The sequence below is a fragment of the Streptomyces violaceusniger Tu 4113 genome (assembly GCF_000147815.2).
GTDB lineage: Bacteria > Actinomycetota > Actinomycetes > Streptomycetales > Streptomycetaceae > Streptomyces > Streptomyces violaceusniger_A.
This window is the reverse complement of record NC_015957.1, coordinates 2743971-2801641: the sequence shown is the minus strand read 5'-3', so window position 1 is coordinate 2801641 and position 57671 is coordinate 2743971. Positions and strand designations below refer to the sequence as shown.

At 68.4% G+C, this 57671-nt stretch carries 35 protein-coding genes and 1 pseudogene (2 of these 36 cut by a window edge); 18 read left to right on the top strand and 18 right to left on the bottom strand.

What is annotated here, in order from left to right; all coding sequences use genetic code 11:
* The 4 genes and pseudogenes from STRVI_RS12195 to STRVI_RS12185 form a co-directional block, all read left to right on the top strand.
* On the top strand, positions 1 to 478 hold the final stretch of the coding sequence (locus STRVI_RS12195; RefSeq protein WP_014055952.1) for an NADH:flavin oxidoreductase. It extends 650 nt beyond the left edge of the window; only the last 478 of its 1128 coding nucleotides appear in the window; the start codon falls outside the window, past its left edge; its stop codon occupies positions 476 to 478.
* Between the two features lie 202 nt (positions 479 to 680).
* Complete coding sequence (locus STRVI_RS12190; RefSeq protein ID WP_014055951.1) at positions 681 to 1031, top strand: winged helix-turn-helix transcriptional regulator; 351 nt, start codon at positions 681 to 683, stop codon at positions 1029 to 1031.
* A 170-nt stretch (positions 1032 to 1201) separates the two neighbouring features.
* Positions 1202 to 1336, top strand: a pseudogene (locus STRVI_RS50560) (IS701 family transposase); the annotation flags it as partial.
* A gap of 193 nt (positions 1337 to 1529) precedes the next feature.
* Positions 1530 to 3572: a glycoside hydrolase family 97 protein gene (locus STRVI_RS12185; RefSeq protein WP_014055949.1), complete on the top strand. Its 2043-nt coding sequence runs from the start codon at positions 1530 to 1532 to the stop codon at positions 3570 to 3572.
* 3 nt (positions 3573 to 3575) lie between these two features.
* Here STRVI_RS12185 and STRVI_RS12180 read toward each other — a convergent pair whose 3' ends face one another.
* From STRVI_RS12180 to STRVI_RS12155, 7 genes are all read right to left on the bottom strand, one after another.
* Positions 3576 to 4391: a nitronate monooxygenase gene (locus STRVI_RS12180; protein ID WP_251982600.1), complete on the bottom strand. Its 816-nt coding sequence runs from the start codon at positions 4389 to 4391 to the stop codon at positions 3576 to 3578.
* Between the two features lie 6 nt (positions 4392 to 4397).
* Positions 4398 to 4559: a nitronate monooxygenase gene (locus STRVI_RS54170; RefSeq protein WP_251982599.1), complete on the bottom strand. Its 162-nt coding sequence runs from the start codon at positions 4557 to 4559 to the stop codon at positions 4398 to 4400.
* A gap of 288 nt (positions 4560 to 4847) precedes the next feature.
* Positions 4848 to 5636: a hypothetical protein gene (locus STRVI_RS12175; protein WP_014055948.1), complete on the bottom strand. Its 789-nt coding sequence runs from the start codon at positions 5634 to 5636 to the stop codon at positions 4848 to 4850.
* Positions 5637 to 5650: 14 nt separating this feature from the next.
* On the bottom strand, positions 5651 to 6475 hold the full coding sequence (locus STRVI_RS12170; RefSeq protein WP_014055947.1) for an SGNH/GDSL hydrolase family protein: 825 nt from the start codon (positions 6473 to 6475) through the stop codon (positions 5651 to 5653).
* 68 nt (positions 6476 to 6543) lie between these two features.
* On the bottom strand, positions 6544 to 7236 hold the full coding sequence (locus tag STRVI_RS12165) for a hypothetical protein (protein WP_014055946.1): 693 nt from the start codon (positions 7234 to 7236) through the stop codon (positions 6544 to 6546).
* Positions 7233 to 7616, bottom strand: a complete 384-nt coding sequence (locus tag STRVI_RS46275) for a hypothetical protein (RefSeq protein WP_150112891.1) — start codon at positions 7614 to 7616, stop codon at positions 7233 to 7235. The genes STRVI_RS12165 and STRVI_RS46275 overlap by 4 nt, the downstream gene beginning before the upstream one ends.
* A 41-nt stretch (positions 7617 to 7657) precedes the next feature.
* The gene (locus tag STRVI_RS12155) at positions 7658 to 10027 is read right to left on the bottom strand and encodes a glycoside hydrolase domain-containing protein (RefSeq protein WP_014055944.1); all 2370 of its coding nucleotides are present in this window, start codon (positions 10025 to 10027) and stop codon (positions 7658 to 7660) included.
* 1390 nt (positions 10028 to 11417) lie between these two features.
* On the opposite strand from STRVI_RS12155, the gene STRVI_RS52590 reads away from it, so the two are divergent.
* From STRVI_RS52590 to STRVI_RS12140, 3 genes are read left to right on the top strand one after another with little or no spacing between them, the layout of a single operon-like run.
* Entirely contained in the window at positions 11418 to 11693 is a 276-nt protein-coding gene (locus STRVI_RS52590) for a hypothetical protein (protein ID WP_043235798.1), read from the top strand.
* Between the two features lie 17 nt (positions 11694 to 11710).
* Positions 11711 to 12781 (top strand): MerR family transcriptional regulator, encoded by a 1071-nt coding sequence (locus tag STRVI_RS12145; RefSeq protein ID WP_043235796.1) that lies wholly within the window; start codon positions 11711 to 11713, stop codon positions 12779 to 12781.
* Between the two features lie 23 nt (positions 12782 to 12804).
* Positions 12805 to 13314 carry a hypothetical protein gene (locus STRVI_RS12140; RefSeq protein ID WP_014055942.1) on the top strand — a complete coding sequence of 170 codons (510 nt, stop codon included), beginning with the start codon at positions 12805 to 12807 and terminating at the stop codon, positions 13312 to 13314.
* 504 nt (positions 13315 to 13818) lie between these two features.
* Here STRVI_RS12140 and STRVI_RS12135 read toward each other — a convergent pair.
* Entirely contained in the window at positions 13819 to 15126 is a 1308-nt protein-coding gene (locus STRVI_RS12135; RefSeq protein WP_014055941.1) for a hypothetical protein, read from the bottom strand.
* Positions 15127 to 15763: 637 nt separating this feature from the next.
* On the opposite strand from STRVI_RS12135, the gene STRVI_RS12130 reads away from it, so the two are divergent.
* A complete protein-coding gene (locus STRVI_RS12130; protein ID WP_014055940.1) occupies positions 15764 to 17254 on the top strand; it encodes a hypothetical protein in 1491 nt (496 codons plus the stop codon).
* Positions 17251 to 19902 (top strand): hypothetical protein, encoded by a 2652-nt coding sequence (locus STRVI_RS12125; RefSeq protein WP_014055939.1) that lies wholly within the window; start codon positions 17251 to 17253, stop codon positions 19900 to 19902. The genes STRVI_RS12130 and STRVI_RS12125 overlap by 4 nt, the downstream gene beginning before the upstream one ends.
* Positions 19903 to 19918: 16 nt before the next feature.
* Here the strand turns inward: STRVI_RS12125 and STRVI_RS12120 are convergent, their stop codons facing one another.
* The 6 genes from STRVI_RS12120 to STRVI_RS12095 all read right to left on the bottom strand — a co-directional run bounded on the left by STRVI_RS12120 (position 19919) and on the right by STRVI_RS12095 (position 27642).
* Positions 19919 to 20809: a DUF429 domain-containing protein gene (locus STRVI_RS12120; protein ID WP_014055938.1), complete on the bottom strand. Its 891-nt coding sequence runs from the start codon at positions 20807 to 20809 to the stop codon at positions 19919 to 19921.
* Positions 20810 to 20894: 85 nt separating this feature from the next.
* The gene (locus tag STRVI_RS12115; protein ID WP_014055937.1) at positions 20895 to 22976 is read right to left on the bottom strand and encodes an Hsp70 family protein; all 2082 of its coding nucleotides are present in this window, start codon (positions 22974 to 22976) and stop codon (positions 20895 to 20897) included.
* Positions 22973 to 23380, bottom strand: coding sequence for a hypothetical protein (locus tag STRVI_RS12110; protein WP_251982598.1), 408 nt, complete (start codon positions 23378 to 23380; stop codon positions 22973 to 22975). Before STRVI_RS12110 ends, STRVI_RS12115 begins: the two co-directional genes overlap by 4 nt.
* Before the next feature lie 290 nt (positions 23381 to 23670).
* On the bottom strand, positions 23671 to 25221 hold the full coding sequence (locus STRVI_RS12105) for a hypothetical protein (protein WP_251982597.1): 1551 nt from the start codon (positions 25219 to 25221) through the stop codon (positions 23671 to 23673).
* Between the two features lie 374 nt (positions 25222 to 25595).
* On the bottom strand, positions 25596 to 26963 hold the full coding sequence (locus STRVI_RS46270; protein ID WP_150112890.1) for a hypothetical protein: 1368 nt from the start codon (positions 26961 to 26963) through the stop codon (positions 25596 to 25598).
* A 157-nt stretch (positions 26964 to 27120) separates the two neighbouring features.
* Positions 27121 to 27642 carry an ATP-binding protein gene (locus STRVI_RS12095; RefSeq protein ID WP_014055933.1) on the bottom strand — a complete coding sequence of 174 codons (522 nt, stop codon included), beginning with the start codon at positions 27640 to 27642 and terminating at the stop codon, positions 27121 to 27123.
* Between STRVI_RS12095 and STRVI_RS55925 the strand changes: the two genes are divergently transcribed.
* The 9 genes from STRVI_RS55925 (at position 27589) to STRVI_RS12050 (ending at position 50291) form a co-directional block, all read left to right on the top strand.
* A complete protein-coding gene (locus STRVI_RS55925; RefSeq protein WP_353477036.1) occupies positions 27589 to 28110 on the top strand; it encodes a DUF397 domain-containing protein in 522 nt (173 codons plus the stop codon). The two genes, STRVI_RS12095 and STRVI_RS55925, sit on opposite strands and share 54 nt — an antisense overlap.
* 148 nt (positions 28111 to 28258) lie before the next feature.
* Positions 28259 to 29980, top strand: a complete 1722-nt coding sequence (locus tag STRVI_RS12085; RefSeq protein WP_014055932.1) for an N-6 DNA methylase — start codon at positions 28259 to 28261, stop codon at positions 29978 to 29980.
* Between the two features lie 59 nt (positions 29981 to 30039).
* Positions 30040 to 31143: a protein kinase domain-containing protein gene (locus tag STRVI_RS12080; protein ID WP_106685651.1), complete on the top strand. Its 1104-nt coding sequence runs from the start codon at positions 30040 to 30042 to the stop codon at positions 31141 to 31143.
* A gap of 83 nt (positions 31144 to 31226) precedes the next feature.
* Positions 31227 to 34208, top strand: coding sequence for a DEAD/DEAH box helicase (locus STRVI_RS12075; RefSeq protein ID WP_014055930.1), 2982 nt, complete (start codon positions 31227 to 31229; stop codon positions 34206 to 34208).
* Positions 34209 to 34212: 4 nt separating this feature from the next.
* Positions 34213 to 39165: an Eco57I restriction-modification methylase domain-containing protein gene (locus STRVI_RS12070; RefSeq protein WP_014055929.1), complete on the top strand. Its 4953-nt coding sequence runs from the start codon at positions 34213 to 34215 to the stop codon at positions 39163 to 39165.
* A 9-nt stretch (positions 39166 to 39174) separates the two neighbouring features.
* Positions 39175 to 45933, top strand: a complete 6759-nt coding sequence (locus tag STRVI_RS12065) for a DEAD/DEAH box helicase (RefSeq protein ID WP_014055928.1) — start codon at positions 39175 to 39177, stop codon at positions 45931 to 45933.
* Positions 45933 to 48074: a UvrD-helicase domain-containing protein gene (locus STRVI_RS12060; protein WP_014055927.1), complete on the top strand. Its 2142-nt coding sequence runs from the start codon at positions 45933 to 45935 to the stop codon at positions 48072 to 48074. The genes STRVI_RS12065 and STRVI_RS12060 overlap by 1 nt, the downstream gene beginning before the upstream one ends.
* 97 nt (positions 48075 to 48171) lie before the next feature.
* A complete protein-coding gene (locus STRVI_RS12055; protein ID WP_014055926.1) occupies positions 48172 to 49548 on the top strand; it encodes an AAA family ATPase in 1377 nt (458 codons plus the stop codon).
* Between the two features lie 44 nt (positions 49549 to 49592).
* Positions 49593 to 50291: an HNH endonuclease gene (locus tag STRVI_RS12050; RefSeq protein WP_251982596.1), complete on the top strand. Its 699-nt coding sequence runs from the start codon at positions 49593 to 49595 to the stop codon at positions 50289 to 50291.
* 114 nt (positions 50292 to 50405) lie between these two features.
* On the opposite strand, the gene STRVI_RS12045 is transcribed toward STRVI_RS12050, so the two are convergent.
* The 4 genes in view from STRVI_RS12045 to eccD are tightly spaced (at most 10 nt apart) and all read right to left on the bottom strand, a layout consistent with a single transcriptional unit that may run on beyond the window.
* Positions 50406 to 51818: a DUF6177 family protein gene (locus STRVI_RS12045; RefSeq protein WP_014055924.1), complete on the bottom strand. Its 1413-nt coding sequence runs from the start codon at positions 51816 to 51818 to the stop codon at positions 50406 to 50408.
* Positions 51815 to 55822, bottom strand: a complete 4008-nt coding sequence (locus tag STRVI_RS12040) for a type VII secretion protein EccC (RefSeq protein WP_014055923.1) — start codon at positions 55820 to 55822, stop codon at positions 51815 to 51817. Before STRVI_RS12040 ends, STRVI_RS12045 begins: the two co-directional genes overlap by 4 nt.
* 7 nt (positions 55823 to 55829) lie before the next feature.
* Complete coding sequence (locus STRVI_RS12035; protein ID WP_014055922.1) at positions 55830 to 56984, bottom strand: hypothetical protein; 1155 nt, start codon at positions 56982 to 56984, stop codon at positions 55830 to 55832.
* Between the two features lie 10 nt (positions 56985 to 56994).
* A protein-coding gene (gene eccD, locus STRVI_RS12030; RefSeq protein WP_043235793.1) for a type VII secretion integral membrane protein EccD crosses the window boundary here: on the bottom strand, positions 56995 to 57671 show its 3' portion. The gene runs 688 nt beyond the window's last position; 677 of the gene's 1365 nt are visible here — the last part of the coding sequence; the start codon falls outside the window, past its right edge; it ends in the stop codon at positions 56995 to 56997.

Sequence of the window (57671 nt, the reverse complement as noted above, 5' to 3'; positions counted from 1 at the left end):
CTGCCGGAAGGCCGTCTCCACCGACTTCCCGATCGTCTTCCGCACCTCGCAGTGGAAGGTGAAGCACTACGATGCGCGGCTGGCCACCACCCCGCAGGAGCTGGAGGCGGTCCTCACCCCGATCGCGGAGGCCGGGGTGGACGCCTTCCACTCCTCCACCCGCCGGTACTGGGTGCCGGAGTTCGAGGGCTCGGACCTGAATCTCGCGGGCTGGACGAAGAAGCTCACCGGCAAGGCCACCATCAGCGTCGGCTCCGTCGGCCTGGACAAGGAGTTCGAACCGGGGTTCCAGAGCGGGAGCCGGACCGGGGTGGCGGGCATCGAGAATCTGCTGGACCGGCTGGAGCGGGACGAGTTCGACCTGATCGCGATCGGCCGGGCCCTGATCGCCGACCCGGAGTGGGCTCGCAAGGTCCTCACCGGGGACACGGAGGCGCTGATCCCGTTCACCGTCGACCAGGTCGCCACCCTGCGCTGACGTCGGGTCCCGGCATCCGCCCTCACCTATTCAGCTCAGGCACGAGTCCGTGCACCGAAGCGGATTTATGTACGGATGAGTCCTCGACTGCGGTCCGGTGGCTCACTCTGATTATCGGCCAACAACAAGTCCCCTCCCTCCAGCAAGTACCTACTTTGGGGTAAGTGCCTCCAGGTGGTGGCGGACGGAAGGATATGTCCAGATGACTGAGCGTGGGTTCTACTGCGGATTGGACGCCGCACTGTCCGTCGTCGGGGGCAGGTGGAAGTTCCTGGTGCTGTGGCAGCTCGCCGTGCACGGTCCCCAACGGTTCGGCCAGCTTCGCCGCCTTGTCGACGGCGTTACCGAGAAAGTGCTGATCGGTGCGCTCAAAGACCTTGAGGCAGACTGCATTGTCGTCCGCAAGGACTTCCAGGAGCTTCCCCCTCACGTCGAATACTCCCTGACACCGTTCGGCTCGAGTCTGGCTGAAGCGCTGCGCCCGCTGTGTGAATGGGGATACGCCCACATGGATCGGATAGGGGCGTTGGCGAGCCAACCCGTCGGATCCTGATGGATGACGATGCTCAGTACTCCAGATGTAGATCGTGATCTTGCTGGTCGGGCTGGTCCGGGAACGGATATGGCCACCGGTGATCATCGGTATGTGAAACAGAAGATCAGGCGGCGGCCGCAGGTCACAGCATAGATCCTGCCCGTTGGCAGGACAGGTTCGAGGTCTTGATGGGCCGTATCGCGGGGCGATTTGCCCGGGTGGAGCCGCGGCGCCGAGCGCGGGAGTTCGTGCTCGGGCTCTTGTCGGACTTGCCGCGCAAGAACTGCTGGACGCTCGCCGAGTACGCCGGGGACCCGAGCCCGTGCCGGCGCTGGCGCTGGCGGGGATCAGAGCCGGATACCTGAGGCACGCACATCCGGTTCGCGGCGGTGGCTCGGGGAAGGGTGACGACGGCACTGTCGTCGTCGCACCTTGCGCCATGGAACAAGCCCCCGCATCCGACAGGACGTATCCCGTCTGTTGGGCACGACCCGGCCAGCCTTGATGGAGGGTGAAGTGGTCAGCAAGCCAGACCGTCGTACGGTTCTTGGCGCCACCGCCGGCGCCGCACTCACCGGGGCGTTCAGCGCCCCCGCCACCGCCGCCTCGTTGGCCGAGACGTCCGGCCACGTCACGGTCCACTCGCCGAATGGCCGGTTGCGGGTAACCGTTCTCACGGCGAACGGGGGTCTCCGGTATCAGGTCGTGCGTGATGGCCGGGTCCTGGTCGCGTCCTCCGGGCTCGGGCTCGACCTGGCCGGCCGGCCATCGCTCATCGGCGGCCTGGTGGTGGAATCCGTCAGGCGCAGGACCATCAAGGAATCGTGGCGTCCGGTGTGGGGCCCCGACGCGATCGTCCGCAACCATGCCAGGGAGTGCGTGGTGCGGACCGTGCAGTCCTCGAGTGGGATACGGCTGGACCTGGTCCTCCGGGTCTTCGACGACGGCGTCGGATTCCGCTACCACCTGCCCGCGCAGACCGGGCTCGACACCTACACGGTCACCGCCGAGCGCACCGAGTTCGCGCTGCCGCCGACGGCCACGAGCTGGTCGCTGAAGGCGGGTACCGACTGGAGGGCCGACGAACAGCATTACCGGCGGGCCCCATTGTCCGACGTGGATACCGCGCAGACCCCGCTGACGCTGGCCACGACGGACGGTCAGTACGTCGTCGTGCACGAGGCGGCGCTGATCGACTATCCGAGCATGACCCTCGCCGCCGACCCCACCCGGCCGGGTACGTTGACCAGTGAACTGATCAGCCTTCCCGACGGCACGAAGGCCCGGCTGTCGGGCGAGTTCTCCACCCCGTGGCGCACGCTGACCATCGGCGACCGTCCCGGTGATCTCGCCGAATCGCACCTGATCGAGAACCTGAACGAGCCGTGTGCGCTCGCCGATACGTCATGGATCTCGCCCGGCACCTACGTCGGCGTGTGGTGGGAACTGCAGCGGCGCCACACGACCTGGACCGCGGGGCCGCACCACGGGGCGACGACCGAGCGTGTCAAGCAGTACATCGACTTCGCCAGGGAGGCGGGCGCGAGCAGCGTTCTCGCGGAGGGCTGGAACACCAACGCCGGCGGCCAGTGGACCGGCCAGGACTTCCTGACGCCGCAGCCGGACTTCGATCTGCCCGAGGTGCTGCGCTACGCACGGGCCAACGGCATCGGGTTCACCGCTCATAACGAGACCCGCGGCTTCGTCGACTACTACGAGCAGCACCTGGACACGATCTTCGCGCGGTACGCCGAGCTCGGCATCCACTCGGTCAAGACCGGCTATGCCACCAGGTTCGAGCTGGGCGGGGTGAACCGCAGCCACTTCGACCAGGAAGCCGTGCGCCACTATCAGCGGGTCGTCGACACCGCGGCCCGCTACAAGATCATGGTCATCGCGCACGAGGCCATCAAGCCGACCGGACTGGCACGCACGTACCCGAACATGATGACCGGTGAGGGGGTGGCCGGGATGGAGCAGCAGAACTACATGGGGAAGCTCGGGAATCCGCCGGAGCAGGCCACCATCCTGCCGTTCACCCGGTTCATGGGCGGGCCGGCCGACTACACCCCGGGTGTGCTCAACGTGACCTGGGACCCGGCTGGGCTCGGCACCCGCGTGCAGACGACATCGGCCACGCAACTCGCCCTGTACTCACTGTTCTTCAGCCCGCTGCAGATGCTGGCCGACACCCCGGAGAACTACCGCTCCCACCCGGGTTTCGCCTATCTGAAGGACCTCCCGGCCACCTGGGACGAGACCCGGTTCCTGGACTGCGTGATCGGCGACTACACGGTCGCCGCCCGCCGCAAGGGCCACACCTGGTATCTCGGCGCGATCACCGACGAGCAGGACCGGACGCTGCGGGTGCCGCTGCGGTTCCTGGGACCGGGCCGGTACAGAGCCGAGATCTACCGCGATGCCGCCGACACCAGTTGGCACGACAACCCGCTCCCGATCGATGTCCAGACCACAACGGTGCGATCGTCCACGGTGCTCACACTGCCACTCGTCGCCGGCGGCGGCACCGCGATCCGATTGCGCCCCGCGCAGCATTAGCCGTCAGTTCGAGAGCGGTCGTTCGGAAGCCTTCCGGCCCGGAGCAGTGCCTCTTCGGCCTGGGCCGCCAGCTCGGTGACGAGGTCGGCGGCGGAAGGCACATCGGTAATGAGGTCGACGCCCTCGCCCGCCCAGACCGGCAGGGGCGGAATCACCCCTCGTGCCACGTCGTCCTGATAGTCCTGGCGCGCCCGGGAGTCGCCGGCCAGCTCGGCCTCCCGGTCGCGCCAGCGGTCGGTAGGGGTGGCCGAGCGTACGGGCGCTGTACTTCTCGAGAGGCCAACTCGCGCCGCGAACGATGTCCAGCACGCTGTTGCGTTCAGTGTCCTGTCCGCGTCCTTCGACCAGGGCCGTGCTGATGGAGCTGTCGACCAGGGCTTCGGCCGTGGCCTGGAAGCGGGTGCCGATGAGAGCGCCGGCGGCGCCCAGGGCCAGAGCCGCGGCGACGCCGCGGCCGTCGGCGATACCGCCGGCCGCCAGGACCGGCACCCGCGCCGCGAGGTCCACCACGAGCGGCACGAACGGCAGCGTGGACCGCCCGCGACGGGCACCGTGGCCACCGCTCTCGGTTCCCTGCGCCACGATGACGTCGGCGCCCACGTCCAGGGCCCGCTCGGCCTCGTCCAGATCGGTGACCTGAACGATCAGAACCGCGCCCGACCGGCGGATCCGGTCGACGAACGGGGCCGGGTCGCCGAAGGACAGCATCACCGCCGCGGGATGGAACTCCAGCGCCCGCTCCACCGCGCCGACATCGATCGCCCAGCTCAGAAACCCGACACCCCACGGCTGGTCGGTACCCTCCGCGACGACCGGCAACTCCCGCTACAGCCAAGCCCGGCCCCCGTACGCACCGCCCAGCAGCCCGAGCCCGCCCGCCCGCGAGACGGCCGCGGCCAGTGCGCCCCCGGCCGCACCGCCCATCGGTGCCAGCACGATCGGGTGCCGCAGGCCCAAGAACTCCGTCAACTCCGTCGACAACGCCATGCCCCATCATCGCTCCCGCGGCAGCGCGGGGTGCGTCACACCTACGATTCCGGCAAACACAAAGTGCTGGCCGAGATGAGACTCGACCAGCACTCTCATGAAGCCTGTGGGCTGTCAGTATGTGTCCGAGGATGTGGACCAATACCCCACGGCTCACACCCCTCACGACGGTGCTGGCGCTGGCATAGCCGCAGGCTGAACCGCCCCGGGTTCGTCAGAGATCTCAGACCGTGGTTGTGACCTGGGGCTTCATGGATTCTCCAAGGCTGGCGCGAGTCGCCGTACGGGTCAACGGCCGCGGTCACGATCGGGAACGAGGCCATCGCCTTGGCGGCTGCGCAGAGGAGGGCAAGCTGCCTCCGACACGTCTTGGGACGACACCGCTCCCGGTCGGCCGGGGGTCAGGGTCACGTCGAATCGCAGGCATGCCGCGAGGTGGCGGGTGTCGCCCAGCGGGGCGTTGGTGAACCTTTGCGTGATACCGACACTCCGCCGATGCCGTTCAACCAGGGCGTGAGGGCCAACGGCGTGTGCTATCTCGCCAGACGTCAGCTCTCCTCCACCAGCATCGCTCACCAACTGTTCCCGGGCCTTGAAAGCCTTCCGGTAGAGGGTGTCCAGTTCCCGCTCTCTGAGGTCTGGCCTCTGGCGAGGACAAGCCTTCAGCGAGCGCGTCGTTACCGACACTCCCAGGGCGCGCATGCGGGTGACGGTGTAGGAGTAGCAGCGTGTGACCTGCCCACGTCCTCCCGCGATCGGGTTGCCGTCGTCGTAGGGAGAGGTAAAGGCGGCCACCACCTCGGCTACGGCGTCGTGGACCGCGTAGGAATCCAGGTTCGCGGTCCGCGAGACCTGCCACAGTGTGAAGTGAACTTGGGCGGACGAGGGGAACGGTGTGCTTCCGCTCTGTCGGAGGGCACGGCCGAACGCATGAGCCAGGTCGGTGGACGCCTTTATGGCCGTCTGCTTGTTGTGGTGCGCCGTCCTTTCCTGCCCGATGTACACGCTGACGATGCCGACGAATGCGAGGGCGCACACCGCACCGAGGGCCTTGGCCCACGGTGCGGTGCGTCCCATTCTGGGATCACGCCTCAACGGCGTTGCCTCCTGCTGTCCGGGACGTCATTCGCCTCGCGCAGACTTCCGATCGCCTGCTGCATAGCATCAGCGTACGCGGAAGTTCCAGTCTTGTTGGGGTGATAGCTCTCCCTGCTGATGCACCCACTGTCTGTCGAGAGGCACTTGAAATCCCCATCGCCGCTCTGCGCCTTGACGAGCTTGTTGATTCCCTCGGGGTCGTCACAGGCCCGTTTTCCGTCGAAGCTGCGGTCGGGATTGGCATAGACGATGTTCTTGTCGCCGAGGCTTTCCACGGTCTTCATTTCGGCCTGCTGCATGTAGACGGCCATGCGGTGGAGGACCTGCGCCCCTGTGGTACCCACGCCGGTCACACAGATGAGGCCGATGCTGCCGAAGAGCTGCGGATACCCCATGACCATGATCTTGGCATTCGGCGCCTCGGCGCGGATCAGCTGGAGCAAGGGGCCGACGCCGACGATATTACGGTTCGGGTCGCCGGACTGAGCGGCATCGATCTTCTTCTTGATTTCCTCTTCGGGAGGACAGCCGGTCAGCGCGCATTCCTTGAGCACCTGCGGGAAGCCGGCATCATTTCCTCCGATGGACAAGGTGACCATCGTAGTGTTCTCGTCGAGGACGCCGGAGTCGATTTGCGGTGCTTCCCTGAACTGTCCATCCAGGTTCACCACCTTCCAGTTGCTGCCCAGGTAGCCGCTCGTTTGCTGGGCGACATCCGTGGTGAACGCCCCAGAGCAGGCGACGAACCCTAGTTCGCTGTCCGTGGACCAGGCGTCGGAGAGTTCGCCAGCCGAAGTGGATTGCCCGGGAAGCTTCATCTTTCGGGGCCACACGTTCTTCCCGCGGCGCCCGGGGCCCGGCCGGTGGCCCGGCCCCGGGGCGGGGTTCAGGCCGCGCGCTGGCGGCGTTCCAGGGTTTTCGCGGCGCGCCGCCGCTCAGGGGCAAACGGGTTGATCGTTCCGGGGCCGGCTCCCGGAGTGCGGTCCCACTGTTCAAACTTCCGGGCTATGGTGGCGAGCCGCTCGTCGCCGGGGCGCACATCGATCTGGAAGTGGCTCTCCTTCGGGACCTTCTCGTCCCCGCCCCACCGCACCACTCCCTCGCAGTCGGCGAGGATGTCCCGGACGACGACCGTCTCGTGTGGGAAGAGCCCGTCCTTGTAGCCGGCGGGGTACAGCACGGGGCGGATCGCGATCGCCGTCCCCGAGAGGTAGTTGCTCTCGTACCGCGCCGAAACGGCGCGGTCCATGGTGTGGCCTGTGACCTCGCCCGCGTCCAGGGTGGCGATCTCGTAGTTGAAGCGACGGGCCACGAACAGCAGCACCGTGGCCACATCACCCGCCAGGAGGGGGACGGTCACCTGCTCGGCGCCTTCCACCCGGTGCTCGTGGACCTCGCTGGTCACCGGCCAGCCGTTCGCCGATCTCCATTCGCGCCATAACGCTCTCTCGGCTCCGGCCGCTGTGGCCGGGCCGGTCAACCCGCCGGCCCACAGGGCGACGCCGCCCGCTACGCCGAGCCCGGCGGTCAGGAAATCGCGGCGGCCGAACCGCGAAGCGGTGGGTAGGACATCGCTCATGAACTGGCTCCTGTTCTCGACGTGACGGTTCTCGACGTGATAGCCGCATGCACGGCCTTGGCGGAACACAGAACGAAACCTGCGGCGAAGACGAAGACCACCGGGTTCACCCAGGCCGGAACGAGATCGATCTTGATGCCGTCGTTCCACCGGCACTCATAACTCAGGGGGAACGCGGTCTCCGTGACCGAGTCGGGCCGATTTCCGGACCCGTGCCCGGACTTCACGGCGCAGATCTCGCTCGTCTGTGTGAAACCGGACAGCGCTCCGAACATGTACACGAAAAACGTGATGCCGAGGCATACCGCGGCGGCCGCCGACCACGCCCGTGGATCACGCCAGGAGAAGGCCCGTGCCCTCAGCAGGCGCACGGACTTCACGAGGACGAAGACGAGCAGCAGCAGGGCAGCCCCGGCGAAAATCATTGCGAATCTCTCAGGTTCTTCTTCTGGTTGGCGAGGTAGGTGGCCTTCTTCAGGCCCTCTTGTCCGGCCCTGGCCAGCAGCGAGTCGGCGAATCCCCGGCAAAATTCAGTGAGCTTGTCGGCGGGGAGCATCTCGGGCAGCAGCGTGTCGTACCCCGCGATGCCGTAGATCAGCTTCGCCCGCCCCAGCGCGATGGTGGGGTCGTCGCTCATCGTCAGCATGTTCCGGGCCATGTCGGTGGCGGTGCCGGCAAGCCCGCTGAACCGTTTGGTGAGGAAGTCGCCGATCCGGGTGAGGCCGCCGCTGCCGCGGTAGTGGTTCCGGACCGCCGTGACGATGTCCTGGCCGCCGCGCACCCGTTCTGAGATCAGATAGCCGTCCGCGTCTTCGAGAAGGTCGTTGAAGCCGAAGGTTGAGTCCACCCCGATCTTGGCGAACTTGTCCTCGCAGTAGGTGTAGCCGGAAGAGTAGCTGTCGCTGTCCCGCCGCCACTCCCCGTAAAGGGTGATGATGTCGCCGCCCCAGCCGCCCACGTCTCCCGCGTTCACTCGGAGGGGGTTCGAGGGCTGTGGCTTCACATAGTGCGCGTTGCAGGTCGCGAGCATGTGCTCGGCGCCGATGTGATAGCCGGTGAAGGGGTCCTTGAACTCGTCCCAGACGAAGGCGTCGCGGCCATTGGCGTATTTGATGAAGTCCTTGTCCGGGTCTCCGATGAGTGCCCACCAGGCGAAGTTCGCGTACGTCACGTGGCGGACGTACTCCATGACGAGGCGGCTCGGGTCGCCCTTTCCGTAGTCGAGAGCCAGGCCATAGAGCCTCTCGATGTAGGCGATGAAATCATCGGCGGGAGATGTCTGCTTGTTGACCGAGCCCTGCCCGAAGTCGGTTCCCGCCCGGTGGGCGACCTTGTCGAGGTCGAAGTCGGGGGCGAACTTGAACTCCTTGATCTGGTTGAAGGCCCAGTTCGCGGGCAGTGGGAAACCGAGATTGCCCGAGAATCCGGTCGACATGCCGGAGACGTACGACCAGCGGGCGTAGGTCTCCTTGGTGACCTGCGCGCAGACATTCCGCGATCCGTAGACGCCGTGGACGAACCGCTTCCCCTTGTTGGCGAGCCCGGCGGACACCCCGTTGAAGTAGGGGATGATGTTGGACGCGATCTGGTCGTTGGTCGCGTCGTAGTCGACCGCGAAATAGATCACGGTGCTGCGGTTGAAGCCATAGAACGTGGCCCGCTCATGGGCGAGCAGGCCGTGCTGGAAGCCCTTGGTGTAGGTGAAGTCCGAGAGGAGTCTGCCGTTGTCCTGGAAGATCGGGACCACTCGAAGCCCGGCGGAGAACATGTCCTGTAGTTCCCCGGGCTTGATGTATTTGTCGATGCTGTCCGGCGGCTGGTAGAGGTAGCGGCCGACGGCCCGGTATCCCGCGTCGTAGAGCGCCTTCGCTCGGGAGGCGGTGATGGTGTAACGGGTGTCGGAGGCGTCGACGGGTCTCTCGGGGTCGCCGGTCGAGATCAGTAATTGCGCCCATGTCTGGTAGTCGCCACGACCGGTCACATCCAGCACGGAGAACCGCTGGAACTGTTCGACGAATTCCTTGAGTGAGGAGTCGAAGGTGCTCTTGAATGAGGTGACGTACGTGCTTACGCCGTCGTTGACCGGCTCGTTGAACACACAGGCTGCAGAGAACAGCTGCACGAAGATGCCCGAGTCCCCCTGCGCCACCGGGTGGCTCTTGAGACCGGCCTGCGTTCCGGGTCCGAACACGCCCGTGGCCTGGTCCTCGGGGATGCCGACCTCGTACTGGATCGCCTTCATCAGCGCCTGCTGCACATCGCGCGAGAAGTGTCCGTCGCACGGGCCTATGAAGAAGGTCGACTTATTGACGTACCGGCCGTTGAGCCAACGCTGGATGCTCTGCACTTTCTCGGAGCCACCGGCCAGCAGGACGTACGCGTCCATGGTCAGCAGCGCCTTGAAGATCTTCGGCTGCACCATGCCGCTGGTTTCGCCGAGACCGGCGTCGGTCTTGAAGGCGGCGACGGACTCGGCCATAAGGAGGTCGAAGTTCCCTTCGCCGTCGCCGCCCCAGTACCCCTTACAGAACAGGGCGTGCTGGACGATCTTCCTGATGTTGACGTTCGGCTCGTCCGGGCCGATGCTGCCGTGGGCGGTGAGCTTCGCGAGAGTGCCGGCGCCGAAGTTTGCCACCACTGGGCTGATGCCGAGCTGCTTTTGCAAACCCATGGTGAGGGAGTACATCGTCGCCCAGCCGGTGCGCCCGTCCTCCGGACATCGGGTATATCCGCTGACGCCCGCGTACGTCTTGTTGACCCACTTCTGAGCTGCGAGAACCTTGTCGTCCAACTCCGTGTCTCCTCAAATCAAAGAATTTCGGGAGGAAGTTCACGCCGCGGACACGGCGCGGAATCGAGAGAACGCACTGTGGAACTGTTCGCTAGCTTCGACGCCGGTGACTTATACGGAGACCTGAACTTGTGGTGAGTTTGACGTCGCGATACGCCGACCGCCGCGCATGTCCATGCCTCATATTGCAAAGCCGAGGCTAGCTTTCTGAGTCGTTAACTCGTCGTCAGCTCTGAGGGCGAACGCATGCCGAGTCCGAGACTTGCGCCCCGAGGAACTTGGCCGACGAGGAACGTCGGATGCTGCGGGGATGGGCGCGTAAAGCAGGTCTCCGGCCGCTGGTCATACGCATCCCCTCCCATGAAGCAATACGGAATCCGGGGGCCGCGAAAAAAGAAGCCCGCCCAACCCCCCGGTTCATGCGAGCCGCAGCACCCTGCAGACGGGCCTGAGCATACGTATCCGATTGTGATTCCGAAAAGAGAGCCGACGTGCGACTATCCCAGCAACCCACCACTCTGTTACTTAGAGTTATGGCACTCGCCCAGCTGGGCCACTGTCACGTAACACCACCTCAGAGAACTACACGACAGGGATTACCGATAGTTATGGTGTGGCTTCCGTCACAAATTACACACATGCTGATGCAGTGCCTTGGCGCTGGGCCTGACACCCCCGACCGTCCCCCTGGGGGTGACCCGCTACGGCCTGCGGCTGAAGCCACAAGTTTGATTCCTCGGCGGGAACCGTAATCGGGTGCTGGTCGTGCCACACCCCCTGTAACTGCGGAGAATCCCCCTGGTGGCGACGATGTCGCCATGTCTTCCAAAGACGTGGGCCGGCTGAGGGGGCGCCGCGCACCCGGGCCGGGCACATCGAGCACATCCTCATGCCCGGCTTCGCCGCCAGGGCCAGACTGGTATCTCGCCGAGGACCGAGGTGGATGCGACACCGCACTGCACGGCCTTTGACTCCGCTGCGGGCCGGGTCCCGGCCGGCAGCGTGGTCGTCGTCGTGACACTGACTCGTCCCCGACCTACCGACCACGTGCTGCGCCCCAGCAGGCCGAACACGTCACCCTCCACGTCAAACCGCACCCTATTCCAGCTCTGTGTACGCGTGTTGGACGAGGGCTGACCCGACGGCGGGCCCGCGGGTCCGCTGGCCGCACACTCGCCCGGCTGCCTCGAACTCCACGTCTGTCGGTGCGAGGTCGCGCGTTCGGCGGCCTGGCCCCAGGTCTCCCGACCCAGGCCGTTGAGGCGCAGGGTGAACTGGTCGAGCATCTTCCAAATGACGGCGCGCTCGGGACGGTTGAGGGCGCGGCCCATTCCGGCGCGGCGGGCCTTGAAGTAGTCCTGACGGTGGCGAGGGACTGGCCGAGGACGATTTGTTCCCATTCGTCGAAGAGGAACTCGGCGTCCCAGCGCTGCTCGTCGTGTTCGAAGAGGACTTCGCGCAGTACGTCCAGGGCCCGGTCGTCGGTGATCAGGCTGCGCTGCGAGCCGGGCGCGGTGTTCTCGTTGAGGACGCTCTGGGCGAGCTGGTCGATGTGCTTGATGTCGATACGGCCGAGCACTGCCGGGTCCATGAGCGAGGTGAGCCGGGAGCGCAGGTCGCGAGGTCGTCGGCGCTGCCGGTCGGCGTTGACCTTCGAGTTGGTTGAAGCTCAATGATGGCGGGGTGCCGAATTCTGAACTGATGCCGATCGGGATCTTCGCCCGGCGCACTGGTCTGACCTCAAGCGCCTTGCGGTTCTACGCCGACTCCGAACTGCTGCAGCCTGCCGAGGTCGACCCGGTCTCGGGCTACCGCTACTACAGCGCCGACCAGGTGGCATGGGCCACCGCGCTGCGCAGCCTCCGTGAGATCGCCATGCCCCTCACTTCTGTCGCGGCCGTCCTCAACGCCGGGTCTGACGAGGCGGTCCGGCTGATTGACGAGCACGTCGCCACAGTGCTTGAGGACGCGGCAGCCGCGCTGCGTACCGCCGTGGTTCTCAAGTCCTCGCTCGTCGATACGCCGAGTCTGCCGATCACCGCGCTGAAGGGCCCGGTCTTCGCTGACGCGGTCGAGCAGGTCCTGACCGCGACCGCCCACGAACCGGAGATGCCGGTACTCGTCGGCCTGCGACTTGAGGCGACGCCAGAAGCGGTCACGCTGACCGCCACCGACCGATACCGGCTCTCCACACGAACCCTGGTGCCTGGCGAACCAGCTACCTCGGCATGGGCTGCCACGGTCCACGGCGATGAGTTGCGGGCCGCGCTCACCGAGATCCGCCGCAGCACGCTGGTGCGTGTCGAGGCGACGCGGCATGGGATCTGGCTACGCCTGGCAGACAGAGAGGACCAGCACTGCCGGTTGCTGACCGAGGAGTTCCCCGACTACCGGCTGATGCTCGCGTCACTGCCCGAGGTCAACACCCGGGTAACGGTCTCGAAGGATCTACTCCTGAGAGCTCTGGAAGAACATCCCGGCGAGCGGGTCGCGCTGCGCCTGGCCCCCCACGGCATGAACATCCTGCCGGCCGGTGACGCACACCCCGACGTCCCGATCCCGGCCACCGTCACGGGGCAGGACCTGCGGATCTCCTTCCAGCTGACCACCCTCTATCCGGCCGTCAGCACCGCCATCGGCCCCGAGGTGATGCTCGACCTACGGGGAGCCGACCAACCCGTCACGATCCGCTCGGCCGATCGCGGCGATCTCACCACCCTGGCCATGCCCATCAAGTCCCACCACTCCGCCTGAGCAAGACGACGAGGACCACTCCTATGACCGCCACTCCCGCCAGCCCCGACCCGACCATGGAAGCCATCAGCCAAGCCGTCACCGAAGGTCGCGTCGGCAACGTCGCCTCCGCCCGTCACAAACTCCTGAGCCTGTGGTCCGCGATCGGGGTCGATGGCGACCCACTCCACCGCTGCACCCTCGCGCACTACCTGGCAGACCTCTACGAAGACCCCGCCCAGGCCCTGGCGTGGGACATTCGAGCCCTGGACGCTGCCGCCGCCGTGACCGAGCAACGCGTCCAGGAGCATCACGCCAGCCTTCATATCGCGGGCTTCTACCCGTCCCTGCACCTCAACCTTGCGGACAACTACCGCCGACTCGGAACCTTCGAAGCCGCCACTGAGCACATCGACGCGGCCGAAGAGCACATCCCCAACCTCCCCCGGGGCTCTTACGGCGACACGATTCGTACCGCCATCGCACAGGTTGCCGAGGCCATCACCTTGCGGGACACCGCACACCGAGCCTCCGCCCCGGGGCCCACCGCATGACGCACGGGTGGGAGTACGCGCAGCACCGGCCGAGATCTAGCGGCAGCTCGGGGGCTCACCTACGATTCCGGGAAACACAAAGTGCTGGCCGAGATGAGACTCGACCAGCACTCTCGCAAAGCCCGGGGGCTACCCGTAAGTCGTAAGTTGGGACGTTCACGAGATCCTTTGACCAGCCGCAACAGGGCTAATAGATGTTGAGGTTCCCGCGAGTCGCAAGATCATCCCCCGAGAATATGCACACGCAATTGTTTTGATGGGATGCGCTGTGTCCCTGAGGTGGCTCGTCCGCGCAGCTTCCATGCAGGCACTCTCTGCGTCTCACAGCTCGCACAGGCAGCATGAGCTGGAGCGTCCCATGCCCGATTGCGCCTTGGATCAAGCTAGGCCGGTCACAAAAGGCCAGCATCACCCTCAGTTACGTCGACCGCGTGGCCGTAGGGCCACCATCTCGTTCGCGGTTTCGGGCAACCCCGCGCCACGTGAGTGCGAGCGAGCCTACGCCTACGCGGACAGCGCAGGGAGCACGACCACCGAGCCGTCCTTGTTGCGGGCAATCTCGATCGCCACGTCTGTCGTGCGGCTGTCGACCATGACGCCGTCGCCCAGCTTGCGAATCCGGTTTGCCGCGCGCATCAGGCGATCGACTTCACCGGTCGTGAAGACGGGCCGCAGACCTTGCGGACCTGCCAGTTCCAGCGCCGACAAGCGTTCCAGGACACCGGCAATGCTCGACTCCAGTTCGTCGAGGCGCTGCTGGTCGCGCTTGAGCTCGCGGGTGAAGTTCTCGAACAAGTTGTCAGGGTGGTCCTGGGCATGCTCGACAGCCTGCAGGACGATGACCCGCCGCTTCAGCGCAATGGCCAGGGCAGCGAGTTCGAGGTGGGCGCGGAACATGCCGCCATGCTCGTCGACGCCGGGGAATGACTTGGCCAGCGTGCTGATCTCGACGGACTTGCCCTCGGGCAGCTTGTCGAGTGCGCTCTGCCACCGGGCAAGGCGGCGGTCAGCGGCGCCCAGCGCCGTGTTGATGGCGTGCACTGCCGAGTCCAGTCCCAGGGAGACTCCGAGCTTGCCCTGGTCGAGCAGAATGGCGGTGGCTTTGTCGATGGCATCGCGGCAGCCGTCGAGTTCGCTGTGCTCCTCTTCGAGCTTCTGTTCGTGCAGCTGCTCCAGCAGTTCTGTGATGTGTTCGATAGCCTGCTGGCGCTTGTAGTCGGCATGCGCGCTCACGCCCACCGCTACGGCCATGAACACGAGCGGCGCGGCCACGGTGAGCGCCGCGCTGCCGGCGGCCGCGACGCCAGCTGTCGCACCGGCGCCGCCGACCGCGCCTGCTGCCGCCGCTTTACCGACTGGCACGAACGTCGCATTGGCGGCGATGCCCGTCGAGTTCATGAGTGCACTGTGGATGCCACCGGTCGCCGCCTTCGACGCCATCGGGCGAACGATGCCCTGGCCGAGTTGGGCGGCAACCTTCGCCGGAACCACCATGCGATACAGGTTTTCGCAGGCAGCGGTCGCCCTGGCCGCCGTAATGGAACTTCGCGTCGATTGCGTGATGAACTGTGACAGGTGCTGCGCCAGGGGACTCGCGGCATCGAGCGGGATACCTCGGCTGCGGTCGAGGTTGTCGGGCAGCGGATGCACCTCAAGTGTGGCGATCGGCGCGTCGGCTAGGGCGGCCAGCACACCACGCAGTTCAGCCAGGCGCTCAGCCGTCATCGGCTCGTCTCCGGCCAATGCCGGCACCCGGACGTCACCGGTCGCCAGCGTCCACACCGGAACGACTGCCTTGCGATGGTCAGTCATCGTCTCCCCCTTGTTTCCCAACAACAGCCTACGGCTGACGTCCGACAAGAACGGCATGAACCTCGTGTATGCAGCTGCGGGCTCTGTCTCCCGGTGAACTGACGATCTCACAACGGAGGGACGGCGCCCCCACCTGCAATGATCTGGTCGGGACCGGCGGCTCGTGGTGCGGGCCGACGAGACCCATTGGGCACGCGGGAATCCCACGCTGCTAAAGATCGCGGACCGCCGGCGGCCGCGCAGCAGCCTCAGAGTCGCCCTGACCACAGCGCTCCCGCAAGGTATCTGAGATCCGGGAACTTGCAACCGTCCTGGATGTAGACGGCATGGAGAAGCCGGTTAATGCGCTGTCTGTCGTCGCTGCCCCATGGGATTCGTGAATCGATCGCCTGCGTCAGCACCGAACTCAACTCGGGCGTTGCCGAAAGCCAAGTCGCGGACGGCCTTGAGGCGAGATCGGGCGCGTCCCGGCAACTTCCCGCATCCAGTCGACGGTACTGGCCACTCGTCCGAAGTCAGCATCTACCCTGAGGCAGAGTCAGGTAGCTCCTGCCGATGCAACGCTCCGGCAACCGACAAGGGGTGGCAAGTGACAGCGGATGTCCGTGGGCCGGCATGGGCACTCGAGGGGTTGGGCGTGCGGTCCGGGCGCTATCCCCTGGCGGTGGAGGGCCCGGTGATGCGGGCCGTGGACCGGTTGGTTCCCGGAGTGTCCACCGTGACCCGCTACATCCGTTACCACTCGCTGTACGCGGCGATCGCGGCGCACGCGGAACGGAACGCATGGGACATCACCGCGTGCCGCCGGGCGGTCCGCCGCAGCGAGGTCCTGCTGGCGGCGCTCCAGCACCACACGGAGACAGATCCGGCTTGGCTTGCCCACGGGGTCGATCGGGTGCGGCGTTTCTGCACAGAGGTACTGGAACTCGCGCGAGCCGCCGACGAGGAGCAGCCGAGCCAGTCGTACTCACCCCGCCGCTGGGGCTTTTGGGACCAGTACGGCGGACCCGCCACGGTACTCGGTACCGTGGACGTCCGGGACGGAGTGCTCAGACCCGGCCGGCACCCGTGCCCTCCCGCGGTCAAGGAGCTCTTCGCCCCTCTGCTGTCTCTCGCGGCGCGGGACGTCGTGTCCTTCGCCGACCTGGAGACAGCGGGGCAGGCGGCTCTTGGTGTCCCTTGTCCGGCCGAGCGGGAATGGCTGACGGACGTGCTGACCGCAACTCGCGGTGGAGGAACCCACGCGCAGGGGGACTGGGAGGCGTCCGACCGCACTCGGCGTGCGACCCTCCGTATCCTCGGCCGGGCGATCGATCTCCACGGTCATGGGGGCGACGGGTATCAGGAGACGCTGCGCTCCGCGGTGGCCTTCGGTGGCGAGGCGACAACGGATCCCGTTCTGGCGGCGATTCCCGAGACGGCCGGTTGGCGGGGAGTGCTGCTGCGCCATTACTCCGTCGGCGCCTGGCGTCGACTGTGGGCGGCGCTGGTGGCCGGTGTCGGCTCCAAGGACGGCGAGGCCGACCGGTCGGCCGAGGAACTACGCGACTGGCTGGCGCAACAGGCCCCGGATGCGAATGTACGGCGCGTCCTGGACGACCTGCCTCCGCTCAAGAACGCGGCAGGTCAGTTGTTGCCTGTCGAACGGCAACTCCTGACGCAGGGCGCCGATGCCCCGATGACCAATGTGCTGCTCCTGGTGGTGGGTGCCCTGCGCTCCCGAGAGGGTCATCTGCCGGACGACGTAGGGGCCGTCTTCCTGGGCCGTCAGCGGCGCTGGGCCGAGTTCCTCGACCCGACGTGGGTCGACGGCCTCATCGACGACTATGCCGACCGGCCGGTCCGCGACCTGGCCGCCCGGCTGGTGGACGACATGCTCGCCCAGTCCCGCAGAGTCGCCCTCGCGAAGCTGCGCACCGACCCCGCGACCGGCGGACTGAAGATCTTCTCCCGTCTACACCTTCGCAACGAGCGTTATTTCAAGACCGGTGACGAAGGAGACTCCGACATCGGCACCCGCATCCCCCAACTGGGCTCCTTGGCGGCGCAGCTGGGGCTTTTCGCCGTCCGCGACAACTGCCACACCGTCACTGCGGAGGGACGGCGAATCCTGGAGACAAACCCATGAGCGCGGCACAGCACACCCGGTTCGCATCCCCCGTCACGCTGCTGAGAGATTGGAGCGAACGCAGCGATCAGCAGGCGCTGCACGAAGCACTCTTCCTCGGTTTCACAGTCGATCTTCCCTTCCTGGAGAAGGTCGCCATACCCGTCGCCCGTGGCCTGGGTGCCCGCACCGCGGTGATCGGTGATGCGGCCCAAGGGCTGTACGACCCGGTCGATGTGCGCATGGCCGGCCGCAGTTACCTGCACGGCCTGGCCTCCTGCCGTCGTGCGTTCCATCCCAAGGTCGTCCTTCTGGTCGGAGAACACGCCTGCCGGCTCGCAGTGGGGTCGGGGAACCCGACGCTGTCCGGCTGGGGCGCCAACGACGAACTGTGGACGTTGGTGGAAACCGAGGATGACGACTCCCACGCCCTCCTGGCCGACCTCGCCGACTGGTTGGACGCACTGCCCTCCGCCGTGGAACTGGCCCCCTGGTCGGCGAGTCATCTGACGGAACTGGCTGCCCTTCTGACCGAACGGCATGTCAACGCCCCGGCCGGACCGGAATCAGGTGCCCGGCTTCTGCACAACCTCCAGGAGAGTCTGCTGGACCAACTGCCGCTCGGTCCTGTCGACGAACTGCACGCGTACGCCCCGTTCGTCGACGAGGCCGGTCATGCCCTCAGCGGGCTGGTCGGCCGTCTGACACCCCGCCGCACCATCCTCGGGCTCCAGCCTCGCTGGTCCAGCTACGACGCCGGAGCGATCAAGAAGGCACTCGGCGGCTTCGACACGCAGATCCGTTTTCTCGAGGAGACTCGGATGCGGCACGGCAAATTCGTCGAGTGGCAGGCCGGCGGCCGCCGATACGCTCTCACCGGGAGCCCGAATCTGACCCGCGTCGCGCTGTGCACCAGCACCCGGGACGGCGGCAACTGCGAGCTCGCCGTACTCGCCGCCGACACCGAGCCGCTACTTCCCGAACAGGGGCGCATCACCTCACTCGCGAGCCTGACGGGCCGCACCATCCGGCCCTTCGAGTCCACCGGTCACACGCTCGTCCTGCTGGGCGCGAAGACGGACAGCGAAGGCCTGCACGTCTCTCTGGCGCACCCCCAGCCCCTGCCCGTGGTGATCAGCACGTCTCCGGACGGTTCACCGGGTTCCTGGACGCAGACCGGAACCATTCCGGCGGGGGCGTCGGCCTGTTCCTTCCCGCTGCCCGAGGTTCCTGGTGCGGCGGTTCGCGCCACGTGCGCCCGTCCTGGCGGCACCACCGCCGAATCCGCCGTCGTCTTCGTGTACAGCCCCATGCACTGCGCACGGCGCCACAGCACCGACAGCGGTCCCCGGCTGAGATACGACTACACGGCGCAGACCCTGTTCGCCGACGAGCGTGCCGCACGCCGTTTCGAAACCGATCTGCTGCGCCTGCGCGAGCTGACCGCCGGAACGTCCGCTCCCCGGGTGAGCCCGGCGGGAGACAAGACAACGGGCTCGGTGACATCGAGCGGCATCGACCGCTGGGACGCCTACCTCGCCGACTGCCGCCGGATGATCGGGGCGCCGTTGACAGATCTGGCGTTCGGCACCTCGCCGCTGGACCTGCCGCAGGCACCATCGTCGCGGTGGATCGTGTCGGCGGTCACCCTTGGCGTGCGGGAGAAGGACGAAGAGCACGAGGACGAGACGGAGGAGGTGGACCTCCCCACCACGAGCGAGCCGCCCGTCCCTTACGTCGCGCCAGAGCAGCGTGCCCGTTGTCGCGCCTGGGCCCAGCGTTGGGTCGCGGCGCTCACGGGCCCTGACGGTTCGGCCGCAGCACCGGTTCCGGTCCGGCTGCTCGTGGCCAACCTGTACGTCCAGCTCCTGGCCGCCGGAGTCTGGGACGAGCAGGACCAGAGCTGGCGCGACGGACTCAGCCGCCTCCTCGAAGCACTCCGTTCCGAAGACCTGGCGGGCGAGACGGACCACGATGCTCCGCGGGAGACCCGGCGACGGCCGGACGCGGTGGCGGCCGTGGTGATGACACTGCTCGTCCAGGACGCCACCTTCACCGGCGGCGGCGAGCGCGACGTACTCGCGGCCCGTGCCTGGCACGGCGGCAAGTCGATGATCGCGCGTGCCGAGCCCACCGAGGCGGAGGACCTGATGATCCCGCCGGAGCGGGCGCTCGCCCGCGTCGCGCCCTGGAGCGAGGTGGACAGACTCATCGCTCTGGCGCAGGCGGACGACCCCTACGCGGAGGCGATCGAGGGGCTCACGGCGGCCGGCTGGTCGGTCGTGTGCGAGGACGGGCTCTGGGAGATCACGGGCTCCTTCGGCAATCCGCTTCCGGTCGTGGCCAAGGCCGCCGAACGACTCGGGCGGCACCACGCCGACGGCGTGCTCGTGCGAGCCCGCAGCAAGAACCGCTGGGCCTTCATGGCGTGGGCGGACCCCTACCTGGTCCTGCTGAATCCCCCGGCACGCGTCTGGCGCACCTACCAGGTACGACTCCCCGCCACACCGGAATCACGGTTCAGCGGCGGCGACCTTTCCGCGGTACCCGGCCGCGTCGGTTCGGCCCCGCTGCAGAAGAGCCCGCCGGAAGCTCTCAGGAAGATTCTCGCCGAAGCAGGCGTCAGCTACCCGGAGTTGGTCAGTCGCCTGTTCACACCCGACACGTGACGGGGAAAGAAGGCGATCAGTGCCGTGACGCCACCGGCGACGGACCGTCGAGCGGCTGATTTCCCTCGATTGGCCTCGTCTCACCGTCACGCCGCTGCTCAAGGCGGGCAGGCGCGATGATGGTGGGAGCCTGTCCCGGGGGCAGGGAGCTGTCCGCTCCGAGCACTTGGCAGCGCGCCAGTCCGTGCCGGTACCACAGTGCGGCCGTCCACGCACAGAGCAGCGCGTCGATGAGGTCCTCCCGATGCTTGTAGTCAGCCGCTTTCTGAGGTGAGGGCTCGGAGAGCAGTTGACGGGAGACCGGGTGGGAGGAGAGCAGGAAGGGCGGATCGGCGGTGGCCAGGCCCGTCATGTGCCCGATCAGCCTGTCGCACTCCGCCGCCCGTACCGCTCGCCACTGCGCCGTCTGAACCCGTGCCGGTCGGCGCTTGTACGTGGGGCGTTCCTGGTCGTAGCCCAGTTCGGCGGCTCCGACCAGGGTCGTGTACGGATAGCACTCGGAGAAGACCAGACCGCCGGTCGGCGGCCCGCCCCTGCCGTCGTCGTAGGACCAGCCCGACTCCTCCAGCCGTTCCCGCAGCAGCACTCCGGCCCGTCGGGGAGAGCTCTGGTTGGTGCTGTTCGCGCTCACCTTCCAACGGCCGTACCGCCGGCCGACCTCCCGCTCACAGGGCCGCTGGCCGGCCGGGTTGTCGACGACCAGCGGTGCATCGACGAATGCCAGGGTCGATCCGTCGACGGCTGTCCTGGCCAGCCATGACATCGTCTCCTCGAGGCCACGGGTCCAGCCGCATTCGATCACGACGCCGTGCGTGTCGATGGCGGCCACCCCTGTTTCATTGGGCTTGGTGCGGGCTCCGCTCTGTGCCCAGGCGAGGTCGATGCCTATGAACCGATCGATTCCCATGCAGCCGTGGTACCAGAGAACCGGCCCCTGATGTGAAGCGGGCCTCTTCCCTGCCGATCAGCCGGGACTGCGGCAGCCGAGGCGATCATCTCTTGTAACGCGCACCGTTGTTGAGCGGCGGGATCCGTGAGCTGAACACCCAGACCCCTTGGGAGAGCGTCGCGCCGAGCATGCGCCTGGAGGTTCGCAGCCAGGGGTTGGAGGCTTGGAGCGGCGCGAAGTTGTCGTTCGAGACGATCACCCCGTCCACGGCATTGGCGATGTCGACGACGAGTGCGTCTCCACGCCCCTCGGTGCCCGCCGGCGGCTGCACCACCTGGCGTGCGTCGATCGCTGCCTGCACGGCCGCTCGCTCCTCCTCGGCCACGTCGTGGCGGAGCGTCGCGTCGACGACGACGTGAATGTCCCGGTTGGGATAGCGACGCTGCAGGGCGGCGACGCCCTGTTCCAGGATGGCGAAACGCGGTCGGCCGCCGGCGGCCCGGCTGGCGCTGGAGATCCAGGCGAGGTTCGAGCCGTCGACCACCAGCGGACGGTTGTCCGCCGTGGCGGCGAGGCGCGCCAGGACCTCCGGGGAGGCCTTGCCGCGCTTCGAGCCTGCCTGCGCCAGGGGGACGTCGGGCTTGGTCCGGTGAGGATGCGTGGGCAGCGGGGCGCTGCGATGGGGTGCCCCGCGCAGGGACATCAGGTGAGCCAGCTCTTTCTCGACCTCGGGTGATGCCCCGGTCGTGCCGAAGCTCGACACCGGTTCGTTGAGAACGACCTCGCCTGTTTTGACGAGCGTCGCCTTGACTTCGAGCAGCCCTTCCTTGGTGTAGGTGTAGTCGAGTTCGAACGTTCCGTCCTGCGCTGAGCACCGTCTCTTGTATTCAAGGGTGAGTACGGTGAGCCGGACATTGTCCGGGTGGTCGACCGGCTTGTCCGGGTCGCCCTCCCACACCTCGACCTGGAGAGACGCCAGGTTGTCCTTCGTCGGCGTGTACGACTTCTTGCGGATCTGTGGAAGCGGCTGGTTCCGCGGGATGATGGTGCTGAAGCTGCGCCGACCACCACGCTCGGTCGTCACCGTGCCCAGCGCATGGGAGTTGACCACCTGGACGATGCTGTCGAGTTCGCCGTTCAGGGAAGCGGCCGCGATCGCGGCACCCTCCGCCACGGCAGTCATCGGGTTGCACAGGTCCGCGCCGACCGGCACGCATCCGAGGGCCTCGGCGACCGCGGCTCGTACGGCCGGGATCTGGCTGCTCCCCCCGATCATCAGGACGGCGGTGAGCTCACCCGGGTCCATGCGGAGGTCTTCCAAGCAGGCCTCGACGGGGTCCAGGGCTCGGGAGATGAGGTCCTGGATCTCCTCGGAGAACTCCTCCTGGGTGATCTCCACTCCGCTGCCGTCGGGCGTGATGACGTGGACGCTGCTCTGCTGCGACAGGAGGATCTTCGATCGCTCGATGTCGAGCCCGAACTGGCGTTGTTCGGACGGGGTCCACTGACGGCATGCCGGTGCCCGTTCGAGAACCAGGCGTTTGAGACGTTCGTCGATTTCGAGCCCACCGAGGCGGTTCACTCCGCGGGACGCCTTCTCGTCGAAGAACCCGTCCTCGTGGAGCAGGATGGTGGAGTCCATGGTGCCGCCACCCCAGTCGAAGACCAGGAACTCCCCGGTTTCCTCCAGGGCATGGGCGTACGCGATGGCCGCCGCCGTCGGCTCGTTGAGCAGGGCCTGTACGGCGACGCCCGCGACCTTGGCCGCCTCGCGTGTCCGATAGCGCGCTGCGCCCGTCGCATTGGCCGGGACGGTGACCACGGCCGGTGCGATGTCGGTCGCCGCCTCCTCCTCCGCCACTCTGGCCATGGTGCGGAACACTCCTGCGGCAGCCGTGGTCGCCGCGAAGCGCCTGTTGCCGATCGTGACCAGCTGTTCGTCACGGAGCATGCGCTTACACGCTTCCACGGCGCTCTCCGAACGGAGCTTGGCCTCCCAGCCGAAGAGCGTTCCGGGACGCAGCGAGCTGGTGCCTACCACGGAAGGGAAGAGACACTCGAAGCCGGGCCGTCGCCAGTCGGCGTCGAGTCCGTAGCCGCCGAGTTCCAGGACCTCCACGTACGCGCCGTTCCACTGAGCGGCCACCGAGTTAGTCGTTCCGAAGTCGATGCCCGTCGCGGTCACCGGCCCCCCTCCGTGCCGTTCGTTCCGTTGCCGGTGACGTCCACGCGCCGCAACTGGCCGGCGAGGGCGAGTTTGCCGGTGGCCTCGTCCACGTAGGCGGGTCGCAGGACCTCGAAGTTCTCGCCCTGTCCCTCGGTCACCACGAACAGCTCCGGTGAGTCGGGGTCAGTGACCCGACGCAGCTGAAGCTGGCCGAGGTGCTCGGTCATGGCATCCGCCACAGCTCGGGAAGCGCCCTGCGCGTGGAGCAGCGCGTCGATCTCGCACAGCCTGCCGACGAACTGGGCGCGGGTGCGGAACTCTGCGATGACTGCGGCACGGACGGCCTGGAGCAGCCCACTGCTCGTTCCCCCTGCGAGGTTCTCCTCGCCGAGTTCTGCCAGAGCCGCCGGTATGGCAGCCACGATGCCCTTGATCACCTGAGTGGCGTCGAGTGGTTCGGAGGACGACCATGCCGTCCGCGGCGACTGTTCGGCCTTCTTCGCCCTGCGTATCGCCGTTGCGGTGGGTTTCGGGCGTTTCTGCGTGGCCTCAGGACGAATCTGCCCGCAGTGCGGACACACCTTGTGCGACCTGAGACGCTTTTCGGCCTTCTTGGGGCGCTTCTTGATGGTGGTACGTCGGTGCGTGTGCGGCATCGCTGAGTGGCCTGACTTCTCTTGGCGAAGGGGTTCTCGGACGGTGTGTGCGACCACTACCTGGATCGGTGACGGTCAAGACGTGGTGGCGTAGTACGGAAGTCCTGGAGGAGCTCGACGGAGGCCCGCGCACGCACGGCCTCCATATGCGCCCCGCTGGTGGCGGGGGTACGCCGCGGCAACGGCTCCAACGGCGGGACGATGGACCGCGGCACGTCGTCGGGTGCTTCATAGACCGAGTGGGCCAGGGGCAACCTGAAGAAGACCGCGTCTCCGGCTTCGTTCCGGCGTGCCTGGTCGAGACGACCGCGGATCATGTTGAGCCGCGCGTATTTCGCCGTGTCGAAGCGGGACTCGCGGACGAGCTCACGGTAGCGGGTCTCCCAGTCGGCGGAGCCGTGTGGCAGGCCGAGATCCAGGTACGGATTGGTGAGGGGATCGCGGCTGTTCTTGGGCGTCGTACGCCATACGCGTATGAGCCGGAGGTTGCCCGCCGCTTCGTCGGTCAGCGCCGCCGCGCGTTCCGTCAACGCTTCGGCGTCCTGCAGATCCTCACGTGCGAGAGCAGCGTAAGCAGCGATGTTGAGGGCTTCGGGAAGAATGCCCTGCATACTCGGCGGAAGCTTCTTGCCGGGCTTCAGGGGGCGGTCGAAAGCCGCGGACTGCCGTCCCGCCTCCTCCACGCGGCCTTCGATCACGAGATCGTACGCTCTGCGAATGGCCGTCCAGGCGTGGAAGTCGCTGAGCCGCGGATCGACAGTGGACTGGGGGTCCCACAGCGTGGACATCAGCGCCCACAGGCCGCGGTCGGCAAGGAAGCTCCGGGGCCAGTTCCCCTCGTGGGATCCGGCCTTGAGATTGCGCAGCTGGATGCGCTGTTCCTGGGGAAGTGCGGCGTCCAGCTCCTGAAGGCGCGTGGCGTCCCCGACGGATGCCTCAAACAGCAAGTCCCAGACGTCCGGCCGGCCGTCGGCAGCGGACCCGCCGGTGTCCGGTTCCTCGCCGGACACGAATTCCGCGCGACGCAGGAACCACGTCCAGTCCAGGGCACGGGCCTCGTCCCGCGTCACCTGCCCCGGCACCAGTCGGGCACGCAGGTAGAGTGCCTCGTCGTCGCCCCGATACGCCCACGGGTCGTCCTCCGGCAGGATCCCGCCGTGCTCGATGAGGTCGTCGATGACGGGCAGCGGAGCCCAGCGGAGCACCTCGGGAAGCAGTGTCCTGGGCACGGGCACGGCTCCGCCCATGGCGACCGAGGTGAACAGCGAGTACGCGGGTCCACCGGTCAGGCTTCGGGACGAGCGGGCCAGCAGCAGACTGGGGGCGGTGGAGCAGAGGACCGCCAGGCGGTCCGTCCCCTCAGGGGTGAGCCACTCCACTCCCGCGGCGTGCAGAGTCCGAAGGTGCCTCAGGACGTCCGTGGGCGTGCACTGCCCCAGCAGTGCTCCGACTGCGGGCAGCAGGGCGTCCGCCCCGGGAGAACCCTCGACCGCCTTGCGCAGCTCCTCCTTGTGATGACCGCCGCCGTCCGCACCTTCACCGCCGCTCGCCTGCTGCAGCTCCTCCAGCACTTCCTGCACGGCGCTCACGGCTTCGGCGCCGTTCACCCCGAGCCACCGCCACTTGCGAAGGACGAATCCACTGGTGCTGTGCGAAGGGGCAGCCTCACGTCGCTGCCTCTGCTCGGCCAGACGACGTTTCTCAGCCGCAATGGCGGCTTGCCGGGCCGCCACGGGGTCGGTCATCTCATACACCCCCGCAGGTTATCCGGCGCCACTGACATACGTCTCGAACTGCACCTATTCCCGGGGCAGTCAGCTCTTGGCCACGCCGACCCGCAGCCTCGCGGTGAACTTCGGCCCGAGCGTGCCCCCCGCCCTGGGCTCGCACGGCACCCCCTGACTCCTCGACGCCTCCGCCCTTGCAGTGCCGACCGGGTCGCACGGAACACCCGGTTCGGGAGAGCTCGCCGATGCCGTCCTCAGGGACTGAGGGGGCGTATCGAAGGAAGTGCCTCATCTTCCAGCTGAAGGTCGCGTCTCGCGGTCCTGAGCGCGAGTTCCAACTGCCGCACATGCCGCCCACCCTCGTTCGCCGCGCCGCCACGCTCGTTCGCCGCAGCGGCCAGCCACAACTCGGCGCCGTTGATGGCCCGGGTGACCTGTCTCCCGGCTGCCTCTCCCAGAGCACCTTCGAGCGGGCGAAGCTGACTGATCAGGTCCCTGGCCCGCTTGCTGTTCCCGGGCCGGTGATTCGCCCCGCCCGGAAGCCCTTCGTCGTCAGCCGCAGTACCTGCCGTGGACGTGGGCCTCGAAGCGTCGGTGGAACTCTCCGCGGTCGCGCCGGCCTGGCCTGTCCCACCCACAGAAGACCGTTCGCATGCAACGGCCGGGACAGGGGAAAGCGACCACAGCCCTGTGCGTTGAGCCTCGTCGGCGTTCAGGCGGATGTAGCGCTCAGCGGCCACGACCCAGCCCGTGCCGCCGTCCGCCACAAGAACACGCGCTCCGTCAGGTACGCGGTAGACCCGCCCCGCGAGCGGGACCTCAGTGTCCGCGGGAACGGAGAGAAAGGCCGGGGTGACCGCGCTGCCCACAGGCTTGACGTAGGCGGCAAGCAGACGCCGATCCCCGCCGACCACGACGGGCGCGCTTGCCGTGGCCTCGCCGCCCGGTACGGGAGCGAAGAGCAGAGCACCCTGGACGGGGAAGCCAGCGGGTTCGGGATGGGGCCGGGACGGGCGCACGCTCTCCAGGTGTGGAGTGAGCAGGCCCGTCGGCGACAGCGTGCACTCCTCCAACGGCTCCCAGTGCAGCGGATGTCCGTGTGCCTGCACGCCGATGTGGACGCGACGCTCTCCGCCGTGGGTGACGAGGCGGACCCGGAGCAGAAAACCCTGACGGTCCAGCAGCTCCCGGGTCACCGCACCGTCCTGTGCGAAGATCCAGTCCACGCCGACGGCGTCCTCGTCGAACTCGTCGGCGGCGCGACGCCAGGCCGGAAAGTCCAGAGCACCGAGCTGGAACCTCACTCGAAGTCGTATGCCCGGAGCAAGCACGTCCACGGCACCACCCGGGCCAGCGCCGAGATCACGGACGCTGACCTCGCCCGGCACGCCCTGCCGTTCGAGCAGTCGCTCCACACCGCGCTTGACGAAGAGGTGATCTGCGCTGGACTCACCGTTGGCGGTGCGATGACACACGGCATTGGGGTGGTGGGCGAAGTGGCACACCTTGTCGGTGTAGCGCCGGTCACTCAACTCACCGCCGCAGCCGCCCAGCTGGATCCCGCACCAGTAGGTGTAGTCGGGGTGCAGCTTGCGCCAGTGGTCCAGTTCGTGGTGATCCATGGGCAGGATCACAGGATCGCTGGAGTACCTGTCTCCGATGACCGCGGTCTGGACCCTTCGGTGGTCCAGTGGGACAAATCTCATCAGCGGTGACCCGGGCCTCCGACGCTCCGATGCCCGATCACCGGCGTCTGCCCGGGCCAAGTCCCGAAACCGGTCATGTCGCCCCCTCTTGCCTCAGCCGTCGAGTCGGCTGAGACGCACTCGACTGCAGCTCAGGATGGGCCGCGTCGACGTTGTTTGCAATGCGTCGCGGCATCGAGTCTGATGCGCCCCACACGCCACCCTTCTGCATTGCGGGGGCGAGTTCGACCCATACCGTCATGCCCGGTGCACCGAGTCGCGGGCCGGTACCCCAGCGGGTGGCCAGCCCGGCGACGATGAGCAGGTCCCGGCCCGACTCCGCTTTGCCGGGCGGCTCCTGCGAAGACGAGGGAGGCACTCGCTCGGTACGGGTGTCCGCCACCTCCACACGGGGGGCGTCGGAGGTTACGGTCAGCCGGAGGTGGAAGTCCCGGCCGGGCACGTGGCCGTGCAGCACGGCGTTGGCGGCGAGTTCGGCCGCGATCAGGGTGAGGGTCTCGTTCGCTGCGGAGTCGTAGGCGTATCCCCACTGGTCGAGCCGATGCGAGACGAGACGCCGGGCGAGGCGGGCACCGCACGGTGTGGAGGTGAACACATGACGAACTCGTGTAGGACAGCCGGGGGTTGGGGCGTCGGTGCGATGGCGGTGTCCGAGGATTCCATGGCGGCGAGCCTGCCGGGGGGCCGCGTGGCGCTGACCAGCTACGACGCCTGTACGGGGCTGGTCTGTACAGATCGTCGCGACGGACGTACAGGCAGGGGCAAGTCCTCGTACGGGGGAACCTTGCTCAGGCCCTCACCCCGTGTGAGTCGCTGGCCTACATCGAGAAGTCGCTGGGGGAGCTATGAACACCCGAAGGATCACTGCCGTCGCTCAGGATCTGCGGTGGTTCAAGAGCAGTTACAGCGGCGCGGAGGGGGCCAGTGCGTGGAGGCGGCGGCCTCGCAACGGATCGTCCACGTCCGGGACTCAAAGTTGGCCCCCAGCCTCGCACTCACCATGGACCGCACCGCATGGGCGGCCTTCATCGGCTTCGCCGCGTGCCACGGCAACGAGGGTTGACCTTCTCACTCGTCGGCTGACCGTTTGTCCCCTTGAGGTGCGGTTCCTTGCTGCTTGGATTCCGAAATGGGCAGGAATATCACCGCACTGTTAGCGGTGTTAACGCAGGCATCTTGTCTATGTCCTTTGAGGTGTGTACGGTCCCGTCATGGCCGCCGACGAATCCGCCCCCGCGGCAGTCGTCACGGCTGCCGAGATCGCCCGCCTCGCCGGGGTGACCCGTGCCGCCGTCTCCAACTGGCGCCGCCGCCACTCCGACTTCCCGCGCCCCGCCGCCGGCACCGCGACCAGCCCCCTCTTCGCGCTCACGGAAGTCCAGCAGTGGCTGGACCGGCAGGGCAAGGGCCGGGAAACCTCCGCTGAGGTCGACCTGTGGCACGAACTGCGCGCTCAGTACGGCGACGACCTGCTCACCGCACTCGGCGCGGTCGGCGCGCGGTTGCTCGGAACCGCCGTCGAGCAGCCGCTGGCCGAGCCCGCCGCAGCTGCCCTCACCGCCTTGTCCGCGGAGCGTGACGCACACGCCCTCTACGCCGACCTTGTCGAGCGCTGCATCGCTTCCACCACCCGCAGCGGCGGTGAGCCGATGACCACCCTCGCCTTGGAGCGGATCGTCGCGGCCTTCACCGGATCGGCCGACGATGCAGCCGGAGCATCGGACCGCACCATCGGCACGGTCTATGACCCGGCGTGCGGCATCGGGACGCTGCTGCTCACTGCCGTCCCGGGTGCCCACCGGTACGGCCAGGAACTCAATCCGGCGACGGCCGCCATTGCCGAGTTCCGTGCCCGGCTCGACGGCAGGACCGCCACGCTGGCCTGTGGAGACTCGCTGCGCAAGGACGCCTTCCCCGACCTCCGCGCCGATCTGGTCGTCTGCGATCCCCCGGTGGGCGTGCCCGACTGGGGGCGGGACGACCTGCTGCTCGATCCCCGCTGGGAGCTGGGCGTACCCCCGCGCTCGGAGAGCGAACTCGCCTGGGTCCAGCACTGCTACGCCCACACCGCTCCTGGCGGCCGGGCGCTGCTGGTGCTGCCCTCGTCCGTCGCCTACCGCAAGACCGGTCGCCGTATCCGGGCCGAACTGGTTCGCCGAGGACTGCTGGCCTCCGTGGTGGCACTGCCGCCCGGTCTGATGTCCAGCCACTCGCAGCCCGTGCACCTGTGGATCCTGCGGCGACCGGCCCAGGGCGACCCCGCCCCGACACACATCCGCATGATCGACCTCAGCACCGCCGACCCGGACGGCATCGGCATGAAGGACTGCGCACCGACGCCGGAGCAGATCGCGGACGTTCCGCCCGTCGACATCCTGGACGACGACGTCGACCTGAGCCCCAGCCGCTACGTCACCCCCCATCACGGCGACTACCCCGTCGAGTACGCTGCCCTGCGCGTCCACATCCAGAGCCTCGCCAAGGACCTGCTCGACCTGCTCCCCGAGCTCCCGGCCGGCCCCGGCCGCATCGAGGCCGCGCCGATGGGACTCGGCGATCTCGTCCGGGGCGGTCTGGTCGACCTGGACGGCAGCGAGCCGACCTCCCGGACCGATCAGCTCGACACCGACTACCTGCGCGGTTTCCTGCGCAGCGCCGCCAACACCCGCCGCAGCACCACCGCCAGTGGCACCCTCCGCCTGAACGCCTCGGGTGCGCAGCTTCCACAGATGGACATCGGGCACCAGCGTGAGTACGGCGAGGCCTTCCGGCGTCTGGCCGCCTTCGAGGAACTGCTGCGCGAGGCCGCCGCCATCGGCGACCGGGTCGGTGCGCTCGCGTACGACGGGCTGACCAGGGGCGCCCTGCTGCCGCCGTCGGCCACCAGTGCCTCTTCGGGGAAGAGCGAGTCCCAGGAGGCGCAGGATCAGTGAACCGACCCGCTGATAACCTCGCTCTCGTCCAGCCAGGTCAGGACAGTACGGGGGCAAAGGTGCTGCAGCCGCTCAGAGCGGGCGACCCGACGACGGTCGGGAACTTCCGACTGGTCGGCCGACTGGGGCAGGGCGCGATGGGTGTCGTGTACCTGGGCTACCGTTCGACCCGCCCGGTCGCGGTGAAGGTCGTCAGGCCGCAGCTCGCGGAGGACGAGTACTTCCGCAAGCGCTTCGCCCTGGAGCTGGAGGCGATCCGCCGCGTCGGCGGCTTCCACACCGCCGCTCTGGTGGACGCCGACCCACGAGCCGCGACGCCGTGGATCGCGACCCAGTACATCAACGCGCCCTCGCTGCTGGAGCTGGTGGAGCAGCACGGCCCGGTCAGCGAGCTGGGTGCGTGGTGGCTGGCAGCGGGTCTCGCTGACGCCCTGATGCACATCCACTCGGTGCGTTTACTGCACCGGGACCTCAAGCCCGGCAACGTCCTGGTCGCCACGGACGGCGTCCGGGTCATAGATTTCGGAATCTCCCACGTCAGCGGCGGTACCGGCCTGACCACGGCGAGCGCGGCCCTCGGCACCCTCTCCTACATGGCACCGGAACAGGCGGCGGACTCCCGGAAGGCCAGCGAGGCGTCGGACGTCTACAGCCTCGGTGCGACGCTGGCGCACGCGGCGACCGGCCACGTCCCCTTCTATGCGCAGATGCCGGCACAGCGGACGCTGGACATCCAGCCCGACCTGACCGGCCTCCCGCCCGCGCTGCTCGACCTGGTCACCCACACGCTGGCCTTCGACGCCGAGGACCGGCCGACGGCACAGAACGTGCTGGAGGAGGCGATGGGACGCCTGCTCGACTTCGGCGTGCCGACGGAGGCGCAGGCGTACCCGCCGCTGCCGGAGGCGTTCCTCGCGGCGGTGCTGGAGCGGCAGGCCACACCGGTCGAGGCACCGGATGCCGTACCGGATCCTGATGCTGCGGTGGACGCCGAGCCGGACGACGTTCCGGACATCGCCCCCGAGCCGGTGCCCGAGGCCGCGCCGTTCCCCAGGCCCGCGGAGCCGCTCGATCCCGGGCCCCAGCCGGACGCCATGCCGGACCGCTGGGCCGCACGATGGCGCAGCCGTATCGAGGACCGCCGCGGCGACTACGGCGGCTGACCCCGTCAAACCCCTGCACAAACCACAAACGCCCAGTGCTTGAACGGCACAGCAGCAGAGCAGCAATCGAAGGAGACCCGCCGATGACCACCGTCGCCGACAGTGCGTCAGGCAACGTGCCGGGCGATGCGTCCGGTGGCGTCCGGTTCGCCGCCGGGATGCAGGTCCGCGCCCGCGACGAGGACTGGCTGGTCGTGGAGGCCGCCGAAACCGCTAAGGACGGCACCCGCCTGGACGTACGGGGCATCTCACCCCTGGTCCGCGACCAGCGGGCGGTCTTCTTCGCGCACGAAAGCCTCGACCAGGTGACCCCACTGCGTCCCGAGGACACCGAGCTCGTCCCCGACGACTCCCCCGAGTGCCGCCGTTCGCGCCTGTTCATCGACGCGTTGATCCGCAAGACCCCGCTGCCCCTCTCCGAGCAGCGCCTCGCCACCGTGGGCACCCACCTCGTCGACGACCTCGCCTACCAGCGTGAACCCGCCAAGGCCGCCCTGCGCGCCCTGCGCCCCCGACTGCTGATCGCGGACGCGGTCGGCCTCGGCAAGACCCTTGAAGTCGGGCTGCTGCTGTCCGAACTGATCAGACGCGGACGCGGTGAGCGCATCCTGGTGGTGACACCTAAGCACATCCTGGAACAGTTCCAGCACGAGCTGTGGACGCGCTTCGCGATCCCGGTGGTGCGGCTGGACTCGGCCGGCATCGAGCGGATCAAGAACGACATCCCGGCCGGCCGCAACCCCTTCTCCTACTACAAGCGCGCGATCATCTCCATCGACACCCTGCGCTCCGACCGCTGGCGCAGCCATCTCATGCAGGTCACCTGGGACGCCGTCGTCATCGACGAGTCGCACAAGCTCATCAACACCGGGACGAAGAACAACCGCCTCGCGCAGCTCCTCGCGCCGAAGACCGACGCCCTGATCCTGGCCAGCGCCACACCGCACAACGGCCAGCGGGAGTCCTTCGGCGAGCTGCTGAGCCTGCTCGACCCGACGGCCATCCCCAACACCAGCGACTACGACGAGACGCAGCTCCAGCACCTCTACATCCGGCGGCACAAGATGTCCCCCGATGTCTCCGCCGAAATCGGCCACATGTGGGCCACCCGCAAGCCGCCCGTCGCCATCGACTGCACGGCGACCCCGGCCGAGCAGCAGGTCTTCGACGAGCTGTACGACGTCTGGATCAACCCGAAGGACGGCCGCAAGGCCCCTGTCTCCGGCAAGGGCGCCCGGCTCTTCCCTTACACCCTGCTGAAGTCCTTCCTCTCCTCCCACTCCGCGCTCGTCGAAACGGTCGACAACCGGATCGACAGCATCGACCGGAGCCCCAACCCACAGGAACGCCAGGCCGAGCGCGAGGCACTGGTCAACCTCGGCACCATCGCCGAGGCCATAGACATTGAGGGCGCCGCCAAGTTCCGGCAGCTGGTGAAGGTCCTCAAGGACGAGATCAAGGTCGGCCCCGGGTCCGACGCCCGCGTCGTGATCTTCTCCGAACGCCGCGCCACCCTGCAGATACTGCAGGACACCCTGCCGTCGGCCCTAGGCTTCGCCCCGAGCCGGGGAAAGACCAGCGGCGCCGTCCGCCAGCTCCACGGCGGACTCTCCGACGACGAGCAGCAGCGCACCGTCAAGGACTTCGGACTGGCGAGCAGCGAACTGCGGGTCCTGCTCACCGGCGACATCGCCGCCGAGGGCGTCAACCTGCACCGCCAGTGCCACCAGATGATTCACTACGACCTGCCCTGGTCGCTGATCACCATCGAGCAGCGCAACGGCCGTATCGACCGCTACGGCCAACAGCACTGCCCCGAGATCCGCGCGCTGTTGCTGCTCACCGCCGACGAGGACCCCGACCACCCCTCGGCCGACCGAGCGGTGTCCGAGCGCCTGCTCAGGCGTGAGGACGAGGTCCACCGCACCCTCGGCGAGGCCGCCTCCATCCTGGGCCTGCGCGACGAGGACGCCGAGACGAACGCCATCATGGAACGGCTCCTGGCGAACGATGAACCGTTCGACGCTGCCGTTCCGTCGGTCCCGTTGGACCCCTTCGAGGCGTTCCTCGCCGACCACACCCCGGATGGCGACTCACCGGGCTTCCGGGTGCCTCAACTGTGCGCCTCCACCCGCGCGTTCGTCGAAGAGGGCCTGGAGGAGGTGTACGACAACCCGGAGCAGCGCATCGGCAAGCACTGGGACGACGACCACCCCAAGATGATGGTCTTCACCCCGGACCGGGAACTCCAGCGCCGCCTGCTGGTCCTCCCCAAGTCGTACCTGGACGAACGGCAGGTCCTGGACCAGCTCCGGGTCACCTTCGACAAGCAGTTCGGCCAGGACCGGCTGGACCGCGCCCGCGAGCGCAGCGGCAACCGTGCCAAGGGCGCGATCACCAAGCAGGAGCGCACCGAGACCTCCGGCTGGCCCGACGTCAGCTACCTCACTGACCAGCACCCGGTGGTGGAGTGGCTCACCGACAAGGTCCTCGTCAGACTCACCCGCAACACCGCCCCGATCATCACGGCGGACGTCGGCGAACCGGTGTTCCTCACGCAGGGCATGTACTCCAACGCCAAGGGCCACCCGACCGTCCTGGCCTGGACGTGTGTAACGGGCTTGGCGAGCGGCACACCCGTCTTCGACGACGACCTGGTGGGCGTACTCGAACGGGCCGGAGTCAAGCCGGGAATGCTCAACCGACCTTTCACCGGCGACAGGACGGCCCTCCAGGAACTGGTTCCGGCGGCGGTGAGGGCAAGCCGCGAGCACATCGCCGAACTGCGCACCGAACAGGAAACCCCGCTGGTGGAGCAACTCATTGAGTACGAACAGCGGTTGGAGGCATGGCGGAAGGCCAGCCTGTCGACGTTCGAGCAACTGAGCTTCAGCGGCATGCGGCGGAAGCACGAGGAGACGCGCGTGCAGAAGACCGCGGTGGAGGTCGAGCAGCTCATCGAGCAGTTGGCCACACAGGGCGAGGCGATGGTTCGTGTGATCGGCGTCCTGGCGCCACCCGCAGCCGCCGGCGGCAACGTGATTCAGCAGCAGAGGGGCGCGTGACACCGTGGCATTCGAAGCGATCACCAACCGCGGTGAGTACATCTCCGCCCACTACCTCGCCGAGCTGTTCGCCAAGGACCTCACCGAGCTGCGCAAGCGCTGGACCTCCGCTGACCGGGCAGGCGCTCCGTCGTCCCGGTCGGGCGTGAAGGGCCTGCGCCGCGAGTACTTCAAGGCCAAGGTCCGCATCACCGAGAACAAGGCGTTCGACGGTCCCGAGGTACGGGAGCTCAACGACCGCCTGTTGGCGGCGCTGGCGTATGTCGAGCCGGAGGGCGAGGGCAAGGACGCGGAGACTGCGGCTGTGGAGCCTGAGGATTCCACCCACACCCGCCTGCGCCGGGGCGACTTCGAGGTGATGCAGGGCGACAAGGAACGGTCGGTGCCGGTGGCGCTCGCCGTCACGGGCCCAGGCGGCCTGGAACTCGTCGCCCTCGACGTCACCTGGCAGGTGGACGGCGAACTCGTCGTCGCGGACATCGAGGACGGCGGCGCACAACTCCTCGACCCGATCCAGCTCGACGGCAAGCAGCTCATCACCGGCGCGGCCGACGCGGTCACCTTCCTCTTCGGCTGCGAGGACGGCTACGCCCCGCGCTACGTCCTGCTCCTCGCGGGCGGCGCGGTACTGCTCGCCGACCGCACGGCCTGGCACGAGGGCCGGTTCCTCGCGGTGAGCGTCGACGAGGCGCTGGACCGCAACCTCAGCGCGGACGGCGAGGAACTGGAGGCGGTGGCCGCGCTGTTCGGTGCGGAGTCACTGCTGACGGAGGGTGGTGTCGCCGGGTACCTGGACGGTCTCGTCGACAAGGGCCGCAAGCATGCGGTGGGCGTCTCGAAGGAGCTGAGGGAGGGACTCCGGCAGTCCGTCGAGCTCATCGCCCAGGAGATCCTGGACCGGCTCAAGGAGGGCGGCGCCGATCCGGCGGAGCTGGGCGACCCGGCCGACCTCGCGAGTCGGCTCACTCGGGAGTCGCTGCGGTATCTGTACCGGATCCTGTTCCTGCTCTACGCGGAGGCCCGGCCTGAGCTTGGCATCCTGCCGAGCAAGGACGACGCTTACCAGGACGGCTACGGGCTCGCGCGGCTCGGCGAACTGGTCTCCTACGACCTTCCGGAGGAGGCCCAGGACGGGTTCCACTTCGCCGAGTCGCTGGACCTGCTGTTCTGGCTCGTCGACCAGGGACACCGCCCTCTGGGCACGGACGCGACGCCGACCGAGGACGGAGTGACCGTCCTCGACGCGGACGGCCTGCGCTTCGAGGCTCTGCGCAGCGACCTGTTCAAGGCTGGCGCGACCCCGCTGATCGGCTCGGTGTCGGTCGAGGGCGAGCGGATCGACACGCGGCTGCGGAACAAGGTCCTGTGGCGGGTGCTCAACCTGCTGATGCTGACGCAGGGGCGGCGCAGCGGACGAGGCAAGGCCGGCGGCGGCACCGGCAAGGGTTTCATCTCGTACGCACAGCTTGGCATCAACCAGCTTGGCGCGGTGTACGAGGGCCTGATGTCCTACACCGGTTTCTTCGCGTGGGATGACCTGTACGAGGTTGCCAAGCCGGATTCGGACGGGCTGAGCGGCACCTGGGTCGTGCCGTTGAAGGACGCCGACAACTACGACGAGGACGTCTTCGTCAAGCGGACGGACGAGCTGACGGGCGTGAAGAAGCGTGTTCTGCACAAGAAGGGCAGCTTCGTGTACCGCCTGTCAGGTCGGGAACGGCAGCGGTCGGCGTCCTACTACACGCCGGAGGTACTGACCCGCAGCACGGTCAAGCACGCGCTGGCTGAGCTGCTGGACCAGGACGGTGAGACGACGCCTGCACGGGCGATCCTGGACCTGACGGTGTGTGAGCCCGCCCTGGGCTCGGGCGCGTTTCTCAATGAGGCCATCAATCAGCTGGCTGGAGAGTACTTGAAGCGCAGGATGGCGGAGCTGGGTGGCGAACAATTGCCTCCGGACCGGTACGAGGCGGAGCTGCAGAAGGTCAAGGCGTACCTGGCCCTGCACAACTGCTACGGCGTCGACCTCAACCAGACGGCGGTGGAGCTGGCAGAGGTGTCACTGTGGCTCAACTCGATGCACGAGGGCCTGAAGGCTCCCTGGTTCGGCCTGCATCTGCGGCGCGGCAACTCGCTGATCGGGGCCCGGCGGGCGGTGTATGCGGCGGAGGCCCTGAAGCGGAAGGCATGGTTGACGACGGTCCCGACGGACCGACCGCTGCGAGCAGGAGCCGAGGAAGACCAGTTTCAGGCGGGCAAGGAGATCCACCACTTCCTGCTGCCGGCCAAGGGCTGGGGCGCGGTCGCAGATGCCAAGCAGGCCAAGGAGCTGGTGAAGAACGGGCGCGATGCTCTGGCGAAGTGGCGTACGGCTGTCACTGCGACGCCGTCGGTGGCCCAGGGCAAGCGACTGCTGGCGCTGGCAACGCGAGTCGAGCGGCTGTGGAAGCTGACCCAGCGCCGCTTGATCGTGAGCGAGCGGGAGGTCCGGCGCCAGATCGACGTGTGGGAGGTCGACCCCGACCAGTCGCTGGAGAAGGCGTCGGGAGACGTCACGCGTGAGCAGATCGAGAGCGCACTGAACGAGCCGGGCTCGCCGCGTGGTCGACTGAAGCTGGTCATGGACGCCTGGTGCGCCCTGTGGTTCTGGCCACTGGGGCAGCCCGACACTCCAACGCCGCCCAGCATGGAGGAATGGCTGGGGTTCTGCGAGGCGGTGTTGGGCGTCCCAGCCGCCAAGGTGAAGGCGCGGCAGTCCAGCCGTATCGGTGGCGGCGCGGCGGGGTTGGACGATGAGTTTGGGTTGTTCGCCGATACCGGCGAGTTCGACAAGCTGGCGATGGACGACGAATTCGACCGGGTGATGAGCCAGTGCGCGGACTTGCCATCAGTGATGGTTCGGTTCCCCTGGCTGAGTGAGGTCGACGCGATCTCCTGGCGGGAGGGGTTCTTTCACTGGGAGCTGGAGTTCGCGCACATCTTCGAGCAGAGCGGGTTCGACCTTCAGGTAGGAAACCCGCCCTGGGTCAAGTTCGAGTGGGATGACGAACTCGCTGTCGCGGAACATGACGCTTGGTTTGGCTTGATCGAGAACGCGCCAGTGCAAGTAAAGACAGATCGTAAGGAGAAAGCACTTCTCGAACAATCCGCGATGGAAGAGTATCTACTTGACCTGACTTCTTGGGCAGGGGTTAGCGAGCATCTGGGGTCACCGGCAACTCATCCATTGCTTTCTGGAATGAAGACTAACCTGTACATGAGTTTCATGGAACAGGTTTGGCGCAACACCGCACACAGTGGATCCGCGGCCCTAATTCACGAGGAGAATCACTTCTCGTTTCCAACTGGAGGCGCGTTCCGTGCGGCAACATACGCAAGACTCCGGCGCCATTTTCAGTTCGGCAACAACATCCTACTATTTGAGGACGTAGACAATAATAAGAATTTCGGCATTAGCGTCTATGGGACCGAAAGGGGGATCCGGTTCGAGCAGATCGCGCGAGTAGTCCACCCATCTATGGTGGATCACTCTTTCAGCCATGACGGCCGGGGTGAGCTGCCAGGCATTCAATTTCCTGAGGGTGGCTGGGACACGCGACCGCACGTTGGAAGGATCGTAAACGTAACACTCGAAACCCTCGCCGACTGGGCGGCGCTTGTGGACCCGCCGGGGACGCCAGCGTCAGAAGCGCGTGCGCTGCGTCCTGTAACGACGGCTGAAAATCAAGTTCTCCGGACCCTGTCGCGCTTCCCGGAGCGAATCCAAGATAATAAATATTGGTGGTCTTTGGAGCTCGACGAAGGGAAGGCCAAGAGGGAGCGGGTGATTGAGTGGCATACGCATACGCCAAGTTCATGGGAGGAAGTTGTGCTGCAGGGGCCGCATTTCTCTGTGGCTACTCCATTCGCGAAGCAGCCCAATGTCGAGTGCAAGTCCAATAAGGACTATTCGGCCTGGCAGCTGGAATCCCTGCCGACGGTTGTCATTCCTCGAGTTAACTATAGGAGATCATGCACTCCGGATGAATTCGTTGCAGCGCAGCGTGCCTGGGATGGAACCCCTTCGCGTGAGCATTTTCGGCTCGCATGGCGTCGCATGGTCACTTCGAATACCGAACGGTCATTGCATGCCGCACTCTTGCCGCCCGGACCAACGCATGTTCACGCGGTGCACACCATGGCATTGGAGAACAACCGGAGCACTGCCATTGTCGGTGGCCTGTGGGCTTCAGTCGCGCTTGATTACTTGGTCAAAGTATCAGGGACGACGGCGGTCAACTTTGAGCTGGCTCGCCGCTTCCCTGCACCGCTGCAACACCTCCTCAGCACTCCGCTCCTACTGCGCACGCTTCGCTTGAACTGCCTGACCCGCGACTACGCCCCCTTCTGGGAGGAGCTCTTCGAGCCCACCTGGCTCACCGACCGCTGGACCGACCCCGAATCCGCTCGGCCACCAATCCAGGCCGTCGAACCCACCTGGTCCATGGCGACCCCCCTCCGCACGGATTACGACCGCCGCATGGCCCTAGTCGAGATCGACGCGCTCGTCGCCGTGATGCTCGGCCTCACCGCCGAGCAACTCTGCGCCATGTACCGCTCCCAGTTCGCCGTACTCCGCAAGTACGAGTGGGAGATGTTCTTCGCCCCTGACGGGCACAAGATCGGCGCAGCAACCCACAACGTCGGCATCCGCCAAACCCCCGAAGAGACAGCCTTCGTCAAGGCCTGGGCCAAGGCAGCCCGCGCAGGCGACCCCACCCCCGCCATCCCCGAAGGCTGGGTCAAGCCCAACCGCGAAGCGGAAATGACCCGCGCCCACGCGGACTTCACCGCCCGCCTCCACGCCGGCGAATACGGCGACTACGCCGCCTACCTCGCCGAGCACCCCCTCACCACGCCCTCGCCCACGCTCACCGAGTCCACCGCCACGCCCGCCCCCGCCCCGGAAAGCAGGTAGCACCCAGCCATGCTTCCCTCCCTGGCCGCCGAGGATCTGCGCCGTGCCCTCGCCGCGTACCTGACGACGAGCTTCGCGCTCGCCGACGACGACGTCCGCGAGGAGCTCGAGGCGTTCCTTGAGCGGCCGGAGAGCCGCCTCTTCCGGGGCCCGTACCTCCGCGTCCGTACGCCCTTCCGGTACGCGCCCCGCGGTTGGGAGAAGGTTCTGGACTGGTCGCCCGACCTCCGCCCCTACACCCACCAGGCCACCGCCTGGGAGCGGCTGTCCAGCAAGTCAGGGCACGCTCCCGAGCCGACGATCGTCACCACCGGAACCGGCTCCGGAAAGACCGAGTCCTTCCTCGTCCCGATCCTCGATCACTGCGCCCGCGCCCGCGCCGCCGGGGTGAAGGGCGTCAAGGCGCTGCTGCTCTACCCGATGAACGCGCTGGCCGACGACCAGGCCCGCCGTATCGACGACTTTCTCGCCAAGAACGCCGCCCTCTCCTCTGTCACCGCCGGCATCTACATCGGCGGTGCCTCCGGCAACCGTCCCCCGGACGACGAGGACGAGAACGCCCCCGGCTCCTACGCCCGCGAGTCCGGCGCGAGCACCATCACCCCCGCCCAGCTGTCCCCCAACAGCCGCCTGATCACCGACCGCGAGGCCATCCGCGCGAACCCGCCGGACCTGCTGCTCACCAACTACAAGATGCTGGACCTCCTCCTCCAGCGCATCCCCGATGTCCCGCTCTGGCAGGACGGCGGGCTGACGTACGTCGTCCTGGACGAGTTCCACACCTACGACGGCGCCCAGGGCACCGATGTGGCGATGCTGTTGCGCCGCCTGGGGGCGGCCACTGGCAAGGCCGAGCCGGGCCGCCCTCTCGGCACGATCACCCCCGTCGCCACCTCCGCCACCCTCGGCGGCGGAACCGGCGGAACGGGCGCAACCTATGGAACCGGCGCCGTCGGACGCACCGCAGCCACCAGCAACACCCCCTCCGCCGAAGCGGCCCCCACCCCCGACGGCCCCCAGAAGTCCGACCGCGAACTGCTCCTCGAATTCGCCGAGAAGGTCTTCGGCACCCCCTTCCCGGACGCCGCCCTCATCGGGGAGGACCGCCAGACGCCCGGCGACTTCGTCGCCGAGCCCGACTTCCTCCTCCCCGTGCCCTCCCCGGCCGCCCTCGCCGCCGTCCCCGACCCCCTCGACGACCCGTCGGCCCTCCACCGACTCGCCGAACTCGTCGTGGGCAGGGACTTCGCCGACCCGATCCAACTCGGCGAGAAGCTCCGCCAGCACAACCTGATCCGCGCCCTCCTCGACGTCGCGGGCGACACTCCCGTCACCGTCCCCGAGATCGCCCGCGAGTTCGCGAAGCGCGGCGGCGGCGCGGCCTGGGACGAGGCGGCCCGGACCGACATCGACCTGGTCGCGACCGGCCTCGCCCGTCTCCTCGCGCTGGTCTCGACGGCCCGCGCCTACGACCCGATCGCCGACCGCACCATCCCCTTCCTCCGCGTCGAGGCCCAGCTCTGGGTCCGTGAGGTGCGCCGCGTGATCCGCGCCGCGACGCCGACGCCCCACTTCCGCTGGTTCGACGACGACGGCCCCACCGGCGACACGCGGCCCAACCCGGCCAACCTCGCCGTCTACCCGTCCGCCGAGGTCGACAGCACCGCCGACGCCGACACGGACCCGGACGCCCCCGGCGACGGCGCCTCCGCCCTCACCCCGGACAGCCCCGTCCCGTTCGTCCGCCCCGTCGGCCCGGCCTACCGCGCCCACCTCCCCGCCGTGTACTGCCGTCACTGCGGGCGCTCCGGCTGGGCGGCGCTGTCCACGGATCTCGAGTGGCAGCAGCTCAAGACCAAGCCACTGGAGATCTACCGGGCCTCCGCACAGGGCAACCGTGCCGTCCGCTGGATGATCCGCGCCAGGCCCGGCGAGCACACCCCGGTGTTCCTCCACGCGGAGGAAGCCGAATTGCGCACGGTGCCGAGCAACGACACCGTGCCCGTCATCACCGTCGCCGGCCCCGTCCCCGCCAACGCGGGCGACAAGTGCCCCTCCTGCGACCTGACCGACGGCATGCGCTTCCTCGGCGCGGGAACCGCCACCCTCGCCTCCGTCACCACCACCCAGCTCTTCTCCGACCGTGGCCTGACCGATGACGAGCGCAAGCTGCTGGTCTTCACCGACTCCGTCCAGGACGCCACCCACCGGGCCGCGTTCATCGCCAACCGCAGCTTCGGCTTCACCTTCCGCGGGCTGCTCGCCGAGCAGCTCAGGCCGGGCGCCCCGGTCGCCGTGCACGACCTGGCCACGGACGCCGCCGAAGCAGTCGTGACGGCGGCCGAGAAGGGCGAGATGAGCAAGCTCGCCTCGATCGTGCCGCCCGACCTGCGCGACAACCCGGAGATCCGCACCCTCCTCAGCGGCGACGGGTTCAGCGACGCGGGCGCGTACATGCTGCAGGACCGCATGGTCTTCCAGACGCTGATGGAGTTCGGCCTGCGCTCACGCCTGGGCCGAACCCTCGAACTGACCCGGACCGCCGCCGCCGAGGTACACCTCCCCGAAGCCGTCACGGTCGCCGCCCTGCTGCGGGAGGCCCACCAGCGCCTACCGGGACAGATCACCCTCCCCACCGACGACGCCGAGTACGTCGTCTACCTGCGCGGACTGCTGGAGCGGATGCGGCTGCGCGGGGCACTGTTCCACCCCTGGCTGAAGGAGTACATCGCCCAGGCCGGCGCCCGGCGCTGGCCGATCTGGGGCGGGCGGCCCACGGGCATGCCCGCGTTCCCGCGCGGCCTGGCCGCACCGACGTTCCCGGTCCTCGGGCGCCTCGGCACATCCGAGTTCGACTCGCTGGCCCGCGACAACACCTGGTTCGCCGACTGGGGGCACCGCACCCTCGGCTGCGAGCGACGCGAGGCCCGCGCCCTCGCCGAACAGGCCATGAAGCTGCTCGCGCAGCGCGAGGTACTGGCGACCTACCCGGCCGAGGGTGGCTCGACCGTCTTCGCTCTCAGGCCGCGCACCATCATGGTGCACAGCCTCGCCACCGGCCCGTCGTCTGCTGACGACGGCAGCGGGGCGGACAGAGCAGGGGCCGACGGAACGGGTGTCAACGACCACGGCGTCCGCTGCGACAGCTGCACCTGGCGGCAGACCGTCCCGCCCGGCCGGCGCGAGGACTGGCTCGGCACGCCCTGCCTGCGCTTCCAGTGCGGCGGCAGGTTCACCATCGACGACCGTGACTACAGCGACGACTACTACCGCCGTCTCTACACGGTCGACCGGCCCGGTGACGTCCTCACCGCCGAGCACACGGGCGCACTCAGCCGAGCCCGCCGGGAGGAGGTCGAGCAGGCCTTCAAGAACCGCCCCTCGCCGTTCGACCCGAACGTGCTGACCTGCACGCCCACCCTCGAACTCGGCATCGACATCGGCGACCTGTCCGCCGTGCTGCTCGCCTCCCTGCCGCCCGCGCCCGCCAACTACGCGCAGCGCATCGGCCGTGCCGGCCGCAGCACCGGCAACTCGCTCACCGTCACCTTCGTACCGCGCGGTGCCCGCAACCAGTACTACCTGCACGCACCCGAGCAGATGCTCGCGGGCCGGATCATCCCGCCGGACTGCTACCTCGACGCCTCCGAGATCCTGCGCCGCCAGTACCTGGCGTACCTGCTGGACCGGGCCGCCGACCGCAGCCTGTGGCGGGGGACGATGATGCCCGAGGAGCCCATGCCGCACCGCATCGGCGCCCTCTTCACCCGAGGGCTCGCCGAGGACGGCTGGTTCCGCCGCTTCCTGGACGTCGCCCACGCCCGCCACGCCGAACTCGCGTCCTCCTTCGTCCAGCTCTTCCCCGGCATGTCGGCCGAGGCCGAGCAGGGCCTGCGGCAGTTCGCGCAGCTGGAGTTGGAGCAGACCGTCGGCCAGGCCGCCACCGCATGGCGCAAACGCCTGGAGGCACTGCGCTCCCGGTCCCGGCAGATCGGCCGGGCCTTCGACGCCCTGTCCACCGCCTCCGGGGACCGCGAACGCGACGAGCAGCGCCGCCAGCTCTACGCCGAGCGCAGGTCGGTCAACCGGCGCAGGGACGCCCTGGTCGGCGAGAACTCTGTCAACGCCATGGTCCGTCTGGGCCTGCTGCCCAACTACACCCTCCACGACGACGCCACGCTGCTCGACGCGACGCTGTGGTGGAAGGACGCCGACGGCGAGTTCCAGGACCAGTTGACCGAGTACGGGCGCGGCTCACGGATGGGCCTGCTGGAACTGGCGCCCGGCAACACCTTCCACACCGACGGCTACAAGTACATCGTCAACGGCCTGGATCTGGGCGCCGGTGAGGGCGACACCGCCTATGCCAAGTGGCGGCTGTGTCCGGAGTGCGGCTACGTCGCCACCGCCGAGTCCGGGCTGGACCTCACCGCCTGCCCGCGCTGCCTGACGCCGCAGATCGCCGATCCCGGCGCGCTCCACACCGTGCTCGTGCCCGAACGGGTCACCGCCCGCGAGCGGCGCGAGGACGCACGGCTCACCGACGAGCGTGACGAGCGGGAGCGGCGCCGGTTCAACGACGTCACGCTGGTGGACATCGACCCGGATCAGCCCCAGGGACTGCGCGCCTGGAAGCGGGTGGGAGAGCTGCCGTTCGGTGTGGAGTTCGCCCGGGTGGCGACCATCCGCACCCTCAACCTCGGCCCGGCCGCCGCCGCGGGCCCCGAGCACCAGATCGCCGGCGACGACGTCCAGGTGCCCGGCTTCGAGACCTGCCTGGAGTGCGGGGCCGTACGCGGCGTGCACCCCCAGGCATGGGACCGGGCCGCCCAGCGGATCGGTACCCGGCACGCGTACTGGTGCAGTCACAAGGACGACGGGATCGACGCCGAGACGGCGTCGATGCAGCGACTCGTCCTCGCGCACGAGCTGACGACGCAGGCGCTGCGGATCCTGCTGCCCGTCTCCACGATGGAACTGCAGACCCGGCTGGTGTCGTTCAAGGCCGCGCTGCTGCTGGGCATAACCAAGCACTTCGGCGGCGCTCCCGACCACCTGCGCGTCGTACCCGCGACCATGCCGGGCGGCACCCGGGAACTGCGCCGCCGCTTCCTGGTGCTGCACGACTCCATGCCGGGTGGCACCGGCTACCTGGAGCACCTCGCCGACGCGACCGTGCTGCACCGGGTGCTCACCCTCGCCCAGACCGCCCTGCGGGACTGCCCCTGCGGCAAGGAGAACCTGCGCACCCCCTGCCACCGCTGCCTGCTGCCGCACGTCAGCAGCAACGAACACCCCTTCGCGTCGCTGCGGGTCGCCAGGGAGCTCCTGGACGAGATCCTCACGGGCTGGGACACAGAGCAGGTCGACACCCTGTCCGGGGTGCGCATCGACCAACTCGCCGAGAGCGAGCTGGAGAAGCAGTTCGTCCGCACCCTCGTCGACTGGGGCAGCCGCCGCCCGGAGTCCGGCTCGGTGACGCCCCGCGCCGGGGAACGCGGCATGGAGTACGAGCTGCGCTTCACCCGCCCAGACGGCAGCGGCACCCGCTGGCTCTTCCAGGACCATGTGCGGCAGCTGACGTCCGCGCCCAGTGAACCGGACTATCTGCTGACCCGGATCGACGGGCCATCGACGCGCATCGCGGTCTTCCTCGACGGCTACGCCTTCCACGCCAGCACCGGCATCAACCGGATCGCCGACGACTCTGCCAAGCGCGAGGCACTACGGGCCGAGGGCATGCAGGTGTGGCAGTTCACGCACGCGGACGTGATGGCCTGGAAAGCGGCGGTGGAGGGGACCGCGGACGACCGCGAGGTGCGCACCCCTGCCGAACCGCTCCTCGGTGAGGGCGCGCTGCGGACCGCCCGGCAGATCCACCAGATGCTGACGGGCGGCCCACGCCCCGACGACACCCTTGACCCGGCACTGCGCAACCCGGTCGAGACGCTGCTCGCGGTGCTCGCCGATCCCGACGCGGAGAAGTGGTCCCGCAGGGCGGCGGCGCTGATCAGCGGCTTCGCCGGGGGCGGAGCGACGCGGCAGCCGATCGAGCGGCGTTCGGTGGGCGAGCGGCTGCCGGACGTGCTGGCGGGCGGCCTCCTGCCGGTCGCCGGCAACCCGGCCGCCGCCGACGCCATCGCGATGGACGTCCGCACCCTGGGCGGGCTGCGCGTCATCGGACTGCTCGACCGGCGGGCCGAGCCCGCGACCGGGCAGCCCGGGATGTCCGCCTGGTCGGCCTTCACCGTGCTGGACGACCGCGACGAGGCGGTCGCCGAGCCCGGCCATCGGGCGCGGTGGGCCGACTGGCTGCGGTGGTCCAATCTGCTGCAGCTGCTGACGGGCGACCGGGGTTCGGCACTGCCGCGTTCGTTCCACCAGGTCGCGATGTCCACGGCCGGGCAGCTCGACCCGCACACGGTGGCCCTCCTCGCGGGTGCGCTGCCCACCACCACGGGCCTGCCCGACGAACTGCCGGAGCCCTGGGCGGAGGCGGTCGAGTGGGCCTCCTCGCAGGCCGAGGAACTGCTTTTCGCCCTGTGCCGGGAAGCCCGCACCCGTCACTTCGGCGCCCCGGAGGTCGGCTTCGAGCTCGACGACAGGGTCGCGCAGCAGGCGGAACTCGCCTGGCCGGACGCCAGGGTGGCGGTGTTCCTCGACGTGGACGAGCACCGTGACGCCGCGTTCGCGGAGGCCGGCTGGCACGTCGTACACACCGGGACAGTTGATGTGGCCGAGTTGGCCGAGCGTTTGGAGAATGTGTGATGTCCAAGGCCCAGGTCGTCATGGCGGACGTCTTCGGCAAGTACTACGACAAGCTCGACGGGTCGGTCCAGGCACAGGTCCTGCAGTTCATCATGAAGATGCAGCGCGATCCCGACGCCAACGGACTCAACCTCAAGCCGCCGAAGGGCGCCGAGGACAAGCGGGTGCGCACCGCCAGGATCAACGACAACTTCCGCGCGGTGCTGATGCACTACGCCGACCGCATCTATTACCTGGTCGCGGTGCTGCCGCACGACGACGCCTACACCCTCGCGTCCCACATCATCTTCGACATCAACAAGGTCACCGGCGGCGTCGAGCTGATCAACCTCGCCAGCCTCCACGGCACCCTGAGTGGGCAGCCCGCCCAGGCACCCGCCACCGAGGAGCCGTCCGTCTTCGCCCACGTCTCGGACGCCGACTTCGACCGGCTCGGCGTGCACCCCTCGGTCGTACCGGCGTTGCGGGAGATCCGCAGCATCGACGCGATACTCGGCTTCGTGGAGCACCTGCCCAAGCTCGCCAGGGACGTGATCCTCTGCCTCGCCGACGGCATGACCGTCGAGGACGTCTGGGAGCACGTCAGTTCGGTCGCCGCGACCAGTGACACCATCGACCCGGACGACTACGAGGCCGCCAACGAGCGCCCCGCGACCAAGGAGTCCTTCGTCGTCACCGGCGACGTCGCCGAATTCGGCCGGATCATGTCCGAGCCGCTGTCGGCCTGGCGGATCTTCCTGCACCCGGCCCAGCGCGCCCTGGCCGAGCGCAAGACCCCCAACAAGGGCTCGGTACGGGTCACCGGCGGCCCCGGCACGGGCAAGACCGTCGTCGCCCTGCACCGGGTCAAGGCCCTGGCCGAACGGCTGCCGCCCGGCCAGGCGATCCTGCTCACCACCTACACCACCACGCTCGCCGAACTGCTGCGCTCGCTGCTGGAGGACCTCGGCGGCACCCAGCTCACCGCGAAGGTGGACGTCCGCAACATCGACAAGGTCGCCTACGGCATCGCCAAGGAGGTCTTCGGCGCGAAGACCCCCAAATCCCTCGGTGACGACGAGATCCGCAGGCGCTGGGAGGACCTGGCCGAGGAGCAGCAGCCGCACCGCTGGGACGCGCGTTTCCTGGAGGCCGAGTGGAAGCAGGTCGTGCTCGCCCAGGACGTGCGCAGCCGCGACGAGTACCTCGTCGCCAGCCGGGCCGGTCGCGGCCGACGCCTCAACCGCCCGGAACGGGCGCAGGTGTGGGGACTGATCGAGGCCTTCGAGCACCGGCTGGACGCGGCCGGTGAGGTCGGAGTCACCCAACTCGCCGCGCAGGCCGCCCGGATCGCCTCGGGCTGGAGCGACGAGACCCGCCCGTACCGGCACATCGTCGTGGACGAGGCCCAGGACCTGCACGCCGCGCACTGGAAGCTGCTGCGGGCGCTCGTCCCGGTCGGCGAGGACGACCTTTTCATCGTCGGCGACGCCCACCAGCGGATCTACGACAACCGGACCGCGCTGAGCGCCCACGGCATCAATGTGCGGGGGCGGCGCTCCAGGCGGCTGACCCTGAACTACCGCACGACCCGTCAGATCCTCGGAACGTCGCTGAGTCTGCTGGGGGACGCGACTTTCGACGACCTCGATGACGCGGCCGAGGACCTGGGGGGCTACCGGTCCGTTCTCGGTGGGGCGAAGCCCGAGTTGACCGAATACCCCAGCACGGCCGCCGAACTCACCGGCCTGGCCGGACGGGTCGAGGAGTGGCTGGGCGAAGGGCTGAAGGAGGACGAGATCGTCGTCACCGCCCGGACCAACAAGCTCGCGGACGCGGCGGTGGAGGCGTTGCACAACGCGGGGATCAAGGCCGTCAGGGTGAAACCGCGGCAGACTCCGGCGATCGGTTCCGGGGTGCACGTGATGACGATGCACCGGATCAAGGGCCTGGAGTACCGGGCGGTAGCAATCATCGGGGTGGGCGCGGATCACGTGCCGCAGCCCGGCGCCGTCACGCCGGTCTCCGAGGACCGTACCCAGCACGACCGTGACCTGCAGCGCGAGCGCTCGCTGCTGTTCGTCGCGGCCACCAGAGCCCGCGAACAGCTCTCCATCACCTGGGCCGGACCGCGCAGCCCATTTCTGGAGGGCAGCCACTGACCTGCGGTGACGCGACACAACGCCGCCGCGTTAGAGTCACCACGGAGCCGGCCGTCGTCTGGCTCTCACCTCAGAACGGGATCCGGGCGGACGAGACATGTACCTGAAGAACCTTCGCCTACGGAACATCAGGTCGTTCCACGGTGCACGCGACGTCGACCTGGACCTGACCAGGCCCGACGGCTCATACGCCGGCTGGACGGTCCTGGCGGGCCGTAACGGCTCGGGGAAGACGACCCTGCTGCGCGCGGTCGCCTTGACGATCAGCGGACCTGCCGTGGCCCGCAGTCTCGTCCCCGGGTTCGACACCTGGGTCTCGCGGGACGAGACGGTGGCGAAGGCCGAAGTGTGCCTGGTCCATGACCCGGAGCAGGACCAGTTCACCACGGGGCGGCGTCCGGTCCGGCCGATCTGGGCCGGGCTGCGCTGGACCGCGGCGGAGCAGACGTCTCTCTCGGGCAAGCCGGGTTCCAGCAGGGCCGGACAGCCGGCGCTGAACGCCATCGGCTACCAGAAGGAACGCCCCGTCGCCCAGCGCGGCCCCTGGGCGGACAATCCGGTGGGATGGTTCTGCGCGGGGTACGGTCCCTTCCGCAGGCTCGCCGGGGGCTCGAGCGACATCCAGCGGCTGATGTCCAGCTCGGGCGCGGTCGCCCGACTGACGAGCCTCTTCCACGAGGACGCGTCGCTGGCGGAAGGCGTGAGCTGGCTCATCGAGCAGCACCTGCGCGCGTTCGAGGACAAGGACGGCGCCCGGGACCTCAAGGCGGCCGCCCTGGCCATCCTGGGCGACGACCTGCTGCCCGACGACTACCGGATCGATAACGTCGACTCAGAGGGCCTGTGGGTCGTCAACCGCAACCACCGATTCCCGCTGCGGGAGATGAGCGACGGCTACCGCACGGTGGCGGCCTTGGTCGTGGACATCCTCAAGCAGATCCATGACGCCTACGGCGAACTCGTCCTGGACACGACGGGCGGCACGCCGAACGTCGCGAGTTCCGGGGTCGTCATCATCGACGAGATCGACGCCCATCTGCACGTGTCCTGGCAGAAGCGCATCGGTGGCTGGCTGAAGGCGCACTTCCCGAACATCCAGTTCATCGTCACCACGCACAGCCCCTACATCTGCCAGGCGGCGGACCCCGGCGGCCTGATCCGGCTGCCGGGCCCGGACGAGGACAGCCCTGTCGAGGTCGTGCCCCAGCACCTCTACGACCGCATCATCTTCGGCAGCGGTGACGACGCCGTACTCTCGGACCTGTTCGGGCTCGACACCCCCTACTCGGACCAGGCCGAACAGAAGCGGGAGGAACTCCTCGCCCTGGAACTGGACGTCGTGCGAGGCCGGGCCAGCGAAGAGGAAAAGGACCGGTACCGCCATCTGAAACGCAAGCTGGCCAGTTCACCAGCCACCCGCGTCGACGAAATCGCGGCCCGGCTCCACTCCCGTCACCCACGGCACGATTCATGATCCGAGTGACGAGGGTGCCACTCCCACAGGCGACGCTGACTTCCATGGCCGGCTACACCGGTGACATCGGGCAGGCGACCGTACCCAAGCAGCGAGCCAGGCAGTTATGGAAGCAGACGTCCGTCCGCAGGCACATACACCCCGTGCTGAAAGGCGTCCTCGCGGAGATGGCGCCGGGACTGGAGCGGTGCATGTACTGCGGGGACAGCCAGGGCACGGACATCGACCACTTCGAGCCCGTCCGGGTCAATCCGTTACGGACCTTCGACTGGAACAACCACCTGCTGGCGTGCTCCCTTTGCAACAGCCACCTCAAACGTGACCTCTTCCCCCTCGCCGCCGACGGCACCCCCCTGCTCGTCGACCCGAGCAGCGAGGATCCCGCTCCGCATCTGCACCTCTCGCTCGCTGCCGGCGCATACATCGACCTCACCGACAGGGGCGCCGCGACGATCAAGGTCTTCGGTCTCAACCGGGAAATCCTCGTCCGGGGACGGCGCAACGCCTACCGGATCACCCCACTCCTACTGAACGATTGGCGCGCCGCCTTCGACACCGGCGATAAGGAGGATGCGGCGGCATGCGCGTCCACCATCTGGGAGCAGCCGACCGCCGATGTCGTCCACGCCATGTTCCACCAGGCGGTCGCCCCCGGCGCCGAAGATATCTTCACCGACGAGTCCCAAACTCTCGCGCTGTTACGCGATCCCGTGATCCGTGCCGCACTGCTGAGTACGGGTTGAGTCAAGCGGTGCCGAAGCTTCGTACCGACACCGGTTCCCGGCCGTACGCTGGACCTCGCCGCTCATCACGAGCATGTCGGGGTTCGTATGGCGAGGGGCTGAATGGTTGGGTCGTCAGGCTCCCGTGCGCAGGTGCTGGGTGAGGTGTTTGAGGGTGGTCCAGGTTTGGTCGTCGGTGGCGTCGCCAAGGGCGTAGTGGAGGGCGGGGCGGGAGGCGGGGCCGAGTTGGGTGGGGGTGAGGCTGAGGGGTGGGTGCTGGGCGTGGTGGGTGCCGATGTCGTGGACGGTGTCGGGGCCGAGGGTGAGGGCAATGGGGGTGGGGGGTGGCGTGATGTGTGGGGGGATGGCGAGGTCGCGTGGGGCGTGGCGCAGTGAGGTGAGCATCGAGGTCAGGCCGTGGTTCCCAGTGGTGAGGGCCTCGGCGAGGCTGGGGATCGCTTCCAATGGCGGGGGTTCGTATTCGCCGTAGCCGAGGGAGAGGGTGATGTCCTCTTCGACTCCGGCGGGGGTGCGGGCGATGCGGATGGTGGCGAGTGCGGGGCGGTCGGGGTGCCCGATGGCGATCAGCCAGGTGGGCTGGGGCGCGCGCCTGCGGGCGAGGTCGGTCAGTTGGCGGGGGGACCAGGGCAGGTTGACGGGCTCCGCGGTGCTCCATCCGGCGGGTGGGGTGCCGGTGAGGTGGTGCCAGGTGGTTTCGAGGGCGCGGCCGAGGATGAGTTGTTCGTCTGCGGGGTGGTGGGTGCGGAGGGCGAGGATGAGTTGGCGGTCGCCGGTGTCCGTGGTGTTGGTGAAGGCTTGTGCGACGGGCGTGGTGCGGGATGTGGTGCTGACCGGGGTGAAGGTGCCGTTCTGCCAGCGCAGCACGGCGCCGGAGAGGCCGTCGTAGTAGCCGTCGTGTGGGTCTTGGACGACCCAGCGGTGGGGGTGTCCCCCCAGGGCGTTGCGGGTGGGGAGGGTGAGGCGGGCGGTGTTGGGGGTGACGATGTGGAGGGCGCGGTCGCTGGTGATGGCGGTGCGCAGGGCGTCGGAGAGCCAGCTGGTCATGGGGATGACTGGTCGGTCCTGGAGGACGAGCGCTGTGGTGTCGGTGAGGACGTCTATGGCTGGGTGGGGGGTGGTGTTGGCTGGGGTTGCTGTGTTGTCGGTGGTGAGGGGGATGACCTCGGTGGTTGCCGCTTCCGGTGGCCAGGTGGTGCCATTCAGCACCGTGGCGAGGCGTCCGGCGAAGGAGCCTGCGAGTTGTCCGGCCTCGGGTATGGCGGTGGTGGCGCGTGCTTCGGTCCACCAGACGGGGCTGTCCGGGGTGGTGGTTCCTGTGCCGAGGAGGCGGGCTGGTTCGCCGGGGGTGTGGATGAGGATGGGGGTTTCGATGGAGACGAGGGTGCTTCCGTCCGGGGTGCAGAGTTGGACGACGGCGCCGTCGGCGGCGGTGCGTACGCGCAGGTCGGGGCCGCCCGCGTAGAGCCCGGCCAGCAGGGTGGGCACGTCGGGCATGGTGGGGGTGAGGGCGATGACGTCCTTGGTCACGTGGCGTCGTCCGGGGTGGTGGCGGGGATGGCCTCGGGGGCGAGGGCGGTCTGGATGAGCTGGTGGGGGCGGCCGCGGCGGACGAGGGTGCCGCGGCCGGGTGGCTGGGCCGAGGCGTAGAGGCCGGGGAAGAGCTGGCCCTCGGTGCGGTCGCCGGTCATGACGAGGGCGGCGGTCCCGGTTTCGCGCAGAGTGGTCAGCAGCGGCTCGTACAGGGCTCGGGATGATCCGGCGGTGCGGCGGGCGATGACGAAGTGCAGGCCGATGTCCTGGGCGGAGGGGACGTAGGGCAGGAAGCCGGCCAGGGGTTGTTGGCCTGCGGTGGTGAGGATGTCGTAGTCGTCGACGAGGATGACGATGCGTGGGCCGTTGAAGAAGGGTTCGTCGGCGAGTGCGTCGTGGTCGACCGTTTCGTCCGGGAGGCGCTTATCGAGTTCCTTGGCGATGCCCGTGGTGAGGGCTGCGGAGAGGGTGGCGTTGTGGGCGTAGCCGCCTCGGTAGGGCTCGGGGATGACTCCGCGCAGGCCCCGGCGGGGGTCGAAGACGGCGAAGACGAGTTCCTCGTCCGAGTAGCGGTCGGTGAGCTGTCGGGTGATGAGCCGCAGGAGGTTGGTCTTGCCGCATTCGTTGTCGCCGAGGATCAGCAGGTGCTGGTCGTGTGCGAAGAGGTCCAGGTGTACGGGGGCGAGGGCGTCCTGGTCGAGGCCGATGGGGATCCGTGATGGCTCGGCGGTGGGCGAGGGGAGTTTCGTGGAGGGCAGGTGGGTGGGCAGGACGCGTACGGGGGCAGCGAGTTCGCCGTGCCAGGTGGCGCGGACCGTGCGTGCGGCCTCTTCGAGGGCGGCGACGAGGTCGCCCGTTGCCGGGTGGGCGTCGATGCGGGGCAGGGCGACCTGGGCGAAGAGTTTGGCGTCGGTCAGGACTCGTCCCGGGGTGTCGGGGCTGAGGGTTTCGGAGAGTTTGCGGTCGATGCTGGAGTCGGCGGGGTCGTTCAGCCGCAGTTCGACGCGGGTGCCGAACATCGATTGGGTGGCGATGCGTACGTCGTTCCAGCGCAGCATCCCGGCCACCACGTGGATGCCGTAGCCGCTGCCGCGCTTGAGCAGGTCGGTGACGGCGTCCTCGAGGTCGGCGAATTCGTCGCGCAGCGCGCCGAAGCCGTCGATGAGCAGCACGATGTCGGTGGAGGAGAGTCCGGATAGTCGACCCTGGGCGCGCAGGGACCGGAGTTGGGCGATGGAGTCGATGCCGTGTTCGCGGAAGAGCTGTTCGCGCTCGTTCAGCATGGCGCGGACTTCGGCGACGGCGCGGGTGGCCCGTTCATGGTCGGCGCGCCCGGCTATGCCGCCCACGTGCGGCAGGTCGGTGAGGGCGCTGAGCCCTCCGCCGGCCAGGTCCAGTCCGTAGAGGGCGACCTCGCGGGGGGTGTGGGTCAGGGAGAGGGACAGGGCGAGGGTGCGCAGCAGGGTGGTTTTTCCAGTCTGCGGGCCACCGATGATGGCCGCGTGCCCGCCCGCGACGGTCAGGTCCAGTAGCCATGGGGCCTGCCACTGCCTGGCCGGGTCGTCGAGGACACCGAGCGGCACCCGCATGGGGTCTGGGCGGCTGGTGAGGTGGAGGCCGCGGTCCGATGCCTGGACTGGTCCGGCCGCGGTGTCGAGTGTGATGGTGTCCGGCAGTGGCGGCAGCCAGATGCGGCGTACCGGCTCCGCTGCTCCGCGCATCTGGTCGACCATCACCGACAGCACGGTGGGCCCGGTGTCCCGTTTGGTGCTCTCGGGCTCGGGAGCGGCCGCGTGCTCCGGGGCTTGATGGGTGTTGAAGGACGGGTACGGCAGGGCGAGGGGTTCGTCGTCCTGGGGCTTGCGCAGGGATGGGCCGCGGTAGCCGCCGGAGACGTAGCCCGCTTTGAAGCGTTCGTAGGTGGAGGTGTCGACCTTGAGGTAGCCGAAGCCCGGGAGCGGCGGGAGGTGGAATGCGTCGGTGGTGTCGAGGACCGTGCGGCTCTCGTCGGCGGAGAAGGTGCGCAGGCCCAGGCGGTAGGACAGATAGGTGTCCAGGCCCTTGAGCTTGCCACCTTCGATGCGTTGGCTGGACAGCAGCAGGTGCACCCCGATCGACCGGCCGATGCGGCCGATCGACAGGAACAGGTCGATGAAGTCGGGCTTGGCGGTGAGCAGTTCGCCGAACTCGTCGATGACCACGAACAGATGCGGAAGCGGCTCCAGCTCCGGCCGTCGCGTCGCGCGCAGCGCCGCGTAGTGGCCGATGTCGGCGACGTTCCCAGCGTCTTTGAGTACCTGTTGGCGGCGCTTGACCTCTCCGGCCAGGCTCGTGTGCACCCGCTCGACCAGCCCGGCCTGGTTCTCCAGGTTCGTGATCACACCGGCGACGTGCGGCAGATCGTCGAACGGGGCGAAGGTCGCGCCGCCCTTGTAGTCCACCAGCACCAGCGCCAGGTCCTCGGGCGGGTGGGTGGTGACGAGGGCGAGTACGAGGGTGCGCAGCAGCTCGCTCTTGCCGGAGCCGGTGGCCCCCACACACAGCCCGTGCGGCCCAATGCCCAGCTCCGAGGACTCCTTCACATCGAGGAGCACGGGCTCGTGGCGGTCGCTGAGCCCGATCGGCACGCGCAGGAAGGCCCGCTCGCCTCGTGGCGCCCACAGCCGGTCCAGGTCCAGGGTGGCCGGGTCGTCGATGCCGAGCAGTTCGGGGAAGTCCACTGGCCCGGACACGGGGGTGCCCTCGCGTGTGGATGTGGCCGACAGCCTCAGCGGGGCGAGCTCACGCACCAGGCCTTCCGTACCCGGGAGCGTGACGGCGTCCACGGTGCCTGTGGAACGTGTAGGTTCCGGCGTGCGCAGGTCTTCGACCTCGATCCGCTCTCCGTCGACGGTGATGCGCACGCTCACCTGGTCCGGCTCGTGGACTTGCCGCTCCAGTAGGTGCAGCACGGTGACGCCCATGTCGCGCAGGGCGACGGCCTCGTCCGGGCGCGGCAGCTCACAGGCCGCCTCCCCGTATGCGTCGCTGATCACGAGGAGTCGGTTGGTGAGTTGCAGCGCGTTCCGGTCGGACAGACCGCGCCGTACCTCGGCGGCGTACGAGGCACGGCGCCGCAACTCCGTGGGCAGCAACTTCGCCAGCTGCGGCAGGCCGGCCGCGATACGGCGGGCGGCCACCGGCCCGTCGCCCTCGTCCGTGTCCAGCACGTGCGGCAGCCATTTGCCCCAGGACCAGTCCTCCTCCCGCTCCGTGGGGAATGTGAGACCCACGGCGAGGTCGTCCGGTGCGTGGGCCACGGCAGCCTGGAGCAGTAGCGCTCGGGCGACGCGCAGTACGCCGTCACGGTCGCCGACGATCGACACATCGCCCGCCCGGTCCAGCGGCACCGTGAGCGGAAAGTCGGTTGCGGTGGCGAAGCGGCCCAGCAGCGCACGGGCCTCGTTCAGCATGAACGGGTCCGGCGGGGTCAGAACGCTGCCCGAGTGCTGCCCCACCGTCAGCTCCTGCACCGGAACCTCGCCGACGCCCACCCGCACCCGGAGGAAATCCTCGTCCAGCCGGCGACGCTCCCACAGCCGCGCCGGATCCCGCACGATGTCGTACAGCGCCTCTGGCGGCGGGTTCAGCACCCGCGCGCCCTGACGGCGCTCCCGTTCCAGTCGCCCGAACTCCTCGCGGAGCTCTTCCAGGTACTCCAGGTACCGTTCCCGTTGCGTGCGGCGTGTGCGCTGGGCCTTGCCGCGCTGGGACCAGAAGAGGGCAACGGCCCCCAGCAGGGCGAAGATCAAGACGATGGCACCGAGTGCGGCGAACTGGCTGTTGCGGATCACGGTCATCATCACGACCGAGCTCATGACGCCGGCCATCGGCAGCATCGTGGTCGCCGCATTGCCGATCTTGCCTTCGGGGAGGTTGGGCGGTGGCTCTACGGTGCGCGGGGAGGCGGAGGGGAGCGGCCGGGTGGCGCGGGCGGGCCGGTGGATCACACGCTGGGTCATTCCGTCCTCACCGCACCCTTACCGCGCGCCGCATCACTTCGGCGGCCAGCGTGGTGGCGGCCTCCCGGGTGTCCCGTCCCAGCATGGCGTTCAGAATGGGGCCTCCTCCGCCCAGATGGCGGTCGTATGGAACGGGTACGACCGCTGCTCCCGTCTCCCGCAAGTACGCGCTCGCCGCCCGCACATCAAGTGTCGTGTCGGGAGAACTCGCCGTGAGCGCCACCACCGTGCTGGCCAGGGCCGCGTGCGGCAGCTGGGCAAGCCAGTCCAGGACGACGCGGGTGCCGTTGACGCCCTCGGCGGTCATCGGCGCGGCGACCACGCGGGCGTGCGCGGTGTCCATCGCCGTGCGCGCCACCTCACCCGGCAGCGTCTCGCAATCGACCACGGTCACCGCGAAGTACCGGCGCAGCGCCATCGTCACCGTGCGGTATGTGCGGACATCCAGCGGTGCCCCCACCCGCCCCTGACTCGCGGGCAACAGCCAGCCGCCGTCGGTCACCGGCACCAGGTAGCCGATGACATCCGTCAGCTGCATTGAGGGGGTGAGAATCTGCGCCAGATCCGAGCACGACCAGCGCACGGACTCCGCGCCGAGCCGCACCGGCAACGTGCCCAGAGCCGCGTCCGCCTCCAACGCGAGCACCGGATCACGCCGGTAGTGGTTGAAGATCCGGCTCAGCAAGGCCGTCACCGTGGACTTCCCCACGCCACCGCGTATGGACGTTACGGCGATCACCCGTCCGGTGGTCACCGGCTGCTGCACCTCCTGCGCCAGCCGGGTGCCCTCCGTGACCTCCCGAGCCACGGAGGTCCCCAGCATGCGCACGGAGCGGCGGGCCCGCCGTGCCATTGAGTCCCCGTGCAGCGGACGCCCCAACGCGCCCGCCAGCCGGGGGTCTACGGTCGGCGCGGACTCCGGCGTCCGTAGAGGCAGTTGCGGATCCCGGGGTTCCCGGCTGTCGGCTGGCCGTGATCCGGGCGCCGGAACCGGGGCATCGGTCCGGGTGGAGTCTGGCCCCGCATTCTCCGGAGGTTCGGACGAAGGCGAGAGCGATGCCGAGGCGGGCGGCACCGCCGCGGAACCCCTCTGCGGGTTCTCCTCGGCTCGGCTCTGGCCCAGCTCCCGCAACACGTCCTGCTGCCAGTCTCCCTGAGACATGCCGCCACCCCTACGCGAACGTGTCCAACAGGCGCCCGTAGACCCCGAACACCCCGATCAACAGCGGCAGCAACGCGCACACCCCGGCCGACTCGGCCAGATCCCCCGCACGCCGCAGACGCACCCGGACATGCTCGGCGGGCTGCACCGCCAAAGCCCCGAGCGAGATGACCGCGAGCGCGACGAGCGCCGCCAGCGGCCCGTAGGCCGAGGAACGCTCCAGCCACACCGCGATCAACCGCAAGACCACGACCACACTGGCCAGCAGCACGCCCACGATCTCGACGGTCAACGGGAAAGCCCGGGCGCGCAGCGACACCACCACAGCCACGACCACGGCCAACAGGACCGTCCACACCGTGGGCGAACGCAGTGCGAGGAACCCGGCCGCGCCTACCGAGACGGATACGACGAGCGTGGCGAGCGCCAGCCCGCGGTGGGTGGCCGTCAACGCCGTGGCCACTTCGTGGCGGCTCACCGACGTTCCACCCGAGCGCCGGTCGTCCAGTGCGGACAAGCCCGACGCCATCATCGCCAGCCGCGGCACCACACTCAGCACCACAACCGACACGACCGCCAGAACAGCTCCTACGCGAGCCTGCCCCACAGCCGTCGCACCACCGCCCTGCAGCGCCAAGGCGACTTGCCAGCCGAGGGCCATGACCGCGACCGCCCCGGCTCCCATCA

Coding starts and splice junctions, on each gene's coding strand:
- STRVI_RS12190 (WP_014055951.1), top strand. CDS start 681: ATGACTGAGCGTGGGTTCTACTGCGGATTGGACGCCGCACTGTCCGTC.
- STRVI_RS54170 (WP_251982599.1), bottom strand. CDS start 4,559: ATGGCGTTGTCGACGGAGTTGACGGAGTTCTTGGGCCTGCGGCACCCG.
- STRVI_RS12175 (WP_014055948.1), bottom strand. CDS start 5,636: ATGGGACGCACCGCACCGTGGGCCAAGGCCCTCGGTGCGGTGTGCGCC.
- STRVI_RS12170 (WP_014055947.1), bottom strand. CDS start 6,475: ATGAAGCTTCCCGGGCAATCCACTTCGGCTGGCGAACTCTCCGACGCC.
- STRVI_RS12165 (WP_014055946.1), bottom strand. CDS start 7,236: ATGAGCGATGTCCTACCCACCGCTTCGCGGTTCGGCCGCCGCGATTTC.
- STRVI_RS12140 (WP_014055942.1), top strand. CDS start 12,805: ATGACCGCCACTCCCGCCAGCCCCGACCCGACCATGGAAGCCATCAGC.
- STRVI_RS12135 (WP_014055941.1), bottom strand. CDS start 15,126: ATGACTGACCATCGCAAGGCAGTCGTTCCGGTGTGGACGCTGGCGACC.
- STRVI_RS12125 (WP_014055939.1), top strand. CDS start 17,251: ATGAGCGCGGCACAGCACACCCGGTTCGCATCCCCCGTCACGCTGCTG.
- STRVI_RS12120 (WP_014055938.1), bottom strand. CDS start 20,809: ATGGGAATCGATCGGTTCATAGGCATCGACCTCGCCTGGGCACAGAGC.
- STRVI_RS46270 (WP_150112890.1), bottom strand. CDS start 26,963: ATGGATCACCACGAACTGGACCACTGGCGCAAGCTGCACCCCGACTAC.
- STRVI_RS55925 (WP_353477036.1), top strand. CDS start 27,589: ATGCGAGACGAGACGCCGGGCGAGGCGGGCACCGCACGGTGTGGAGGT.
- STRVI_RS12085 (WP_014055932.1), top strand. CDS start 28,259: ATGGCCGCCGACGAATCCGCCCCCGCGGCAGTCGTCACGGCTGCCGAG.
- STRVI_RS12075 (WP_014055930.1), top strand. CDS start 31,227: ATGACCACCGTCGCCGACAGTGCGTCAGGCAACGTGCCGGGCGATGCG.
- STRVI_RS12065 (WP_014055928.1), top strand. CDS start 39,175: ATGCTTCCCTCCCTGGCCGCCGAGGATCTGCGCCGTGCCCTCGCCGCG.
- STRVI_RS12060 (WP_014055927.1), top strand. CDS start 45,933: ATGTCCAAGGCCCAGGTCGTCATGGCGGACGTCTTCGGCAAGTACTAC.
- STRVI_RS12055 (WP_014055926.1), top strand. CDS start 48,172: ATGTACCTGAAGAACCTTCGCCTACGGAACATCAGGTCGTTCCACGGT.
- STRVI_RS12050 (WP_251982596.1), top strand. CDS start 49,593: ATGGCCGGCTACACCGGTGACATCGGGCAGGCGACCGTACCCAAGCAG.
- STRVI_RS12040 (WP_014055923.1), bottom strand. CDS start 55,822: ATGACCCAGCGTGTGATCCACCGGCCCGCCCGCGCCACCCGGCCGCTC.
- STRVI_RS12035 (WP_014055922.1), bottom strand. CDS start 56,984: ATGTCTCAGGGAGACTGGCAGCAGGACGTGTTGCGGGAGCTGGGCCAG.